This window comes from Chelatococcus reniformis (assembly GCF_014640075.1).
In the GTDB taxonomy this organism is placed as follows: Bacteria; Pseudomonadota; Alphaproteobacteria; order Rhizobiales; family Beijerinckiaceae; genus Camelimonas; species Camelimonas reniformis.
In genome coordinates this window covers 367,489-424,007 of record NZ_BMGG01000004.1, presented here as the reverse complement: position 1 = coordinate 424,007, position 56,519 = coordinate 367,489, and the positions used below count along the sequence as shown (strand labels likewise).

Annotated in this window: 48 protein-coding genes and 1 riboswitch (2 of these 49 only partly in view); of the genes, 27 read left to right on the top strand and 21 right to left on the bottom strand. The window is 69.3% G+C overall.

Annotation, left to right across the window (positions count from 1 at the left end):
• A protein-coding gene (locus tag IEW34_RS12985; protein WP_373288246.1) for a TetR/AcrR family transcriptional regulator crosses the window boundary here: on the top strand, window positions 1–153 show its 3' end. 471 nt of this gene lie to the left of the window's left edge; 153 of the gene's 624 nt are visible here — the last part of the coding sequence; the start codon falls outside the window, past its left edge; its stop codon occupies window positions 151–153.
• A gap of 151 nt (window positions 154–304) precedes the next feature.
• Here IEW34_RS12985 and IEW34_RS12980 read toward each other — a convergent pair whose 3' ends face one another.
• The 7 genes from IEW34_RS12980 to IEW34_RS12950 all read right to left on the bottom strand — a co-directional run bounded on the left by IEW34_RS12980 (window position 305) and on the right by IEW34_RS12950 (window position 7,909).
• Window positions 305–1,549, bottom strand: coding sequence for a beta-ketoacyl-[acyl-carrier-protein] synthase family protein (locus IEW34_RS12980; RefSeq protein WP_188609605.1), 1,245 nt, complete (start codon window positions 1,547–1,549; stop codon window positions 305–307).
• Window positions 1,550–1,597: 48 nt separating this feature from the next.
• Window positions 1,598–2,308 (bottom strand): ABC transporter ATP-binding protein, encoded by a 711-nt coding sequence (locus IEW34_RS12975; RefSeq protein ID WP_188609604.1) that lies wholly within the window; start codon window positions 2,306–2,308, stop codon window positions 1,598–1,600.
• Window positions 2,305–3,138, bottom strand: a complete 834-nt coding sequence (locus IEW34_RS12970) for an ABC transporter ATP-binding protein (protein WP_188609783.1) — start codon at window positions 3,136–3,138, stop codon at window positions 2,305–2,307. The genes IEW34_RS12975 and IEW34_RS12970 overlap by 4 nt, the downstream gene beginning before the upstream one ends.
• Window positions 3,135–4,118 (bottom strand): branched-chain amino acid ABC transporter permease, encoded by a 984-nt coding sequence (locus IEW34_RS12965; protein ID WP_188609603.1) that lies wholly within the window; start codon window positions 4,116–4,118, stop codon window positions 3,135–3,137. The genes IEW34_RS12970 and IEW34_RS12965 overlap by 4 nt, the downstream gene beginning before the upstream one ends.
• Window positions 4,115–4,969: a branched-chain amino acid ABC transporter permease gene (locus IEW34_RS12960; RefSeq protein ID WP_188609602.1), complete on the bottom strand. Its 855-nt coding sequence runs from the start codon at window positions 4,967–4,969 to the stop codon at window positions 4,115–4,117. The genes IEW34_RS12965 and IEW34_RS12960 overlap by 4 nt, the downstream gene beginning before the upstream one ends.
• Before the next feature lie 161 nt (window positions 4,970–5,130).
• Window positions 5,131–6,294 (bottom strand): ABC transporter substrate-binding protein, encoded by a 1,164-nt coding sequence (locus tag IEW34_RS12955; protein ID WP_188609601.1) that lies wholly within the window; start codon window positions 6,292–6,294, stop codon window positions 5,131–5,133.
• Window positions 6,295–6,352: 58 nt separating this feature from the next.
• Complete coding sequence (locus tag IEW34_RS12950; protein ID WP_188609600.1) at window positions 6,353–7,909, bottom strand: class I adenylate-forming enzyme family protein; 1,557 nt, start codon at window positions 7,907–7,909, stop codon at window positions 6,353–6,355.
• Window positions 7,910–8,202: 293 nt separating this feature from the next.
• Between IEW34_RS12950 and IEW34_RS12945 the strand changes: the two genes are divergently transcribed.
• Window positions 8,203–8,916 (top strand): TetR/AcrR family transcriptional regulator, encoded by a 714-nt coding sequence (locus tag IEW34_RS12945; RefSeq protein WP_188609599.1) that lies wholly within the window; start codon window positions 8,203–8,205, stop codon window positions 8,914–8,916.
• 492 nt (window positions 8,917–9,408) lie between these two features.
• On the opposite strand, the gene IEW34_RS12940 is transcribed toward IEW34_RS12945, so the two are convergent.
• Window positions 9,409–9,768 carry an iron chaperone gene (locus IEW34_RS12940; RefSeq protein WP_244641950.1) on the bottom strand — a complete coding sequence of 120 codons (360 nt, stop codon included), beginning with the start codon at window positions 9,766–9,768 and terminating at the stop codon, window positions 9,409–9,411.
• Between the two features lie 180 nt (window positions 9,769–9,948).
• Window positions 9,949–10,557 carry a helix-turn-helix domain-containing protein gene (locus IEW34_RS12935; protein WP_188609781.1) on the bottom strand — a complete coding sequence of 203 codons (609 nt, stop codon included), beginning with the start codon at window positions 10,555–10,557 and terminating at the stop codon, window positions 9,949–9,951.
• Window positions 10,558–10,904: 347 nt separating this feature from the next.
• Between IEW34_RS12935 and IEW34_RS12930 the strand changes: the two genes are divergently transcribed.
• From IEW34_RS12930 to IEW34_RS12890, 9 genes are all read left to right on the top strand, one after another.
• The gene (locus IEW34_RS12930) at window positions 10,905–11,639 is read left to right on the top strand and encodes an ABC transporter ATP-binding protein (protein ID WP_188609598.1); all 735 of its coding nucleotides are present in this window, start codon (window positions 10,905–10,907) and stop codon (window positions 11,637–11,639) included.
• 83 nt (window positions 11,640–11,722) lie between these two features.
• Window positions 11,723–12,862 (top strand): ABC transporter substrate-binding protein, encoded by a 1,140-nt coding sequence (locus IEW34_RS12925; RefSeq protein WP_188609597.1) that lies wholly within the window; start codon window positions 11,723–11,725, stop codon window positions 12,860–12,862.
• Window positions 12,863–13,053: 191 nt separating this feature from the next.
• Window positions 13,054–13,920 carry a branched-chain amino acid ABC transporter permease gene (locus IEW34_RS12920; protein ID WP_188609596.1) on the top strand — a complete coding sequence of 289 codons (867 nt, stop codon included), beginning with the start codon at window positions 13,054–13,056 and terminating at the stop codon, window positions 13,918–13,920.
• Window positions 13,917–14,996 carry a branched-chain amino acid ABC transporter permease gene (locus IEW34_RS12915; protein ID WP_188609595.1) on the top strand — a complete coding sequence of 360 codons (1,080 nt, stop codon included), beginning with the start codon at window positions 13,917–13,919 and terminating at the stop codon, window positions 14,994–14,996. The genes IEW34_RS12920 and IEW34_RS12915 overlap by 4 nt, the downstream gene beginning before the upstream one ends.
• On the top strand, window positions 14,993–15,832 hold the full coding sequence (locus IEW34_RS12910; RefSeq protein ID WP_188609594.1) for an ABC transporter ATP-binding protein: 840 nt from the start codon (window positions 14,993–14,995) through the stop codon (window positions 15,830–15,832). Before IEW34_RS12915 ends, IEW34_RS12910 begins: the two co-directional genes overlap by 4 nt.
• Window positions 15,829–17,865, top strand: coding sequence for a hydantoinase/oxoprolinase family protein (locus IEW34_RS12905; protein WP_188609593.1), 2,037 nt, complete (start codon window positions 15,829–15,831; stop codon window positions 17,863–17,865). Before IEW34_RS12910 ends, IEW34_RS12905 begins: the two co-directional genes overlap by 4 nt.
• On the top strand, window positions 17,862–19,553 hold the full coding sequence (locus IEW34_RS12900; protein WP_188609592.1) for a hydantoinase B/oxoprolinase family protein: 1,692 nt from the start codon (window positions 17,862–17,864) through the stop codon (window positions 19,551–19,553). Before IEW34_RS12905 ends, IEW34_RS12900 begins: the two co-directional genes overlap by 4 nt.
• 74 nt (window positions 19,554–19,627) lie before the next feature.
• A complete protein-coding gene (locus IEW34_RS12895; RefSeq protein WP_188609591.1) occupies window positions 19,628–22,108 on the top strand; it encodes a GcvT family protein in 2,481 nt (826 codons plus the stop codon).
• Window positions 22,109–22,317: 209 nt separating this feature from the next.
• On the top strand, window positions 22,318–23,556 hold the full coding sequence (locus IEW34_RS12890; protein ID WP_188609590.1) for an acetyl-CoA C-acetyltransferase: 1,239 nt from the start codon (window positions 22,318–22,320) through the stop codon (window positions 23,554–23,556).
• Between the two features lie 96 nt (window positions 23,557–23,652).
• Here the strand turns inward: IEW34_RS12890 and IEW34_RS12885 are convergent, their stop codons facing one another.
• Both IEW34_RS12885 and IEW34_RS12880 read right to left on the bottom strand, forming a co-directional pair.
• Window positions 23,653–24,600: an NAD(P)H-dependent flavin oxidoreductase gene (locus IEW34_RS12885; protein WP_188609589.1), complete on the bottom strand. Its 948-nt coding sequence runs from the start codon at window positions 24,598–24,600 to the stop codon at window positions 23,653–23,655.
• Window positions 24,601–24,602: 2 nt separating this feature from the next.
• Complete coding sequence (locus IEW34_RS12880; RefSeq protein ID WP_244641949.1) at window positions 24,603–26,162, bottom strand: AMP-binding protein; 1,560 nt, start codon at window positions 26,160–26,162, stop codon at window positions 24,603–24,605.
• Window positions 26,163–26,311: 149 nt separating this feature from the next.
• On the opposite strand from IEW34_RS12880, the gene IEW34_RS12875 reads away from it, so the two are divergent.
• Together IEW34_RS12875 and IEW34_RS12870 are read left to right on the top strand one after the other, a co-directional pair.
• A complete protein-coding gene (locus IEW34_RS12875) occupies window positions 26,312–27,103 on the top strand; it encodes a VOC family protein (protein ID WP_188609587.1) in 792 nt (263 codons plus the stop codon).
• 126 nt (window positions 27,104–27,229) lie between these two features.
• Window positions 27,230–27,517, top strand: a complete 288-nt coding sequence (locus IEW34_RS12870; RefSeq protein ID WP_188609586.1) for a GIY-YIG nuclease family protein — start codon at window positions 27,230–27,232, stop codon at window positions 27,515–27,517.
• 111 nt (window positions 27,518–27,628) lie between these two features.
• Here IEW34_RS12870 and IEW34_RS12865 read toward each other — a convergent pair whose 3' ends face one another.
• Complete coding sequence (locus tag IEW34_RS12865) at window positions 27,629–28,630, bottom strand: c-type cytochrome (protein WP_188609585.1); 1,002 nt, start codon at window positions 28,628–28,630, stop codon at window positions 27,629–27,631.
• A 173-nt stretch (window positions 28,631–28,803) separates the two neighbouring features.
• Here IEW34_RS12865 and IEW34_RS12860 point away from each other — a divergent pair, with 173 nt between their 5' ends.
• The 3 genes from IEW34_RS12860 to IEW34_RS12850 all read left to right on the top strand — a co-directional run bounded on the left by IEW34_RS12860 (window position 28,804) and on the right by IEW34_RS12850 (window position 33,730).
• Entirely contained in the window at window positions 28,804–29,949 is a 1,146-nt protein-coding gene (locus tag IEW34_RS12860; protein ID WP_188609584.1) for an acyl-CoA dehydrogenase family protein, read from the top strand.
• 92 nt (window positions 29,950–30,041) lie between these two features.
• Complete coding sequence (locus tag IEW34_RS12855; protein WP_188609583.1) at window positions 30,042–31,610, top strand: acyl-CoA synthetase; 1,569 nt, start codon at window positions 30,042–30,044, stop codon at window positions 31,608–31,610.
• 227 nt (window positions 31,611–31,837) lie between these two features.
• Window positions 31,838–33,730, top strand: coding sequence for an AMP-binding protein (locus IEW34_RS12850; protein ID WP_188609582.1), 1,893 nt, complete (start codon window positions 31,838–31,840; stop codon window positions 33,728–33,730).
• Window positions 33,731–33,861: 131 nt separating this feature from the next.
• On the opposite strand, the gene IEW34_RS12845 is transcribed toward IEW34_RS12850, so the two are convergent.
• The 4 genes from IEW34_RS12845 to IEW34_RS12830 form a co-directional block, all read right to left on the bottom strand.
• Entirely contained in the window at window positions 33,862–35,079 is a 1,218-nt protein-coding gene (locus IEW34_RS12845; RefSeq protein WP_188609581.1) for an acyl-CoA dehydrogenase family protein, read from the bottom strand.
• 1 nt (window position 35,080) lies between these two features.
• Entirely contained in the window at window positions 35,081–36,193 is a 1,113-nt protein-coding gene (locus tag IEW34_RS12840) for an acyl-CoA dehydrogenase family protein (RefSeq protein WP_188609580.1), read from the bottom strand.
• A gap of 200 nt (window positions 36,194–36,393) precedes the next feature.
• Window positions 36,394–37,188 (bottom strand): enoyl-CoA hydratase/isomerase, encoded by a 795-nt coding sequence (locus tag IEW34_RS12835; protein ID WP_188609579.1) that lies wholly within the window; start codon window positions 37,186–37,188, stop codon window positions 36,394–36,396.
• A gap of 67 nt (window positions 37,189–37,255) precedes the next feature.
• On the bottom strand, window positions 37,256–38,014 hold the full coding sequence (locus IEW34_RS12830) for a 3-hydroxyacyl-CoA dehydrogenase (protein ID WP_188609578.1): 759 nt from the start codon (window positions 38,012–38,014) through the stop codon (window positions 37,256–37,258).
• A gap of 304 nt (window positions 38,015–38,318) precedes the next feature.
• Here IEW34_RS12830 and IEW34_RS12825 point away from each other — a divergent pair, with 304 nt between their 5' ends.
• Together IEW34_RS12825 and IEW34_RS12820 are read left to right on the top strand one after the other, a co-directional pair.
• Complete coding sequence (locus IEW34_RS12825) at window positions 38,319–38,954, top strand: TetR/AcrR family transcriptional regulator (RefSeq protein WP_188609577.1); 636 nt, start codon at window positions 38,319–38,321, stop codon at window positions 38,952–38,954.
• Between the two features lie 66 nt (window positions 38,955–39,020).
• A complete protein-coding gene (locus IEW34_RS12820) occupies window positions 39,021–39,902 on the top strand; it encodes an SDR family oxidoreductase (protein ID WP_188609576.1) in 882 nt (293 codons plus the stop codon).
• A 95-nt stretch (window positions 39,903–39,997) separates the two neighbouring features.
• Here the strand turns inward: IEW34_RS12820 and IEW34_RS12815 are convergent, their stop codons facing one another.
• The 3 genes from IEW34_RS12815 to glyA are packed head-to-tail and all read right to left on the bottom strand — an operon-like array spanning window position 39,998 to window position 42,812.
• Entirely contained in the window at window positions 39,998–40,426 is a 429-nt protein-coding gene (locus IEW34_RS12815; protein ID WP_188609575.1) for a UCP034077 family protein, read from the bottom strand.
• A gap of 5 nt (window positions 40,427–40,431) precedes the next feature.
• Window positions 40,432–41,496: a DUF1176 domain-containing protein gene (locus tag IEW34_RS12810; RefSeq protein WP_188609574.1), complete on the bottom strand. Its 1,065-nt coding sequence runs from the start codon at window positions 41,494–41,496 to the stop codon at window positions 40,432–40,434.
• A 50-nt stretch (window positions 41,497–41,546) separates the two neighbouring features.
• Window positions 41,547–42,812 carry a serine hydroxymethyltransferase gene (gene glyA / locus IEW34_RS12805; RefSeq protein WP_188609573.1) on the bottom strand — a complete coding sequence of 422 codons (1,266 nt, stop codon included), beginning with the start codon at window positions 42,810–42,812 and terminating at the stop codon, window positions 41,547–41,549.
• A gap of 42 nt (window positions 42,813–42,854) precedes the next feature.
• A riboswitch (ZMP/ZTP riboswitch) is annotated at window positions 42,855–42,959 on the bottom strand.
• A gap of 146 nt (window positions 42,960–43,105) precedes the next feature.
• Here glyA and IEW34_RS12800 point away from each other — a divergent pair.
• Window positions 43,106–43,339, top strand: coding sequence for a hypothetical protein (locus IEW34_RS12800; RefSeq protein WP_188609572.1), 234 nt, complete (start codon window positions 43,106–43,108; stop codon window positions 43,337–43,339).
• 31 nt (window positions 43,340–43,370) lie between these two features.
• Here IEW34_RS12800 and IEW34_RS12795 read toward each other — a convergent pair whose 3' ends face one another.
• Together IEW34_RS12795 and IEW34_RS12790 are read right to left on the bottom strand one after the other, a co-directional pair.
• Window positions 43,371–44,138, bottom strand: a complete 768-nt coding sequence (locus IEW34_RS12795; RefSeq protein WP_244641977.1) for a YbaY family lipoprotein — start codon at window positions 44,136–44,138, stop codon at window positions 43,371–43,373.
• 317 nt (window positions 44,139–44,455) lie between these two features.
• A complete protein-coding gene (locus IEW34_RS12790; RefSeq protein WP_188609570.1) occupies window positions 44,456–46,036 on the bottom strand; it encodes an AMP-binding protein in 1,581 nt (526 codons plus the stop codon).
• Between the two features lie 290 nt (window positions 46,037–46,326).
• On the opposite strand from IEW34_RS12790, the gene IEW34_RS12785 reads away from it, so the two are divergent.
• The 8 genes from IEW34_RS12785 to IEW34_RS12750 form a co-directional block, all read left to right on the top strand.
• Window positions 46,327–46,881 (top strand): NADPH-dependent FMN reductase, encoded by a 555-nt coding sequence (locus IEW34_RS12785; protein ID WP_188609569.1) that lies wholly within the window; start codon window positions 46,327–46,329, stop codon window positions 46,879–46,881.
• Between the two features lie 8 nt (window positions 46,882–46,889).
• Entirely contained in the window at window positions 46,890–47,792 is a 903-nt protein-coding gene (locus tag IEW34_RS12780) for an ROK family protein (RefSeq protein ID WP_188609568.1), read from the top strand.
• Between the two features lie 100 nt (window positions 47,793–47,892).
• The gene (locus IEW34_RS12775) at window positions 47,893–48,705 is read left to right on the top strand and encodes a crotonase/enoyl-CoA hydratase family protein (RefSeq protein ID WP_188609567.1); all 813 of its coding nucleotides are present in this window, start codon (window positions 47,893–47,895) and stop codon (window positions 48,703–48,705) included.
• 80 nt (window positions 48,706–48,785) lie between these two features.
• Window positions 48,786–49,496 carry a glutathione S-transferase family protein gene (locus IEW34_RS12770; protein ID WP_188609566.1) on the top strand — a complete coding sequence of 237 codons (711 nt, stop codon included), beginning with the start codon at window positions 48,786–48,788 and terminating at the stop codon, window positions 49,494–49,496.
• A 115-nt stretch (window positions 49,497–49,611) separates the two neighbouring features.
• On the top strand, window positions 49,612–50,238 hold the full coding sequence (locus IEW34_RS12765; RefSeq protein ID WP_188609565.1) for a 2-hydroxychromene-2-carboxylate isomerase: 627 nt from the start codon (window positions 49,612–49,614) through the stop codon (window positions 50,236–50,238).
• A 417-nt stretch (window positions 50,239–50,655) separates the two neighbouring features.
• Window positions 50,656–51,663: a helix-turn-helix transcriptional regulator gene (locus IEW34_RS12760; RefSeq protein WP_505625531.1), complete on the top strand. Its 1,008-nt coding sequence runs from the start codon at window positions 50,656–50,658 to the stop codon at window positions 51,661–51,663.
• 125 nt (window positions 51,664–51,788) lie between these two features.
• Window positions 51,789–53,951, top strand: coding sequence for a TonB-dependent receptor (locus tag IEW34_RS12755; protein WP_188609563.1), 2,163 nt, complete (start codon window positions 51,789–51,791; stop codon window positions 53,949–53,951).
• Between the two features lie 201 nt (window positions 53,952–54,152).
• Window positions 54,153–56,519 carry the 5' portion of an ABC transporter ATP-binding protein/permease gene (locus IEW34_RS12750; RefSeq protein ID WP_188609562.1) on the top strand. Its footprint extends 213 nt past the window's final position, so the window shows 2,367 of its 2,580 coding nt (coding positions 1–2,367); the start codon lies at window positions 54,153–54,155; its stop codon lies beyond the right edge, outside the window.

The window sequence follows — 56,519 nt, the reverse complement described above, 5'->3', positions numbered from 1 at the left end:
GAGGGCCGCATACGCGCCGACGTCGGCGCCGAGGACATCCTGAGGGCGCTGATCGCCATGTGCTACATGAACGACCAGCCCGGCTGGCAGGCGAGCGTGCTCAGACTGGTCGACGTGTTCGTGGATGGACTGCGGGTGCCGCCGAGGGGGTAGGCAGTCGGACGCCACGCTGCAGCCCAAGCTCCGGGAGCTCCGTCACAGCGGCTGTGAATCGGTGAGTGGATGGATGGTCGGGTCAAGCCCGACCATCCATCGACTTGAAAACGCGCCGTGCGGCTAACCTCGCCCGCGCGCAGCGCTCCCCTCAGGTCTTCGTCACGATCATCGAGGCGTTCTGGCCGCCGAAGCCGAAGGAGTTCAGCTGCAACGTGTCGACCCGCATCTCGCGGGGCTTCTCGATGACCACATCGAAGCGGGCCTCCGGATCCGGGTCGGTGGTGTTGCAGTTGAAGATGAAGCGGTCCTCGGCCATGCCGAGAAGCCCCGTCACCAGCGCCATGGCGCCGGAGGCGGCGCCGCTGTGGCCGATGTGCCCTTTGATGGAGGCGGCCGGCAGCGGCTTGGCGCGGTCGCCGTGCACCATGTTGATGGCGTTGATCTCGGCCGTGTCGCCCTTGGGCGTGCCGGTAGCATGGGCGATCAGCGCGTCCACCTGGCCGGCCTCGATGCCGGCGCTGGCCAGCGCCTTCTCCATCGCCCGCGCCTCCCAGCGCCCCGTGGGGTCGGGGGAGGAGGGGTGATAGGCGTCGGCCAGCGTGCCGTAGCCGCGGATGTAGCCGAGGATCCTGGCACCGCGGGCGCGGGCCCTGGCGCCGTTCTCCAGGATGAACATGGCCGAGCCTTCACCCACCACGATGCCGCGGCGGTTGGCATCGAACGGCAGCATGGCGCGGCGCGGGTCGGTGGCGGGCGCCACCATGCCGTAGAGGGTCGAGGTGTAGAACACCGCCGGCGTGAAGCCGGGATCGCCGGCGATGGTGAGGCCGCCGTCGGTCGCGCCGGCGATGGCGACGTCGACCTGGCCATAGTGGATCATCTGCGCCGCCTGGCCGAGGGCGTCGAGGGAAGCCGCGCAGGCCGTGGTCACCGTCAGGCTCGGGCCGTGCAGCTGATGCGCCATGGCGATCTGCGAGGCCGCCATGTTGGGGTAGATCTGGATCTCGGTCTTGCGCGGGATCGCGGCCGGGCCTTCCGTCTCCAGCTTGTGCTGGGCGAGTGTCAGGGCGCGCACGCCCCCCATGCTGACGCCGTGCACGATGGCGGTGCGCTCGGCATCGAGTGCGCCGAGGTCGGCTTCGGCCAGGGCCTGCTTGGCGGTGGCGAAGGCGTATTGGGCGAAGACGTCCGTGCCGTCGATGAGCTTGGGGTCCATCCAGTCGGCGGCGTTGAAGTCGTCGATCATCGCCCACCAGGCGTGCTTGCCGGGTCCGGCGTCCCAGGGCGCAGCGCGGATGGCGCATTCCCCCGCCATCATGCGCGCGTGGTATTCCTTCGGCGAACAGCCGAGGGCCGAGACGACCCCGGTCCCTACTATTGCGATGTCGAGCATCTCTCTCTCCTCGGGGTCATGGGCGCCCCGCCCGCCGAAGCGCCGCGGTCATGCGGCGGCGCCGAGCAGGGAGGCAGCGGCAAAGCGATGGTCGCGCAGCTCGTCGGCGCCGCCCGCCTGCACAATCTCGCCGCCCCGCAAGGCGACGTAGCGGTCGGCAAGGCCGGCGGCGAAGCGCACGTTCTGCTCGGCCAGCACCAGTGCCAGGCCGAGCGGCCGCAGACGGCGAATGGCGGCGGCGAGCTCGTCGAGCACGATGGGCGCGAGCCCCTGCGTCGGCTCGTCGAGCAGCAGCACGGCCGGACGCCGCGCCAGCGCCACGGCCAGCGCCAGCATCTGCTGCTCGCCGCCGCTCAGCATGCCGGCGGCCTGGCGGCCGCGCTCGGCGAGGATGGGGAACAGCCCGAGCAGCTCCGCCCGCATGGCCTCGCGCTCGCCGGCGGGCAGCAGGCGCAGGCCGAGCTGGAGATTCTCGTCCACGGTGAGCGGCGCGAACAGGTTGCGTCGGCCCTCCGGCACCAGCGCGACGCCCATGCCGGCGCGCCGCCGCGCCGGCGCCGCGTCGAGCCGCGTGCCGTCCAGCGTGATCTCGCCGGTGGACGTGACCAGCCCGGCGAGCGCGCCGAGCAGCGTGCTCTTGCCGGCGCCGTTGGCGCCGAGCACCACCAGGAACTCGCCGGGCGCGACGGTGAAGCCGATGCCGCGGCACACCTCGATGCGGCCGTAGCGGGCGGAAAAGTCGGTGACTTCGAGCGTCATGCGGCGGCCTCGCCCTGTTCGTCGCTCTCGCCCACGGCGCCCAGGTAGGAGCGCAGCACCCGCGGGTCGCGCGCAACGGTCTCCGGCGCCCCCTCGCACAGAACCCGCCCGGTCTCCAGCACCACGACGGTCTCACACAGGCTGCGCACCAGGGCGAAGTTGTGCTCGACGAGCAGGATGCCCACGCCGCGCGCCGCGACGTCGCGGATCTGCCGGGAGAGGGTCTCCTGTTCGGCCTGCGTCAAGCCGGCCGCCGGCTCGTCGAGCAGGATGAAGCGGGCGCCGGAGGCGATGCAGCGGGCGACGTCGACCATGCGCACCAGCCCCATGGAGAGCCTGCGCACCTCCGTGTGCCTGAGGTCCGCGAGCCCCAGGCCCTCGAGTACCGCGTCGGCCTCCTCGCGCAGGCGCCGCTCTTCGCGCCGGGCAGCGCCGAAGCCCGCGACCGAGCCCATGAACGAGGTCTTCGCCGAATTGAAGAAGCCACACAGCACGGCCGTGCGCACGTCGGCACCCTCGGCGATGCGCGGCGTCTGGAAGGTGCGGGCGATGCCGGCCCGCACCACCCGCTCGGCCGGGAGCCCGGTGATGTCGGCTCCGCCCAGGGTGACACGGCCGGCGCCGGGCCGGACGAAGCCGGTCATGCAGTTGAACAGCGTGCTCTTGCCGGAGCCGTTGCGCCCGATCAGCCCGACGATGCGGCCCGGCACCACGGTGGCGCCGACGCCGGCGAGCGCCTTGATGCCGCCGAAGGCGACCTCGATGCCGCTGGCCACCAGCGCATCCGCGGCCGCCGGGGGCACGGGTGTGTCGAAGGCGGGCCCGGTCATGACGCGGCCCGCGCAGGGAGCCCCGCGGCCGGGGCCGCGCGCCGGCCCAGGCCGCTGCGCGCGGCCCCGATGAGTTGCTCGCCGAGCCCCATCAGGCCCGTGCGCGCCACCAGCAGGATGACCACAAGCGCGAGGCCGTAGAACAGGCCCTGCAATTCCGCCGCCGGCAAGAGCCGCGTCAGGGTGTCGAACAGCACCGTGCCGATGATGGGCCCGAGCACGTAGCCCGCTCCGCCCACCACGGCCATCAGCAGCGCGGTGACCGAGATGTTGGTGTCCAGCGATTCCGGGCTGAGCACCGAGACGTAATGGGCGTAGAGCCAGCCGGCGATGCCGGCGATGGCGGCGGAGAGCGCGAAGGCGGCGCTCATGGAGCGGGCGACATCGATGCCGTCGGCGCGGGCGCGGGCCTGGTCCTGCTGGAGCACGTTGAGGGCGCGGCCGTGAGCCGAGCGCATCAGGTTCTCGTAGCCGTAGACCACGGCGATGACGAGCAGCCAGGCGAGCACGGCATATTCGAGCGGCGTATCGATGAAGCCGATGGCCGGAATGCCGGCGAAGCCGACATAGCCGCCGGTGAGATCGTCGGCGTGGCGGATGTAGATGGAGATGACCGAGCCGAGCGCCAGGGTGGCGAGCGCCGTCGCCAGCGGCGACAGCCGCGTCACCACCCGGCCGACGCCATAGGCCAGCACGGCCGGCAGCAGCATGGCGAGCACCAGGTCGGTGAACGGCGGCCAGCCCCAGCGGGCCGAACAGAGCGCAGCGGCATAGGCGCCGACCGAGGCGAAGGCGCCCTGCGACATGGTGAGGATGCCGGCCTGGCCGTAGCTGATGCCAACCGACAGCGCGAGCAGGGCGTAGACGCCGAGGATGACGGCGCTGTCGAGCCAGACGGGCCGGCTGGCGACGAAGGGCGCGGCGATCAGCACCGCGGCGATGGCGATCAGGGTGTTGCGATGGTTGGCCCAGAAGGTCATGTGCGATCTCCCGCCACGGTGGCGTCGCCGAAGCGGCTGGTGCCGAGCACGATGAGCAGGAACAGGAAGGGCACCATCGAGGTGACCATGCCCGAGGTGTAGCCGGCCGCCAGCGCCTCGGCGACGCCCATGGCGAGCCCTCCGAACAGCGCGCGGAAGGGATTGTCGATGCCGAAGACGATGGCGGCGGCGAAGCCGCTCAGGGTCAGTGACAGCGGCGCCGAATAGTCGAGCCCGGCGGTGAAGAGGATGAGCAGGCCGGCGATGCCGCCGAGCAGGCCGCCGACGAGATAGGTGCCCACCTGGATCAGCTCGACCGGGATGCCGGCGAGCTCCGAGCCCATGACGTTGACGGCAGCCGCCCGCATCATGCGGCCGAGTTGGCTGCGCTGGATGACGACATAGAGGATGGTGACGGCAACGAGCGCCGTCACCAGGTTCAGCACGCCCTGCGGGCTGATGCGGATGCCGGCCAGGCTCCAGAACTGGGAGAAGCTGTCGCGCACGAAGGATTGGGTGCCGTACTGCCACAACACCGCCGAGGCGAGCGCGGTGGCGACACCGAAGCTCGCCAGCGCATAGATGATGTGGTTGTGGCAGCCGAAGCGCTTCAGCAGCAGGAAGATCAGCGCCATGGCCGCCGAGCCGGCGACGGCGGCGCCGAGCCCGGCGGCGATGCCCAGCACCCCGCCGACGCTGGCCGCGACCGCGGCGGCGACGAGCGCATAGGCGCCCACGGCGAAATCGATGGTGCGCACGGTGCTGAACAAGAGGCTCATGGGCACCGCGAGCAGCACGTAGATCGAGCCGGCGAGCACGCCGCGCAGGATGAATTCGGAGAACGTCAACAAGCAGGCGCTCCGTGGCGAAGCATGATCTCGGAAAGTCGCGGTTTGGCTTTTTGGATGGATGGCCGGGTCACGCCCGGCCGAGACGCCGAGGGTATTGGCTTGTCCATCCCAGCCTCGTCATGGCCGGGCTTGACCCGGCCATCCATCCACTTTGGGAACACCTAGTCGAGCGTGCGCATCTTCTTGTCGCGGATCTCGACGATGGTCAGCGATGAGCCGTCCCAGCCGTCGTGATTGTCCGGCGAGTAGCAGATCTTGCCGCGGGCGTAGGACCGGAAGCCGCAGAGCCCTTCCAGCGCCGTGCGCATGCTCTCGCCGGTGATCTCCTTGCCCGCCTGTGCGTCGATGGCAGCGAGCGCGGCCAGCAGCCCGTTGGCGCCGACGATCTCGCCCCAGCCCTGGGGCACCTTGCCGTCCGCCTTGAGCAGGTCCGACAGCTCCTTCTCCTCGGCGATCGGCTCGAACGGCAGGTTGCCGATGCTCAGCGTCCGCAAGCCGTCTGCCTCGGGCCCGACATTCTCGGCGAACGAGCGCTGGGCGAGGCCGGCGTTGGCGTAGATCGGCTTGTCGAGACCGATCTGGCGGGCCGCCTTGAGGAACGACGTGCCCAGCGCCGCGATCGACACCTGGAGGAAGACGGTATCGACGCCGGCGTTGCGCAGGCGCGTCGCCTGGGCGGTCAGGTCGGTCGCCGAATAGGGGGCGCTCACCGTCTCCACCACCTCCAGGCCGAGCTTGGGCGCGATCTCCTTGGCGAGGTCGACGCCGGTCTTGCCGTAGGCATCCTCCTGGTACAGCACGCCCACCTTCTTGGCCTTGCTCTTGGCCATGTCCTTGAGGATGAACTCGATGCTGGTGGCGTCGTTGATGGCCATGCGGAAGACCCAGGGCCAGAACTCGTTCTTCCTGTCGCCGACCGCCATGGTGCCGGCCGGCGCGATGAGCGGCACCTTGAGGCGCGAGGCGATCGGCCCGGCGGCGAGGATGCCCGAGCCGGTGCTCGGCCCCACCACCACGACGACCTTGTCGTTATTGATCACCTGGGTGACGGCGCGCGCCGCCTCTGTCGGGTTGCTCTTGTCGTCGTGCAGCACCAGCTCGAACGGCCGTCCGCCCGGTGACTTGAAGCCGAGCTTCTTGGCCACGACGTTGATGGCGTCGCGCTCGGGCAGGCCGAACACCGCCGCCGGCCCGCTGAGGCTCAACACCGTGCCGATCTTCACCGGCGCATCGGCGGCCGCGGCCGCCAGCGGCAGCGCGAGCGCCCCGAGCGTGGCGCCAACGGCGGCGGCTCGCCGCCAGGACTTACACGTCGTCTTATTCATGAAACCCCTCCCGGATTGTTTGTCAGTATTTGCCGCTCTCGGCCGGCGGCTTGTTGCTTCACTGGACCATGGCCTTGGCTGCGGCGCGCACGCGCTCGCGCAGCTCCCCCTTCACCAGCTTGCCCAGGGCGTTGCGCGGCAGGCCGTCGACGAACTCGACGCGGTCGGGGCACTTGATGCGCGCCAGGTGTTCGCGGCAAAAGGCGATCAGTTCGGCCTCGCCGGCGGTGCCGCCCTCGCGGCGCACCACGAAGGCGTGGACCTTCTCGCCCCATTCCGGATCGGGGCGGGCGACGACGGCCGCCTCCGCCACCGCCGCGTGCCAGCCCAGCACCTCCTCCACCTCCTTGCTGGAGATGTTGTAGGCGCCGGAGATGATGAGGTCGCTCTTGCGGTCGACGATGTAGAGGAAGCCGTCCTCGTCCACCTCGGCGATGTCGCCGGAGTAGAGCCAGCCGCCGCGCACCGCAGCGGCCGTGCGCTCCGGATCGTTCCAATAGCCGGAGAACAGGAGCGGGCCGCGGAAGATCACCTCGCCGGCTTCGCCCGGCCCGACATCCTCGCCGGCCTCGTTCACCACGCGCACCTCGCAGCCGTAGATCGGGCGGCCGCAGGAGGCGAGCTTGCGCCCGTCGCCCTCGAGCGCGGCGCGGTGATCGGCCTTGGTGAGCCCCACGGCCATGGCCGAGGTCTCGGTCATGCCGTAGCCCTGCAAGAGCACGTCGCCGAACACCGCGCACAGCTCCTCGACGCGCTGGCGCGGGATCGAGGCGGAGCCGTAGCCGATCGTCACCAGGCTGGAGACGTCGAAGGACGGCACGGCGCCGCTGTCGAGGATGCGGATCAGCATCGTCGGCACCAGGAAGCTGTGGGTGATGGCCTCGCGCTCCACCTCGGCGAGCCAGCGCTCGGCGGAGAAGCCGCGCGCGTCCGACAGCACCACGGTGGCGCCCATCATCCAGGCGGGGACGTAATAGCTGTTCACCGAGGCGATCGAGTTGTGGGGGTAGACCATGAGCAGCCGCGAATCGGGCTTGAGCTCGCAGTGGATCACCGCCACCGGCGCGTAGACCATCGGCTGGCGCTGCTTGAAGTGCACGCCCTTGGGCGTGCCGGTCGTGCCGCTGGTGTAGATGACGAGGAAATCGTCCTCCTCGGTGGTGTCGATGCCGGGGTCGGTGGGCTCGTAAGCGGCAATCCAGCGCTCGTAGTCGGAGGCCGCGGCGGTGCGCGGGTCGTAGCGCACCACGCGGGGCCCGGTGCCGGTGTCGATGCCCGCCACGGTGCCGGCGAACTCCTCCTCCACGATGACCACCTTGGCGCCGCTGTGGTCGAGGATCTGCGCGACCTCGCGCGGGGACAGGCGGAAGTTGATGGGCACGTGGGCAAAGCCGCCCTTGGCCGCTGCTCCCAGCGCCTCCACCGCCTCGGCGGCATTGTTGGAGATGACGGCGACCCGGTCGCCGCGGGCGACGCCCGCGTCGACGAGGGCGCGGGTGAGGCGGTTCACCCGCTCGTCGAAAGCCCGGTAGGTGAAGCGCCGCGCGCCCGAGACGAGAGCGAGCTTCTCCGGCCGCCACTGCGCATTGCGCCTCAGCCAGGTGGCGATGCTCATGCGCGCTCACCCGCGACGAGAGCCGCCCACGCAGCACTGCCCTCCGGCGACCCGACCGCCGCGCCGACCCTGTCGACCCGCCCCTTCATGCGTCCCTCACCCCTCGCGCAGGCCTTGCATGGCCGCAGCTTTATGAGCACGTGCTTAGCCAACATAAGCACGTGCTTAGTAAGCTTATGGAGGTGCGCGGCGATGTCAAGTCGTCTAGCCTCGCGCCGTTGCGCCGCGCCCGGCCAGGGCGCGGCCATTCCCCGTGGACCCCGCGCGTTGTTCGCACCGTTGTAAAAGTCGAGATGAATCAGCCTGCCAAGCCTACCGATGGCGCGAGCGTCCGCTCTCTCAAGCAGCGAGACACCTCCGGCACGGATGTGATCTCGTTCATCGAGTCGATGAACCAGGGCTTTACCGCCGATTTCTTCGGGCCGCCCCGGCACAATTCGGTGCGCCGGCTGGTCATCTCGGCGATCGAGAATTTCGCCGCCAAGGGCTATCACGCCACGACGACGCGCGACATCGCCCGCGGCGCCGACATGTCGCCGGCCGCTCTCTACGTGCACTTCTCCAGCAAGAAGGACCTGCTGTTCAAGCTCACCATGGCCATGGCCTCGGCCATGATCGACGACCTGCGCCGGGCGGCGGCCTCCACCGACGATCCGACCGCGCGCCTGCGTGCCCTGGTGATCAGCTACGTGCGCTGCAACGCCTACATGCACACCGCCGTGCACGTGGCGACCCTGGAATACCAGGTGCTCGACGACGAGCAGCACCGCGTGATCGACGCGCTCGGCACCCAGGTCAACGGCGTGCTCGACGAGTGCCTGCTCACCGGCCGCGCCCAGGGCGTGTTCCACTTCGCCAATGTCACCGTGCTGCGCACGGCGATCCTGTCGCTCTGCGTCTCCGTCTCCGGCTGGTTCTCGGCCAAGGGGCCGATCACGCCGGAGGAGATGGGCGAGGAGTATGCGCGGCTGGTGCTCAGGATGGTGGTGAACAACGGGCAACCGTGAGGGTATGTGGGGCAGTTTGACTCCGCTCGGGAAGGGGTGTTTTCGGCACCTTCTCAGTTCCGGCCCGCATGTCCATTTTCAATGACGGCGGTATGGAGTCCTTTCAGCGGCGCTTGTCGTCACGAGGGACCGATGAAGTGGAGAAGAAGAACTCTGGACGAGAGCGCGAGCATGATCCGCGGAGGGAGTTCGGCGGGGTCGCTGACGTTCTGCGCAAGATCCTTGCTGCGAAGTCACTAAAGCTACGACGAAATAGTTGGTCAGCAAGCTCGACCAATCAAAGGGTAGCCAAATCCTGTTTATGGACCATGAGAATACTCTAGAGTCAGAACCTATCAATTCCGACAGGATCGAATGACGGCGATGAGCCCCGAACTGCATCCGAAATGTGATTTGCCAATGCTCGCTTTGGCCGAACGCTTCAAGTCCAAATGACCCCGCTCCGAGTCCGCAACGGATGTAGCCCGAGCTTTGGGCTGCCGAAGACAGGCCCTAAAAACCCTTCTTGCCGCGCGAACTAGTTGCCAATTTCTCAACTAGTTCATCAGTGATAGGCTTGCTTAACGAGAACGTAACTCCGGTCTTGCTTGCCTTGAGTTTCAAAGAAGCGATCTCGTCAGCATGAGCGGCGATTGCCCCCGGGTCAACGTAGAGACCACATTGGTTACTAAAGGCAGCATAGCCCGCGATGATCGTTTCTTCGATCTGAAATCCGGGCATATCGTACTTAATGACCTCTTCGGCGTCTGGTAGCGCCCGCGATAGCTGTGCACGCAGTTGACCCAAGATGGCGCGAAACTGCTCCGGTGCGGCGGCTATATAGGCGTCATGGTTATCCTTCTTCGTCATCATGACAGTATGCATTTCAGCATGTCCAAAGGCAACAAATGGGGCGCTAAAGTTCTTGACGCCGCTGTGTGTCTCGGCGCTCCTACTACCCGAGCGGGCGCTGCCGCCAAGACCTATGCCGTCCACTGATGATGATATCCCATTCGAGGAGCGACATCACTCGCCCGCTTGCACGGCTGCCCCTCAATAGTGCGGCGGCGTGATCACCCACACCACCTTGGTCGGCTGCTCGCCCGGGTTGGCGCAGCGGTGCTGCTGGTTGCTGTCGAAGGAGAAGCTGTCGCCCACCTGGAGGCGAAAACTCTTGTCGCCGATCCACAGGTCCAGCACGCCCTCTATGACGAGGCCGGCCTCGGCGCCGTCGTGGCTGTAGAAGTCGCTGTCGGAGCCGGGGGCGATGGTGCTGAGCAGGAGCTCGAGCGGGCCGTTGAGGTTGGGCGACAGCAGTTCCTCGCGGATGCCGGTGCCGGTGAACGACATCTTGCGGCGCCGGTGGGCACGCACGATCAGGTCGCGCTCCTCGGCCGGGCCGAGCGTCTCGGGCTGGAAGAACCAGCTCATCTGCACGCCCAGCAGGTTGGCGATCTTCTTGAGCACGCCGATCGGCAGCTTGGAGCGGTTGCGCTCGATCTGGCTGAGATAGCCGGTGGAGATGCCGGCGCCCTCGGCCATCTGCTGGAGGGTGAAGCCCTTGATCTTGCGCAGGGCGCGGATCTGCTCGCCGATCTGGGTGTCGTCGCCGCCCTCCTCGGGCGCCGGGTCGAGGACGCCGGCGGCGGTCTCGGACTTCATCGACGACTCGGTCATGGCGCGGCGTCTCTCGGCTCGTGCGGGAGGGCGGCGCGGCGGCCGGCCCGGTCCGCCTCCGTGGATAGCCGATCGGGGCGGCGCCCAACAACCGACCCGTGCGGTGCGGATACCCCGGAGCGGGCGCGCGCCGGCGCCGGGCTGCCGCATCGGGCGCCATCGCGGCGGCGCCCCGGCGGCGGCGGCGCGCCGGTCGGCCCGCCGCCGAGCCCCGTGGCATCAGTCACTTAGGTCCGCTCTCCCGGGTAAAATTTTCCGCTGGCACATATAACAGCGGGCTGGCGAACATTTAATCCTTCACGTTCGTGAAAAATTATGTTCGAATTTTACACATGCAAGGTGAAGCCGCCCCGCCCCTTCTGAGCGTCCAGGCCATCGAGGCCGGGTACATCGACGGCGTGCGGGTGCTGGACGGCATCAGCCTCGAGGTCGGGGCGGGCGAGATCGTCACGCTGCTCGGCCGCAACGGCGCCGGAAAGTCCACGGTCATCCGCGTCGTCTGCGGCCTGCTCAAGCCGGGCGGCGGCAGGGTGCGCTTCGGCGGCGCCGACATCACCGGCGCCGATCCCGCAGCCATCGTGCAGGGCGGCATCGCGGTGGTGCCGGAGGGGCGGCGGGTCTTCGCCTCGCTCAGCGTGGAGGAGAACCTCACCATCGGCGGCTTCGCGCAGCGCCGCTCGTTCATTCCCCGCCCGTCACTCGAGCGCATCTACACCGCCTTCCCGCGCCTCGCCGAGCGGCGCGGCCAGCGCGCCGGCACGCTCTCGGGCGGCGAGCAGCAGATGCTGGCCATGGGCCGGGCGCTGATGGCCGAGCCGCGCCTGCTGCTGCTCGACGAGCCGTCCATGGGGCTGGCACCGATGCTGATCGAGCAGGTGTTCGACATGGTCAACACGCTCGCCATGGCCGGCATGACCATCCTGCTGGTGGAGCAGAACGCCAGCGCCGCGCTCGACATCGCCGACCGCGCCTACGTGCTGGAGCGCGGCCGCATCGTGCGGGCGGGCGCCGCCGCCGTGCTGCAATCGGACCCGGATATCCGCGCCAGCTATCTCGGCGTCGACTGATCGAACCAAGCCGCGGCAAGCGGCGCTCACGAAGGGGAAGCTGCCAGATGCTCCGCGCGACACCGAGATCGATGAGGCCGCCCATGGCCTCCGCCAGAGCCCTCACGGCGGCGGCTGTGGCCCTCGGCGCCAGCCTGGCGGGAGGGGAAGCCGGCGCCAAGGACATCAAGGTCGGCTACTTCTGCCCGCTCTCCGGCCCGGTCGCCGTCTACGGCAACGAATCCCTGGAGGCGGCGCGCTTCGCCCTCGACGAGATCGCCAGGAGCAAGATGCTCGGCGACGCCACCATCAAGCTGATCCCGGCCGACACCGCCGGCAACCCCGGCCAGGCGGCGCAGGCGGTGCAGCGCATGATCGACGCCGACGAGGTGACGGCGGTGTTCGGCGGCTGCACGAGCCCGGAGACGGCGGCGGCGATCGAGATCACGGAAGCCGCCCAGGTGCCGCTGCTGTCGCACCTGGCGCAGGACACCTCGCTCACCCAGAAGGGCCACAAGTACTTCGCCCGCATCTCGCAGACGGCCAAGACCTTCTCGGCCAATGCGGCGCAATGGCTGCTCGACAGCCACAAGGCCAAGTCGGTCACCATCCTGGCCCGCAACGACAACTACGGCCAGTCGCTGGCCGACGCCTTCGAGGCCCGGGCGAAGGAGCTCGGCGTCAAGGTGGCCGGGCGAGTCGCCTATGAGCCGAACGGGCGCGAGTTCAAGCCCATCCTGGCCGGCGTCGCCGAAGCCAAGCCCGATTTCGTGTCGATCCTCGGCTTCTACACGGATACCGGGCTCATCGTGAAGCAGATGGGCGAGTTGCAGATCAAGATCCCGACCTTCGCCAACACCTCGCCGGCCATCAAGCAGTTCCGCGAGATCGCCGGCCCTGCGGCCAACGGCGCTTACGGCGCGCTCTACTATTTTGCCGGCTCCATCGACACCGAACGCGGCAAGGATTTCGTCAAGAACTGGCAGGCCAAGTTCGGCCGGCCGCCGACCCAGTACGAGGGCATGGGCTACGACGGCATCTACGTGCTAGCCGACGCGATCAAGCGGGCGAACGCCGCCGGCAAGGCGACGCCGGAGGGCATCCGCGACGCGCTGCTCGCCACCAAGGATTTTTCGGGCGCCACCGGCCCCATCACCATCCAGCCCAACGGCGACGTCGAACGCCCGCTGCCCTTCGTGCAGTTGGACGGAGACGCGCTGAAGCTCGACTTCCTGATGAAGTGAGCGGGACCCGTGGCGCTGCACAGAGATGTCGATGCCGGTCCTCGATGTCGGGCGGGGCATGAGCCTGAAGGCCCCCTCACCCCTCCCTCTCCCCGCATGCGGGGAGAGGGAGCGCAGCGGCCCGGTCGGCTCCGTCGGGTCGACGCTCTTGTTCCATCGCCTGAGCGGCCGGTCAGAGGCATGACGGGAACATGAGTTTCGTGATCCAGCTGATGAGCGGGCTCGCCATAGGCAGCATCTACGGGCTGGTGGCGGTCGGCTTCAGCATGATCTACCGCGCCATGGGGCTGGTGAACTTCGCCCAGGGCGACATGATGATGGTCGGGGCCTTCCTCGGCTACACCGTGCTCGCCACCTTCGCCGGGGCGCCCTTCTGGCTCGCCATCGTGGGCGCCATGCTGGGGGCGGCGGTGCTGGGCCTCGTCATCGAGCGCCTCGCCTTCCGGCCCAGCGTCAAGCGCAAGGCCGATCAGGTCTACCTGGTGCTGCTGACGCTCGGCATCGGCATCGTGCTGTCGAACGGCGCGCGCCTGATCTGGGGCGCCAACCCGGTCGTCTATCCGACGCCGCTGACGCACGAGATCGTCGTCGTCGCCGGCTATCCGCTGCCGGCGGTCTACCTCTACATCGCCGTCGTCACGCCGCTGCTGCTCGCCGCGCTGCACCTCTTCTTCACCCGCACCTGGCTGGGGCTGGCGCTGCGCGCGGCGGCGGACGATCCCGAGACCGCGGCGACCTTCGGCATCCGCGCCGGCCTGACCTCGTCGGCCTCCTTCGCCATCGCCACCGCCATCGGCGCGCTCGCCGGCGTGCTCTACGCGCCGATCGCCTTCGTGTCCTTCGACATGGGCGCCATCGGGGTGAAAGCCTTCGCGGCGGCCGCGCTGGGCACGCTGGGCAGCATCCCGGGCGCGGTCATCGGCGGCTTCATCATCGGGCTGGGCGAGACCTTCGGCGGCCAGCTGATCGCCACCGAATACCAGGACAGCATCGCCTTCGCGATCATGATCGCCGTCCTCATCCTGCGACCGACCGGCCTGATGGGAGCTCGCTCATGAGCCGGCAAGAGGCGCAGGCGAAACCTATGGCGCAGGCCAAGCCCTTAACCCAGGCCAAGCCGCTGGTCGGTGCGCTGCCCGGGCCGCGCTCCCGCGGCGCGGCGCGCCCCGCCGGCCGCGCCTGGCGCCCGACCGAGACCCAGCGCGACTGGCTCGTCTTCGCCCTGGTCATGGCGGTCGCCTGGCTGCTGCCTGTCTCGCTCGGCGGCTTCGCGCTCTACCTCGGGCTGATCGTCGCCTTCCATGCCATCGCCGCGCTCGGCCTCCAGCTGATGGTGGGGGTCGCCGGCCAGCTCTCGCTCGGCCACGCCGCCTTCATGGGCATCGGCGCCTATGCCACCGTCATCCTGGAGAAGCGCTTCGGCCTGTCCTTTCCCCTGGCGTGCCTGGGCGCGGTGGCGCTCACAACGGCGGCCGGCCTGCTGATGGCGCAGCTGATTCGCCTCAACGGCGTCTACTTCAAGATCGCCACCTTCGGCTTCGGCGTCATCGTCCACCAGATCATCGCGAACTGGGTGTCGTTGACCGGCGGCACGGCCGGCATCACCGGCGTGCCGCCGCTCACCATAGCCGGCTACGCACTGCGCACGCGGCTCGACCTGTTCATCGCCGAGATGGTGGCGCTGACGCTGGTCTACGCCCTGCTGCTGCGGCTGAGCCACGGCCGCATCGGCCGGGCCTTCCGGGCGCTCGGCCAGAACGAGACGGCGGCGCGCAGCGTCGGCATCCCCACCGATGCCTACCGCATGATCGCCATCACCCTCGGCTGCGCCGCCGCCGGGCTCGCCGGCTCGTTCATGCCGCACGTCTTCCGCTTCATCAGCCCGGAGAGCTTCACCTGGCACGAGTCGGTCGTGCTGCTGATCATGATCACCGTCGGCGGCCTCGGCAGCCTGCCCGGCGCCATCGTCGGCGCGGCGCTGCTGGTGGTGCTGCCCGAGTACCTGCGCGACTTCGCCCAGTACAAGATGCTGGCCTACGGCGTCCTGCTCATCGCCTCCATGGCGCTGATGCCCCGCGGCGTCGCGGGCCTCCTCGCGGACGCCGCCCGGCGCCTGGGACGGCGAGCGTCATGACCACCGCTCCCCTGCTCCGGCTCGACGGCGTCAGCCGCCGCTTCGGCGGCCTCGTCGCCGTGCGCGAACTCGACATGACGGTCACGGCCGGTGCCATCCACGGCCTCATCGGTCCCAACGGCGCCGGCAAGAGCACCGCCTTCGATCTGGTCTCCGGGCTGACGCGGGTAAGCGCCGGGACGGTCCACTTCGACGGCCGCGACGTCACCGCCGCCCCGGCCGAGCGGCGGGTGGCGGCCGGCATCTGCCGCACCTTCCAGACGCCGCGCCTGTTCGAGGCGATGACGGCGCTGGAGACGGTGATGACCGGCTGCCACCGCACGAGCCGCTGTGGCTTCCTGGCCAGCATCCTCTCGGTGCGGGGCAAAGCCGCCGACGAGGCCGCCATCCGCCGCCGTGCCCACGACCTGCTCGCCCTGGTCGGGCTCGAGCGCGCCGCGGACACCCCGGTGAGCCAGCTCTCCTACGGGCCGCGCCGGTTGGTGGAGATCGCCCGCGCGCTTGCCACCGGGCCCAAGCTGCTGCTGCTCGACGAGGTGGCGTCGGGCCTCAACCCGGTCGAGACGCAGTTCGTCGCCGACCTCGTGCGCACCCTCGCCGCCGACGGCCTCACGGTGGTGCTGGTGGAGCACGACATGCGCTTCATCCTCGGCATCTGCGAGCGCGTCACCGTGCTGAACTTCGGCACCCGCATCGCCGACGGCACGCCCGCCGAGATCGTCGCCGACCCCGCAGTCATCGCCGCCTACCTCGGCGAGGCGCGCCCGGACGCCGCCTCCCGGCGCGACCTGCGCCACGCCGCCCGCGCGGCCGCTCCCCAGGACCTGCCTTCATGACCAGACTGATCGGCGTCGACATCGGCGGCACCAACACCGACCTGATCTATGTGGATGCTGCGGCCCGCAAGCTCGTCACCGCCAAGGTGCCGACCACGGCGGAGAACCAGGCCCTCGGCCTCGTCGAGGGCATCGACGCGCTCGGCGCCGATCTCTCCCACGTCGACCTGCTGATCCACGGCACCACGGTCGCCACCAACGCTGCCATCGAGCGCAAGGGCGCCCGGTGCGGGCTGATCACCACCGCCGGCTTCCGCGACGTGCTGGAGCTGCGCCGCCGCGACCGGCCGCACACCTATGGCCTGCGGGCCGAGTTCGCGCCGCTGGTGCCGCGGCGCTTCCGCCGCGAGGTGGCGGAACGGATGAGCGCCGAGGGCGAGACCCTCGTGCCGTTGGACGAGGCGGGCCTCGCGGCCGCGGCCCGCGAGCTCGCCGGGCTTGGCTGCGAGGTCGTTGTCCTCGCCTTCCTGCACGCCTACGCCAACCCGGCGCACGAGCGGCGAGCGCGCGAGGTCGTCGCCGCGATATGGCCGAACGACTTCATCGTGCTCGCATCCGACGTGCTGCCGGCGATGCGCGAGTTCGAGCGCACCAGCACCGCCGTCATCAGCGGCTACGTGCAGCCGCTGATCGGGCGCTATTTCGACAGCCTGGGCGAGAAGCTCGCCGCCGGCGGCCTCGCGCGCGAGCTCCTGGTGGTGCAATCCAACGGCGGGGTCATGGCGGCGCCCGTCGCCACGCGCTTTGCCGCCAACACGATCCTGTCCGGACCCGCGGCAGGCGTCACCGCCGCGGCCGCCATCGCCGGCGAGCTTGGCCTTGCCGACGCCGTCTCCTGCGACATGGGCGGCACCAGCCTCGACATCTGCGTCATCCGCAACGGCCAGCCGCCGCTGACCCAGCAGAAGGCGGTGGACTTCGGCATCCCCATCGCCCTGCCCATGCTCGACATCGACGCCATCGGCGCCGGCGGCGGCAGCCTGGCGCGGATCGACAAGGCGGGCCTGCTCCAGGTGGGGCCCGAGAGCGCCGGCTCGAGCCCCGGCCCGATCGCCTACGGCAAGGGCGGCACCGTGCCCACGGTGACCGACGCGAGCCTGGTGCTCGGCCTGCTGCAAACCGGCAACGCCATCGGCAAGGGCGCCGGCGCGGCGCTCGACAAGGCGACCGCGCGCGCCGCCATCGGCGCGCAGGTCGGGGAGCCGCTGGGGGTGAGCGCGGAGGCGGCGGCCGAGGCGATCCTCACCGTCACCGGCGCCAAGATGGCCGGCCACGTGCGCCGCAAGCTGCTGGAGCGCGGCCTCGACCCGCGCGACTTCTCGATGATCGCCTTCGGCGGGGCGGGACCGCTGCACGCCAACCGGCTGCTGCGCGAGATCGGCCTGAAGAGCGCCGTGATCCCGATCTACCCCGGCATCACCTCGGCCATGGGCTGCATCCTCGGCAACCTGCGCCATGACTTCATGCGTACGGTCAACGCCGCGGCCGCCGGCATCGACGCGGCTGGCCTCGCCGCCATCTTCGGCGCCCAGGCGGACGAGGGCCGCATCATCCTCCTCGACGAGGGCGCGACCGAGGTCGACATCGAGACGCGCTTTAGCGCCGACATGTGCTACCGCGGCCAGTCCAACGTCATCCCGGTCGCCTTCCCGCCCGGCGCGCCGCTCACGTGGGAGGCCATCCACGCGGCCTTCGACGACGCCTATCGCGAGCGCTTCGGCCGCCTGCTCGACGGCGCCGAGGTGGTGCTGGTCAACGCCCGCACGACGGTGACGAGCGGCGCCGGCCTCGCCTCCATCGCCGGCCTCATCCGCCTGCCGGACGGGCCGGCGCCGGCGCCGCGCACGAGCGAGGTGTTCTTCGCCGGCACCTGGATCGAGGCAGCGCTGCACGAGCGGCTGGCGCTGCCCGCCGGCACCGTCGTGCCGGGCCCGGCGCTGCTGCTCCAGCCCGATTCCACCACCTTCGTCGAGCCGGGCTACGCCGCCAGCGTCGACCCGACCGGCCACATCATCCTCGCGGTGCAATCATGAACGTCGCCAAGCCCGTCGCCGGTGCCACCCCCGCGCCCACGACGGTGCGGGCCGTCGATCCGATCACGCTCGCGGTGCTGCGGGGCGCCTTCGAGCAGGTCGCCGAGGAGATGGACACGGTACTGGCGGCCTCGGCCGTCTCGCCCGTCATCGCCGACGCCTGGGACCGGGCGAGCGGCATCTTCCATCCCGCGACCGGTGAGGTGATCGCCCAGGGCTCGACCGGCCTGCCGATCTTCATCGTGGTCATGCAGCACACGGTGCAGGAGGTGCTGAAGAGCCACCCGGCCGACACGATGAAGCCGGGCGACGTGTTCATCGTCAACGACCCCTACCGGGGCGGCACGCACACCATGGACGTCAAGTTCGTGCAGCCGTTCTTCAAGGACGGGCGCCTGCTCGCCATCGTCGCCAATACCGGCCACTGGCCCGACGTGGGCGGCATGACGCCGGGCGGCTTCACCCCGGTCTCCACGGACATCTACCAGGAAGGCCTGCGCTTTCCGCCGGTGCGCCTCTACGACGGCGGCAAGCTCAACGAGGCGCTGGTCGAGGTGATGCTCGCCAACATGCGCGTGGCCGAGGACCGGCGCGGCGACATGGCGGCTCAGCTCAACGCCCTCGACCTCGGTTGCCGGCGCCTCGACGAGTTGTTCGGGCGCTACGGCGAGACGCTGATCTTCGCCGCCATCGACGAGCTCAAGGCCCGCTCCGAGCAGCTCATGCGCCAGCATATCGCCGAGATCCCGGACGGCACCTACCACGTGCAGGACTGGATGGATTCGGACGGCGTCGACCCCGACCCGGTGCTGATCGACCTCGTGATGACGGTCGCGGGCTCGGAGATCACTTTCGACCTCTCCGGCTCGGCGCCGGCCTGCCGCGGGCCCTTCAACGCGCCCTATTCCAGCACTATGAGCGCGCTGATGATCGGCGTGAAGCACGTCTTCGTCGACGTGCCGATCAACGCCGGCTGCTTCGTGCCGTTCAAGATCGTGGCGCCAGTCGGCAACATGTTCAACCCGCTGCCGCCGGCGCCCGTCTCCGGCACCACCACCGAGACCTCGCAGCGGCTGGTCGGCGCCACCATGGCGGCGCTCGCCCAGGCGGTGCCCGATCTGGTGCCGGCCGGCGCCTTCGGCACGGGCACCAACATCGGCATGGGCGGGTACTCGCCGAGCAAGGGGCGCTACGCCACCATCTTCTTCTTCGGCGGCGGCTACGGCGCCTATGCCGACCAGGATGGGCTGACCAACGGCTCCGCCGTCATCTCCGCCTCGCGCAACTCCTCGGTCGAAGTGCTGGAGCAATCGGTGCCGATCCTGTTCACGCGCTACGCCATGCGCGAGGGTTCGGCCGGGGACGGCGCGTTCCGCGGCGGCTTCGGCGTCGAGATCGACTTCGAGCTGCGCGACGGCGACGCCTACCTGACGCTGGTGGCCGACCGCGGCCGCTTCGCGCCGCAGGGCGTGGCCGGCGGCGGCGAAGGCGCCAAGGCCGACCACTGGTTCCACACCGGCGGCCAAGCTTTCCAGACCGAGCACCTCACCAAGATCGACCGGCTCTACCTCAAGCCGGGGGACGGCGTGCGGCTGAAGACGCCGGGCGGCGGGGGCTACGGCGATCCCGCGGCGCGTGACCCGGAACTGCGCCGGCTCGACGAAGCCGACGGCCTCACCGAGGGCTGAGCTGCGGCTTCCCACCCTTCCGCACGACATGCGACGCCGCGGCCCGGCCACGGCCTACTCTCAGGATGATGCGAATGGCACTCCTTCCCCAACGCGCCCAGGTGGTCATCGTCGGCGGCGGTATCGTCGGCTGCAGCGTCGCCTACCACCTCACGCGGCGCGGCCTGACCGATGTCGTCCTGCTGGAGCGCAAGCAGCTCACCTCGGGCACCACCTGGCACGCCGCCGGCCTGGTCGGCCAACTGCGCGCCACCCACAATCTGACCCGCCTCGCCCAGTACACCACCGAGCTTTACGCGGGGCTGGAGGCCGAGACCGGCCAGGCAACGGGCTTCCTGCAGATCGGCTCGCTGGCGCTCGCATCGAATGCTGAACGGCTGGAGGAGCTCAAGCGTGGTGCGTCCATGGCCCGCTGCTTCGGGCTCGACGTCAACGTGCTGACGGCGGAGGAGGCCCTGGCCCTGTGGCCGATGATGCGATCCGACGATCTCGCCGGCGCCGTGCACCTGCCCAAGGACGGCCAGACCAACCCCGTCGACACCACCCAGGCCCTGGCCAAGGGCGCGCGCGGGCGCGGCGCGCGCATCATCGAGCAGGTGCGCGTCGACGACATCGTCGTCGAAGGCGGCAGGGCCGTCGGCGTGCGCACCGCGCAAGGCGACATCCAGGCCGACATCGTCGTCAACTGCGCCGGCATGTGGGCGCGCGACCTCGGCGCGCGGGCCGGCACGACCGTGCCCCTGCACGCGGCCGAACACTTCTACGTCGTCACCGAGCCGATCCCGGGCCTGCCGCCGCACCTGCCGGTGCTGCGCGACGCCGACAGCTGCACCTACGTCAAGGAAGATGCCGGCAAGCTCCTGGTCGGCTGGTTCGAGCCCGTGGCCAAGCCGTGGGGCATGGACGGCATCCCCGACGGCTTCTCCTTCGACAGCCTGCCCGACGACCTCGCCCACATCGAGCCGCTGCTGGAGGCCGCCGTCCGCCGCGTACCGGCGCTCGGCAGCGCCGGTATCCAGCTGTTCTTCAACGGCCCGGAGAGCTTCACGCCGGACGATCGCTACCTCCTGGGCGAGACGCCGGAGGTGGAGGGGCTCTACGTCGCCGCCGGCTTCAACTCGATCGGCATCCAGTCTGCCGGCGGGGCCGGCAAGGTGCTCGCCGACTGGATCGTCGACGGCCATCCGCCCATGGACCTGTGGGACGTGGACGTGCGCCGCATGATGCCGTTCCAGCGCAACAAGCGGTACCTCAAGGACCGGACGGTCGAGTCGCTCGGCCTGCTCTACGCCATGCACTGGCCGTTCCGGCAGCCGGAATCGGCGCGCGGCGTCCGCCGCTCGGCCGTGCACGACCGGCTGGCGGCGCGCGGCGCCTGCTTCGGCGAGGCCGCTGGCTGGGAGCGCCCGAACTGGTACGCCCCGGCGGGGGAGCGGGCCGAATACCGCTACACCTACGGCCGGCAGAACTGGTTCGCCCACGCCGCGGCGGAGCACCGCGCCGCCCGGGAGGCGGTCGCCCTGTTCGACCAATCCTCCTTCGGCAAATACGTGCTCGAGGGCCCCGACGCCGAGGCGGTGCTGAACCGCATCTGCGCCAACGATGTCGCGGTGCCGGTGGGCAAGATCGTCTACACCCAGTGGCTGAACGCGCGCGGCGGCATCGAGGCCGACGTCACCATCACCCGCGAGAGCGAAACGCGCTTCCTCATCATCACCGCCGCCGCCACCCAGACGCGGGACCTGGCCTGGCTGAAGCGCCACATCCCCGAGGGGGCGCAGGCCGTCGCGGTGGACGTGACCTCGGGTTACGCCGTGCTGGGCGTGATGGGCCCGCGTTCGCGCGCGCTGCTGTCGGCACTCACCGACACGCCGCTCGCCAACGCCGCCTTTCCCTTCGCCACTTCGCAGATGATCGAGCTCGGCTATGCTGAGGTGCGCGCCAGCCGCATCACCTACGTGGGCGAGCTCGGCTGGGAGCTCTACATCCCGACCGAGTTCGCGCAAGGCGTCTTCGATGTCCTCATCGAAGCCGGCCCTGCCTTTGGCCTCACCTTGGCCGGCTACCACGCGATGAATTCACTGCGCATGGAGAAGGCCTACCGGCACTGGGGCCACGACATCACCGACGAGGATACGCCGCTGGAGGCAGGGCTCGGCTTCGCCGTGGCGTGGGACAAGGCCGGCGGCTTTCTCGGCCGCGACGCCTTGCAGCGGCAGCGGGAGGCCGGCCCGAGGCGCCGACTGGTCAATCTCGCTCTCGATGATCCCGGCAAGCTGCTCTACCACAACGAGCCGATCCTCAAGGACGGCACCATCGTCGGCCGCATCACCTCGGGCATGTTCGGCCACACCGTCGGCACCGCCCTGGGCATGGGCTACGTCGACGGCGGTGGCGAGCCGATCAGCCCCGCCTTCGTCGCGAGCGGCGGCTGGGAGGTGGAGATCGCCGGCGCGCGCGTGCCGGCGCGGGCCTCGCTCAAGCCGTTCTACGACCCGGCGAGCCGGCGCGTGAAGGACGCGGGCGATGCGGCGGTTTCGGCTGCGGCGGCGTAGGCCGCTGTCACCGAGCTGCGCCATCCTTCGCGCTAGAGCCGACGCTGCCTTCTTGGCCCATGCCGCCAAACCCGCGGCGACATGACTAACAACGGGCTTTGTTAGAGGGCTCAAAACCCCTTTCTCATCCGGGGCGGGCATGTCTATGCTCCCGGCGCAAACCGGATGTCGGTCCATGGGGCCCCGGAAACGAAAGAGGAAAACGCTAGATGACCGAAGCATGGATCATCGACGCCTGCCGCACGCCGCGCGGCATTGGCAAATATCCCAAGGGCGCGCTGTCCGAAATTCACCCCCAGCACCTCGGCGCGACCGTGCTGAAGGCCCTGGCCGAGCGCAATAGCCTCAACACCGCCGAGGTCGATGACGTGATCTGGGGAACCAGCGCCCAGGTTGGTCCGCAGGGCGGGGATCTTGGCCGCATGTCGGCGCTGACGGCGGGTTACGATGTGACCAGCAGCGGCGTCACCCTTGACCGCTTCTGCGGCTCCGGCATCACCGCCGTCAACTTCGGCGCCGCGAGCGTGATGTCGGGGTTGTCTGACCTTGTGGTCGCCGGCGGTTGCGAGATGATGTCGATGCCGCTGCGTCGTGGGCCCAACGACGGCCCGCCGGTCATGGACCGCGGCAATCTCGAGTTGCGGGCCCTGCATCCGCAGTCGAACCAGGGCGTCTGCGCCGACGCCATCGCCAGCCTTGAAGGCATCACACGGGAGGACACCGACCGTCTGGCGCTGGAAAGCCAGCGTCGCGCTGATGTCGCCATCCGTGAAGGGCGCTTCGACCGGAGCGTGGTCCCGGTTTATCGCCAGGACGGGACGGTTGCGCTGGATCGTGAGGAGTTCCCCCGGCCGAGCACCACCCTTGAGGGGCTTGCCGCGCTGAAACCTTCGTTCGAGGCGCTGGCCGAAATGCAGGTCGACGACAGCGGCGCCACCTATCGCAGCCTGATCCTGCAGAAGTACCCCGGGCTGGACATCGTGCCGATCCATCATCCCGGCAACTCGTCCGGTGTGGTCGACGGGTCGGGCGCGGTGCTGCTGGCGAGCCCCGACTATGCGAAGTCGCGTGGCCTGAAGCCGCGGGCGCGGGTTGTGGCCATGGGCAACCAGGGCGATGATCCGACGCTGATGCTGAACGCGCCGGTCCCCTCGGCCCGTCGGGTGCTCGCCAAGGCGGGCCTGACCGTTGATGATATCGATCTGTTCGAGATCAACGAGGCTTTCGCGGTGGTCGCGGAGAAGTTTATCCGCGACCTGAAGCTCGATCGTGACAAGGTCAATGTGAATGGCGGAGCGATGGCGCTTGGCCACCCGATCGGCGCCACGGGGGCGATGCTGATCGGCACGGTGCTCGATGAGCTGGAGCGGCGTGACCTGAAGCGCGGTCTTGTGACCATGTGCGCGGGCGGCGGCATGGCGCCGGCGATCATCATCGAGCGGATCTGAACGTATCCGGCCTCGCCAACTTCAGTGCAGAATCCGTTCATTTCGCGTGAACGGATTCTGCTTCAAGGGCCTGTTGAGACGCGGGCGCGCCCAGACTCACCCCAACCGCCCCTTCGCCCCCGCGTAATCCCGCGCCAGCGCCTCCACCAGCTCCGCCACCGGCTGCACGGCGGTGACGCCCGACACCGAGTGGCCGGCGCTCCACACGTCGACCCAGCGGCGGGGGCCGGCGCCGCCGGGGCCGAACATCTCCCTGGCGCTCCGCAGGGTGATCGACTCGTCGAGGTTGTCCGGATCGAGGCCGGCGGCGAGGATCGAGGGGCGCAGCATGTTGGTCTGCAGGCCGGAGAAAGCCTTGGTCAGCAGCACGTCATCCATGGAGGCGCCGACCAGCATGTCCTTGTAGCCCTGGGCCGCCAGGCTCTCGGCCGTGGCGATGAAGGGCGTGCCCATGTAGGCGAGGTCGCAGCCCAGCACCTCGGCGGCGAGCAGGGCGTGGCCGTCGACCACGCCGCCGGCGAGCACGATCGGCCCGTCGAACATGGCGCGCACGGCGCGCACGAAGGCGAAGCCGTTCATCCAGCCGGTCTGGCCGCCGGCGCCGGCGGTGAGCAGCACCAGCCCGTCGGCGCCTGCCGCGATCGCCTTCTCGGCGTGCTTCAGCGTGGCGACATCGGCCAGCACCAGAGCGCCGATGTCGTGTAGTGGCGCGGTCACGGCGGCGGGCGAGCCGACGCTGGTGATGACGATCTCCACCTTGTGCCTGATCAGCACGGCGAGGTCGTCGGCCATGTGCGGCGAGCGGATGATCAGGTTGGGGCACCAGGGGGCATAAGGGGCGCCGGCATTCGCCTCGCGTACCTCCGCCGCGATGCGCGTCAGCCAGTCGTCGAGGCCCTCCGGCCCGCCCGCATTGGCGGTGGGGAAGGCGCCGATGACGCCGGCGCGGCAGGCGGCGCTGACCAGCGCCGGCCCGGAGACGCGCAGCATCGGCGCGGCGATGAGGGGCAGGCGCAGGCGCGCCTTGAGCTTGGCATCGAGCATGATCAGCCCACCATCCGCTGCTGGCCGGCCCAGTAGCGGGCGCGCAGCACCTTCTTGTCCACCTTGCCGACGGCGGTGGTGGGCAATTCATCGAGGAACTCGACCTGCTTGGGCGCCTGGGTCGAGCCCTTGCGGCTCTTGACCAGGGCGATCAGCTCCTCGCCGGAGACCTCGGCGCCCGGGCGGCGCACGATCAGCGCCGTCACCGCTTCCCCCCACTTTTCGTCCGGCACGCCGATCACCGCCGCCATGGCGACGCCGGGGTGGCTGGTCAGCGCATCCTCCACCTCGCGCGGGAAGACGTTGAAGCCGCCGGTGACGATCATGTCCTTCTTGCGGTCGACGATGTAGAGGTAGCCGCGCTCGTCGGCGCGGGCGACGTCGCCGGTGTGCAGCCAGCCGCCCTTGAAGGCGGCCTCGGTCTGCTCCGGCCGCTTCCAGTAGGTGTCCATCACCTGCGGGGCGCGCACGCAGATCTCGCCGGCCTCGCCCTGGGGCACCTCGCGGCCCTCCTCGTCGAGCAGCACCACCGAGCAGCCGGCGACCGGCGTGCCGCAGGCGGCGAACAGTTCGGGACTCGCCCTGTCGTGGTCGGCCTTGCGCAGCACCGAGATCGGATAGCACTCGGACTGGCCGTAGAGCTGGGAGAACACCGGGCCGATGCGCTCCAGCCCCTCCAGCAGCCGCGTCGGCGACATGGGCGAAGCGCCGTAAAGCACCAGCTCGAGCGACGACAGGTCGGTCGCGTCGAGCTTGGGATGATCCAGCAGCACGTAGACCATCGTCGGCACGAACAGGGTGAAGTTGATGCGCTCGCGGGCGATGGTGGCGAGCACCTTCTCCGGATCGAAGCTCTTCATCAGGTGCACGGTGCCGCCGCGGATCAGCGTCGGCAGCACCTTGGTGCCGGCCACGTGGCTGATCGGGGCGACCGCGAGGTAGCTCGGGGCCTGCGGCAGCTCGAAGTCGGAGAGCACGGCGGCGGTGATGGCGCTGGCGGCGCTGTGGCTGCGCAACACGCCCTTGGATTTGCCGGTGGTGCCGCCGGTGAAGCCGAGCACGCAGGCGTCGTCCGGGCGAGCCAGGTCCTTGGCCGTCACGGAGCCGGCGGCGGCCGCGAGCTGCATGATGTCAGGGCCGAAATCGGCCGCCGCCCCCAGCGCGAAGACATGGGCGAGCCCGGCGCGTGCCTTTAGTTCGCCGCCGCGGGCGGCGTAGCTCACCGCATCGACGATAAGCACCTGGATCTCGGCGTCGGCCAGTTGGTCGAGATGGTCGTCGACGGAACCCAGCGGATGCAGGGGCGTGGTGCGCAGCGCCAGGGCCTGGGCGGCGACGCTGCAGCACCACGTCTCCCAGCGATTGGCGGTGAGCACGGCGACGCCCGCGCCGCGGGGCAGGTTCAGGCCCGCGAGCACGTGCTGCAGCTGGCCGATCACGTTGGCCACATGCGCATAGGTGATGCGGGCTACCTCCGTCGCGAAGGCGATGCGGTCGGGGTAGCGCCGGAGCGTCCGGAGCGTCTGTGTGCCGGTGGTCGGCTCCTGCTGCAAATAGCTCAATGCTTCCTCCGCCTCGCGGTTATGCTGTTGGCCCCGGTTGTGGCGCAGCACGGGCGGGTTTGGCAATGGTGATCGCGCGAGGGATGGCTTGACCCGGCCATCCATCCGACTGCACAAGTTCCATAACCGAACGGACAGTGGAGGATGCCATGATCGAGGGCCTGCGGGATGTGACGCTGGCGGGGCGCGACACGGGCGAGGCCCTCGGCGCCTACGAGGCGCTGCTCGGGGTGCCGCCGACGCTCGCGGACGGGCATGCACCGCGCTTTCGCCTGGCCAACATGGACCTCGCGGTGGCGCCCGGCGCAGCCGACCGCCTCCACGGCCTCACTTTCACGGTGAAGGGCCTGGACCATGCGGAGCGGCTGCTCGCCAATCGCGGCGTCGCCACCGCGGCCTTCGCTTCGGCGGACGAGGCCGCCTTCGGCAGCGCCGGAGCCGAGCCCGGCCCGCGCCGCATCATCGATGCGGCAGCGAGCCACGGCGTGCACGTGGCGCTCGTCGAGGCGCCCCCGCGCGACACCGTGGTCTGGGCGCAGCCGAGCCTCGATGCGCCGGGCACCATCGTGGGGCTCGACCACGTGGTCCTGCGCACGCCCGCGCCGGAGCGGGCGCTCGCCTTCTATGGGGCGCGCCTCGGCCTCAGCCTGCGCTTCGACCAGACCTATGCCGACTGGGGCAGCCGCATCATGCTGTTCCGCTGCGGCGACCTGATCGTCGAGGTGGTGCACGACGTCAAGAAGGGTGTCTCGGAGGGTCCCGACGACCTCTGGGGCTTCTCTTGGCGCACCAGCGACATCGAGGCGGCGCGCATCCGCCTCGCCGGCGCCGGCTTCGCCGTCTCCGAACTGCGCAGCGGCCGCCGCCCCGGCTCCCAGGTCTTCACCGTCCGCGACGGCACGCTTGGCATCCCCACCATCGTCATCGGCGGCGAGGGGTAAACGCGCGGAGAGTTGCTCGATGGAGCTGCATGGCCGCGTTCAAGCTCGGCCATGACGGCATTTCGGTGGGGCAAGCCTTCCCCGCGTCATGCCCGGGCTTGACCCGGGCATCCATCCACTGGGTCTATGACCGGCTGGGTCTACCTCATGACCAACAAGACGCACGGCACGCTCTACGTCGGCGTGACGAGCAATTTGCGTCGCCGCGCCTTCGAGCATCGCTCGGGGCAATACGACAGCTTTAGTCGCAGATATGGCCTGAAGCATCTCGTGCTCTACGAGGAATATCCCGATATCCGATTGGCCATCCAGCGCGAGCACAACATCAAGCATTGGCCGCGCGACTGGAAGATTGACCTGATCAACAAGGCCAACCCCGAGTGGGCCGATCTGTATGAGGATCTCTCGTTTTAGATGGATGGCCGGGTCAAGCCCGGCCATGACGGCATCAGTGTGAAGCTTCAACATGCCGGCGTCACGGCCTGTCCGGCCCTGGCCCTTCATCGACTTGGAATATCCTGCATCCTACTTCCGCGCTGCGTCGAGCGCCTTCACCTTGGCTGCGATCGGGCCGAACGGCCCGTATTTGTGCTGCTGCTCGGAGAAACCGTCGGCGTAGGGCCCGTACGGGGTGTCGATGGGCTTGGCGAGCTTGTCCGGGAAGTCGGCGGCGAGGTCGGCCTTGTGCGGGCGGGGTTGCGAGACGACGTAGGCGGCGACGTCCCAGGCGTCCTCGACGCCGAGCACCGGGGCGGTCCAGTCGGTGCCGTTGGGCATGTTGGCGTGCACGAAGTTGGCGGCGGTGATCAGCCGGTTCATGCCGGCGCCGTCGTTGAAGCTGTCCGGGCCCCACAGCGGCGGCACCAGGTAGCCCAGCGCGTCGCCGGGCAGGCCGCGGCGCAGACCCTCGCCGCCGCTGCGGTGGCAGAGCGCGCATTTGTCCGCATAGATGGCCCTGCCGCGTGCGGGATCGGCGGCGCGGGCGAGTTCTGGCATGCGGCCGGCGCCCTTGCCGATGACCTCGGCGTCGGCCCTGATGCCGGTCGACAGGATGTCGAGGTAGCTCACCAGGGCGCGCATCTCGGTGAGGCCGGCGGGCATCGGCCGGCCGTTCATGCTGCGCGTCATACAGCCGTTGAGCCGCTCGACCAGCGAGGCGGGAGCGCCGCTCCGGGCGCTGTAGGCGGGGTAGTCCGCGGCGGCACCGATCACCGGCAAGCCGAATTTCTTGAAGCCGCCGTTCAGGTGGCAGTTCTTGCAGGCGAGATTGTTGCCGGCGAAGCGCTTGGCGGGATCGGCGACCTCCGGCCCGACGTGCGCATAGGTCGCCTCGAAGATCGAGCGGCCGTAGCGGGCGAGCCGCCCGCGCTCGTCGTCGGGCAGCCTTTCGACGCTCGGGATGTCCCATACCCGCACCGGCAGCACCTCCTTGCCTGCCGGCTTCGCCGGCTCGGCGGCCGATGTCGCGGCAAGCGCCGCGAGCCCGATCAGGGCTGCGGTCGCCGCCGCGCCCAAGCCTCTGCCCATGACGTCCCCCTCCCCTCGCGGCCGCGCCGACGCGCGCGGCCGCCCCGCCCGCAGGTTAGAACGGTTTCAGCTGCGACGACCAGGGCAGACCGTTGTCGAGCAATCGTTTGATAGATATAGCTGCCGGAATACGCAGACCCCTGGGGGGCGGGGACGAACAGCAGGAGTGGACGGTGAGCGAGCCGAGGCCTTACGAAACCGAAGACGTGGTGATCTTCCGCGAGCAGGCGCGGCGCTTCTTCGAGCGAGAGTGCGCCCCGCATCTGGACCGCTGGGAAGACCAGGGCATCATCGACCGCGAGATCTGGACCAAGGCGGGCGAGCAGGGCCTGCTGTGCGCCTCGATTCCGGAGGAATACGGCGGCGCCGGCGGCAACTTCGCCCACGAGAAGGTGCTGGTCGAGGAGCAGATCAAGGCCGGCATCTCCGGCTGGGGCAACGGCGTGCACTCCGGCATCGTCGCCCACTACCTCTTGCACTACGGCTCCGAGGACCAGAAGCGCACCTGGCTGCCCAAGCTCGCCACCGGCGAGATCGTGGCCGGCATCGCCATGACCGAGCCGGGCACCGGTTCGGACCTCCAGGGCGTGCGCACGAGTGCCAAGCGCGACGGCAACCAGTATGTCATCAACGGTGCCAAGACCTTCATCACCAACGGCCAGACCGCCAACCTGATCTGCGTGGTGGCCAAGACCGATCCGGCGCAGGGCGCCAAGGGTATCTCGCTGATCGTGGTCGAGACCGACAAGGTCGAGGGCTTCCGCCGCGGCCGCAACCTCGACAAGATCGGCCAGCATTCCGCCGACACCTCGGAGCTGTTCTTCGACGAGGTGCGGGTGCCGACCGCCAACCTGCTCGGCGACCGCGAGGGACTGGGCTTCGTCCAGTTGATGCAGCAGCTGCCGCAGGAGCGGCTGATCATCGCCGTCCAGGCGGTCGCCGCCATGGAACGGGCGCTCGATCTCACCGCCGATTACGTCAAGCAGCGCACCGCTTTCGGCAAGCGCCTGCTGGATTTCCAGAACACGCGCTTCAAGCTGGCCGAGGTGAAGACCCACGCGCGCATCGCCCGGGTGTTCGTGGAGCATTGCACCGAACTGTTGCTCGTCGGCAAGCTCGACGTGGAAACAGTCTGCATGGCCAAGTGGTGGACCACGGACATGGAGAACAAGATCATCGACGAGTGCCTGCAGCTGTTCGGCGGCTACGGCTACATGCGCGAATACCCAATTTCGCGCATGTACACGGATGCGCGCGTGCAGCGCATCTACGGCGGCACCACCGAGATCATGAAAGAGCTGATCGGCCGCACCATCTAAGCCGCAGTTGAAACGACGCGCCGCCCGGCCAGCCACACCGGCTAGGTGGGCGGGTCGTTTGCCCGCACATTTCCTCCGGGAGCCATCCGCCGATGACCCATCCGTCCATTCACGCCCAGACCACGCCGGAGAAGCCCGCCTACATCATGGCGCGCACCGGCGAGACGGTCACCTACGGGGAGCTCGAGGCCCGCTCCAACCAGGCCGCGCAGCTGTTCCGCTCGCTCGGCCTCAAGCCCGGTGACCACATCGCCGTGCTGCTCGAGAACAACGCGCGCTTTTACGAGGTGCTGTGGGGCGCCCAGCGCTCCGGCCTCTACTACACGGCGATCTCCAGCCACCTGAAGCCCGAGGAGGTCGGTTACATCGTCGGCGACTGCGGCGCCAAGGTGTTCATCACCTCCGGCAAGTTCGCCGACCGCGCCGGCGAGCTCAAATCGCTGCTCAAGCCCGGCACCGTCTGCTACATGATGGCGGGCGAAGCCGAGGGCTTCCAGGCGTGGGAACCGGCGGTGGGCGCGCAGCCGACCACGCCGATCGCCGACCAGGTGCTCGGCTACGACATGCTCTATTCGTCGGGCACCACGGGCAAGCCCAAGGGCGTGAAGAAGGCCTTCCTCAACGAGCCATTCACCAAGATCAACCCGTTTCTCGATCTGCTCTGCGGCAAGATGTGCGGCATGAACAGCGAGTCGATCTATCTATCGCCGGCGCCGCTCTACCATGCCGCGCCGCTGCGTTTCAACATGATGGTGATGAGCTACGGCGGCACATCGGTCATCATGGACAAGTTCGACGCCGAAGACTATCTGCGACTGGTGGAGCAATACAAGGCCACCCACTCGCAACTGGTGCCGACGATGTTCATCCGCATGCTCAAGCTGCCGGAGGACGTGCGCACCAGGTATGACATCTCCTCGCTCAAGGGCGCCGTGCATGCCGCCGCCCCCTGCCCGGTGGAGGTGAAGCAGCAGATGATCGCCTGGTGGGGCCCCATCCTGGTCGAATACTATGCGGGCAGCGAGGGTAACGGCTCGACCGTCATCTCCTCCAAGGAGGCCCTGGAGCGTCCCGGCTCGGTCGGCCGCTCGCTGGTGGGCGAGGTGAAGATCGTCGGCGAGGACGGCGAGGTGGTGCCTACGGGGGAGATCGGCCAGATCTACTTCGCCGGCGCGCCCGAGTTCAGCTACCACAACGACCCGGAGAAGACGAAGAGCGCCTACAACGACAAGGGCTGGTCGTCGCTCGGCGACGTCGGCTACCTCGATCAGGAGGGCTACCTCTTCCTCACCGACCGCAAGGCCTACATGATCATCTCCGGCGGCGTGAACATCTACCCGCAGGAGACCGAGGACGCGCTCATCGGCCACCCCAAGGTGACGGACGCGGCGGTGTTCGGCGTGCCCAACGACGAGTTCGGCGAGGAGGTGAAGGCCGTGGTGCAGCTGGCGCCGGGCATTGCGCCCAGCCCCGCGCTCGCCGCCGAGCTGATGGACTACTGCCGCGGCCGGCTGTCGCCGATCAAATGCCCGAAGTCCATCGACTTCGAGGCCGAGCTGCCGCGCAGCCCCACCGGCAAGCTCTACAAGCGCCTGCTGCGTGACCGCTACTGGCCGAGCGACCGCGGCCCGGCGCAGATGGCGGCCGCGCCCGCCACTTAGTCCTTGTACGATGGATGGCCGGGTCAAGCCCGGCCATGACGGCGGGAAGGTCGCGGCATACCCTGTGGCGTCATGGCCGGGCTTCCACCCGGCCATCCATCCACTCGGCAGCCTGTTCCGCGCATCGCTTTTGCGTCCCGCCGGCGAGGCGCTATAGGTAGAGCCCGACTTGAGCGCCGCGCGCTCGCACAACAACAGGCTGCATGGCCTCACGGGAGAGAGACGAGATGGTCGCGAGCTCGCTGCCGCCGTTCCGCAAGATCAATTTCATGAGCCGCGACATCGAGCTGGAGCGTCGCGACGACGGTTCCATGGTCATGCGCTCGCGCCACGAGCTGAAGCCGTACGAGCGGCACGTGCCGGCCTATCTGGAGCATTGGGCCAAGGCGACGCCGGACAACGTCTGGCTGGCCCAGCGTCGCGGGCCGGAACGCCCCTGGCGCAAGGTCAGCTTCGGCGAGGCCAAGGGCATCGTCGACGGCCTGACCCAGGCGCTGCTCAACCTGGGCCTCGCCGAGGACCGGCCGGTGATGATCCTCTCCGGCAACTCGCTCGAGCACGCCTTCATGACCCAGGCGGCGATGCAGGCCCGCTTGCCGGCCGCCCCCGTGTCGCCCGGCTACTCCCTGATGAGCGACGAGTTCACCAAGCTCAAGCACGTCTTCAACCTGCTCACCCCCGGCGTGATCATGGTGCAGGACGGCCCGCCCTTCGAGCGTGCGCTCAAGGCGCTGGACCTGACCGGCGTCACGGTGGTGCACGTGGAGCGGCCGGTGCCCGGCATCGCCAGCGTGTCCTACACGGAATGGGAGAGCACGCCGGTGACGGAGGCGGTGGCGCGCTCGATCGCCGCCATCGGCCCGAAGACCATCGGCAAGCTGCTGTTCACCTCCGGCTCCACCGGCATGCCGAAGGCCGTCATCAACACCCAAGAGATGATGACCGCCAACGTCGCCATGGGCCAGCAGGCGGCGCCGCCGGAGCCGGGCGCCGTACGCCGCACCGTGCTCGACTGGCTGCCCTGGAACCACACCATGGGCGGCAACTCGATGTTCAATGCGGTGCTCGCCGACGGCGGCATGCTCTACATCGACGACGGCCGGCCGGTGCCCGGACAGTTCGACGAAACCTTGCGCAATCTGCGCGAGGTCTCGCCCACTTACTACGTCAACGTGCCGGCCGGTTACGCGGCACTGGCCTCGGCGCTCGAAGGCGACGAAAGCCTCTGCAACAGCTTCTTCAAGAATGTGCGCCAGCTGGCCTATGGCGGCGCCACGCTGTCAGACGATCTCTACGACCGCATGCAGGCGCTGGCGATCAAATACACCGGCCATCGCCTGGTGTTCTCCACCGGCTGGGGCTGCACCGAGACGGCCCCGACCGCCACCTCGACCTATTGGGAGACCGAGCGCGTCGGCCTGATCGGCCTGCCCTTCGCCGGCATCGAGCTCAAGATGATCCCGGCCGGCAACAAATACGAGTTGCGCCTGCGCGGCATCACGGTGACGCCGGGCTACTACCGCCAGCCGGAGCTGACGCAGAAGGCCTTCGACGAGGAAGGCTTCTACAAGATCGGCGACGCCGGCATCATGGTGAACCTGGACAAGCCGGAGGAAGGCCTGATCTTCGCCGGCCGCGTGGTGGAGGACTTCAAGCTCTCCACGGGTACCTTCGTGCACGTGGGTTCGCTGCGCATCGCCGCCGTCGCCGCCGCCTCGCCGGTGATCCAGGATGCGGTCATCGCCGGCCAGGACAAGGACTTCATCGCCATCCTCGCCTGGCCCAACGTGCTGGCCTGCCGCCAGCTCGCCGGCCTGCCCGAGGCGGGCGCCGAGGAACTCATCCGGCACCCGGCGGTGATCGCCCGTCTGAAGGAGGGCCTGGAGGCCTACAACGCCGACAACCCGGGCTCCAGCACCACGGTCTCGCGCGCCTTGCTGATGAGCGAGCCGCCGTCGGTCGACGGCAACGAAATCACCGACAAGGGCTACATCAACCAGCGCGCCACGCTGGAGCGCCGGGCCGCCCTGGTGGACCAGCTGTTCGCCGAGCCGCCGGGCGCCGACGTCGTCGTCCTCGGCAAGCGCGCCGCCTCCGGCAGCCGCGTGGCGGCGGAATAGGCTGCCCTTACGTCGATGGATGGTCGGGCCAAGCCCGACCAGGACGACGTTGGAATGGAAGGCGCCTCATCTCCAGCGTCATGGCCGGGCTCGACCCGGCCATCCATCCAACTGGGAAAACGTCGGCCGCCTCACCCCCCGCGCACCTGCCGGAACGGGACGTCGCGATCGACCTCCGGTTCCTTGGGCAGCCCGAGCACGCGCTCGCCGATGATGTTGCGCTGGATCTGATCGGTGCCCCCTCCGATCGACGTGAAATAGGCATTCAGGCTCAGAAAGTTGGCGTCCTCGGCGCGGGGATGGCCCGGGCCTTCGAGCAGGCTCTCGGGGCCGAGCAGCGCCGTGCGCAGGCGCGCCTCCTCGTGCAGGATGCGCGACATGGCGAGCTTGCCGAGGCTCATGATCGGCGACGAGGTGCCCTGCGCCAGATCCGCCTTGGCGCGGGCCGTGTTGAGAGCATTGAGCTTCTTGTAGGCCACCACCCGGGCAAGCTCCTGGCGGATCAACGGATCGCCCAGCTTGCCCGCCTCGCGCGCCAGCGCGATCAGCGGCTCCTCCGCGGTGCTCTCCGCCGCGCCGCTGCGTGGGCCGCGCGCCTGCTCGCCCATCAGCGAGCGCTCGTAGGCGAGCGCTGTCTGCAGCACGCTCCAGCCCTGGCCGAGGTCGCCCAATTGGTTGGCCGCCGGCACGATGGCGTCGGTGAGGAACACCTCGTTGAAGTGGCTCTCGTTGGTGACCTGCCGCAGCGGCCGCACGTCGACGCCCGGCTGCTTCATCGGGCAGAAGAAGAAGCTGATGCCCTGGTGCTTGGGCACGTCCCAGTCGGTGCGCGCCACGAGCATGCCGTACTCGGCCGTGGCGGCATTGGAGGTCCACACCTTCTGGCCGTTGACCACGAAGTGATCACCATGCGCCGCGTCGCTGCGCCGCTCCGCGCGGGTGCGCAGCCCGGCGAGGTCGGAGCCGGCGCCGGGCTCGCTGTAGAGCAGGCACATGCCCACCTCGCCGCGCAGCAGCCGCGGCACCAGCTTCTGCTTCAGCTCCGGCTGGCCGTAGGCGAGCAGCGTATTGGCCCACAGGTTGGTGCGGTCCTGCCCGCTGCCCGGCGCGCCGACGGCCGCGAAGGCCCGCTCGATGATGCGCGCCTGCCCGTCCGGCAGCCCGCGCCCGCCCCACTCGGCCGGCCAGCGCGGCACCGCCCATCGCGCCTCGACCACCTTGGCGAGCCACTGCCGGTGTCCCGCGGCGTCGACGGGCGCGCCCGACCAGTTGGCGGCGAGCCAGGAGCGCACCTCCTGGGCGAGCGCCTCGTCTGCATCGGGAGTTTGCGATGTGTCGACGTCAGCCATCTCAACCTCCCAATTGCTGCACGTAGCGGTCGCGATAGAACGCAGGGGTTCCGAAGAGCTGCGCATCGGCGCGGGCGCGGCGCAGGTAGAGATGCGCCGGATGCGCCCAGGTGAAGGCGATGCCGCCATGCATCTGCACCGCCGTGGCGGTGATGGTGGAAAAGGCGTCGGCGCAGGCGAAGGCCGCCAGGCTGATCGACGCGTCCCGGTCGGGCGCACCCTCGGCAAGGGCCTGCGCCGCATGGCGCGCGGCGGAGATGGCGCTCTCCGCCTCCAGCAGCAGGTCGGCTGCCATGTGCTTGATCGCCTGGAAGCTGCCGATGGCGCGGCCGAACTGCACGCGCGTCTTGGCGTAGTCGACGGTAAACTCGAGCACCCGGCGCCCCGCCCCGGCCTGCTCGCCGGCAAGCGCGACGCGGGCGAGGTCCAGTGCCTGCTCCACAGCATCCCACGCACCCCCGCGGGCCGCCAGTCGGCGCGCCGGCACGCCGGCAAAGCGGATCTGCGCCAGCCGCAAGGTATGGTCGAAGGTGGGCAGGGCCGTCGTTGCAAGCCCCGCGGCGCCGGTCGCGACCTCGAAGACGGCGAGGCCGTCGGGCGCATTGGCCGCGACCAGGAACACGTCGGCGTTCTGCCCGTGGGTGACATAGGAGGCTTCGCCATCGAGACGCCAGCCGTCGCCGGCGGCGGTGGCGGTCACGGCGACACCTTCCGGTGTCCAAGTGCCGGACGTCCCGGTGATGGCAACGGTGGCAATGGCCGAGCCGTCGGCGATGCGCGGCAGCAGCCGGGCCTGCGCGTCCGCATCCCCGAGCGCCTGGAGCAAGCCGGCAGCCAGCACGCCGCTGGAGAGCAGCGGGCCGCAGAGCAGGGCCGCGCCCACCTCCTCCATGACGAGCTCCAGCTCCATCGGGCCGGCGCCGGTGCCGCCGTGAGCCTCATCGATCAACAGGCCGACGACGCCCAGTTCGGCGAGCTGGCGCCAAAGCGAGGGGTCGTAGCCCGCGGGCAGTTCCATTGTGCGCCGCACCTCGGCCTCGGTGCTGCGGTCGGCGAGCAGACGGCGCACCTGGTCCTGGAACGCCAGCCGCTCCTCGCGCGCGAGGGTCGCCATGGGTCGCTTCTCCCTGCCCGACGTCATGGCCGGGCTTGACCCGGCCATTCATCCGCTCGGCAAACAGCTCGGCGTAGGGTCGGGCGTGTTGGTTATTGGCAGTTTGTCAGCCGCGCGTCGCGCACAACGCAGCGCGCGACGGCATTCGTTCTTGAGGGATGGATGGCCGGGTCAAGCCCGGCCATGACTCCCGCGGGGGCTCAGCGCCCCTTGAAGGCGGCCGGACGCTTCTGCAGGAAGGCCTGCACGCCCTCCTTGAAGTCCTCGGACCGGCCGGCGACGCCCTGGCTCTGGCGCTCCAGATCGAGCTGCTCCTCGAACGAGTTCTCGGTCGCCTCCCAGTAGAGCTTGCGGATCAGGCCGAGCGACACGGTCGGGCCGTTGGCGAGGTCGGTCGCAAGCTTCAGCGTCTCGCCCATCAGCTCGCCATCGTCGTAGACGCGGTTGACCAGGCCCCACTCCAGCGCCTTCTCTGCCGGCAGGCGGTCGCCCAGCAGCGACAGCTCGAGCGAGCGGGCGCGGCCGACGAGGCGCGGCAGGATCCATGTCGAGCCGCAGTCGGGCACCAGGCCGATGCGACGGAAGGCCTGCATGAAATAGGCCGAGCGGGCGCACAGGATCAGGTCGCCGATCAGCGCGAAGCTCATGCCGGCGCCGGCCGCCGGGCCGTTCACGGCGGTGACGATGGGGCAGTGCAGGTTGCGTAGCCGGCGCAATATCGGGTGGTACACCGTCTCGAGCGCGGAGCCGGCGTCGGTCTTGCCGCCCTCGCGCTTGCCCATGTCGCCCTGCAGGTTGGCGCCGGCGCAGAAGGCGCGGCCCTCGCCCGTGAGCACCAGGCAGCGCACGCCCTTGGCGGGATCGGTGATCTCGTCCAAGGCCGTATTGAAATCGGCGAGCAGCGGCGGCGACAACGCGTTCAGCACCTCCTGGTGGTTGAACGCCAGCACGGCCACCGGGCCATCGATGGTGAGCTTCATCCGTTCCAAGGTCATGGGTCGTCCTCCTGTCCCTATGGACCGATGGCCGGGCCAGCCCGGCCATCCATCGCGATTTGCTTTATTACCGCGGCGCCATGCGGATGGCGCCGTCGAGGCGGATGGTCTCGCCGTTCAGCATGGGGTTCTCGACGATCTGCACGGCCAGCGCCGCGTATTCCGACGGGTCGCCCAGGCGCGAGGGGAACGGCACCTGGGCGCCCAGGCTCTTGCGGGCCTCCTCGCTCAGGCTCATCAGGAGCGGCGTCAGGAACAGGCCCGGCGCGATGGTGTTGACGCGAATGCCGACCTGCGCCAGGTCGCGGGCGATCGGCAGGGTCATGCCGACGACGCCGCCCTTGGAAGCCGAGTAGGCCGCCTGCCCGATCTGGCCGTCATAGGCCGCGACCGAGGCGGTGTTGACGATCACGCCGCGCTCTTCGCCGTGCGGATCGAGCGCTGCCATGCCCTCGGCAGCGAGCCGGATCATATTGAAGGTGCCGATCAGGTTGACCTTGATCACCCGGCTGAACTGGTCCAGCGGGTGCGCGCCGGTCTTGCTGACGGTCTTGATGGCGGCGCCGATGCCGGCGCAGTTGATCAAGACGCGCGCCGGCCCATGTGCCTTGGCGGCCTCGGCGAAGACGGCCTTGGCGTCCTCCTCGCTCGACACGTCGGCCTTCAACGCCAGGCCGCCGATGTCGGCGGCGACCGCCTTGGCCTTGTCCTCCTGCAGGTCGACGATGGCGACCTTGGCGCCCCTGGCCGCCAGCGCGCGGGCCGTCGCCTCGCCGAGGCCCGAGCCGCCGCCGGTGACGACCGCCGCAATTCCCTTGATGTCCATGCCGTTCTTCCCGTCGCTCGGGCCGGCGTTTCGCCTGGGCCCGCCTCTCTCGTGGTCCGCCGGCGCCGCGGCACCGGAGCCTGCCACGGGTATCAGGCAAGGTCGCCGACCCGTCAACCTATCGTTTGTTTGACCCGCCACGGGTAGCGTAGGCAATATGCGCGGCCAAGCGGGCCGATGCGGATGGCGAGCTGTGGACAGGCGCCGCCGCGCCGGGTGCGGACCGTGACCGTCACCGGCGCCGGCGGCAAGATTGCTGGTTGAGAATCGCGGCCCCGGCCGTGGCGTAAGAGGGGGAGTGGGCATGGCGAGGACAACCGTTCGGGCGCGCCGGGACGCGGATCGGGCCGGCGCCGACGCGGGCGCCGCCGAGCGACGCAAGCAGATCCTCACGGAGGCTGGCCGCCTGTTCGCCAAACAGGGCTTCGAGGGCACCTCGATGCGGGAGATCGCCGCCGCCACCGGCCTGCTCTCGGGCTCGCTCTACTACCATTTCGCCTCCAAGGAGGAGCTGTTCGTCGCCGTCTACGAGGCCAACATCCGTGCCGTGGGAGAGGCCGTGGAGGGCGCGATCGAGGGGATCGACGATCCGTGGGAGTGCTTCGAGGCCGCGGCCATCGCCCATTGCGAGGCGCTGCTGACCGGCGAGAAGACGTCGATCCTCGATGCCAAGTTTCCGCCGGTGCTCGCCCAGGTGAGATCCCAGCTGATCCGGGCCCGGGACGAGCACGAGCGGCTGTTCGACCGGCTCATCGCCCCGCTCGACCTTGCGGCGGACATCGACCGCGTGCTGTTTCGCCTGCACGTGCTCGGTGCCCTCAACAGCGCCATCCTCTGGTACAAACCCTCGTCCCGGCTGACGCCGGCGGATGTCGCGCGCCACGTGATCAAGGTGTTGCGCTATGCCCGCCAGGGCGCGGCGACGGCCGAGGTCCGGTAGCGAATCGACAAGCCGCACCGACAAGCCAAAATCGACAAGCCAAATCGACAAGCAAAGGGGAACGCCATGTTCAAGGACAACCTGCTCGCCGGCAAGCGCATCCTGGTCACCGGGGGCGGCACCGGGCTCGGCAAGGCCATGGCCGACGGCTTCATGGGGCTCGGCGCCGACGTGGTCATCTGCGGCCGCCGCAAGGGCGTGTGCGACGAGACGGCGGCGGAGCTCACCGCCAAGCATCCGGGGCGCAAGGTCGCCACCTACGGCGTCGACATCCGCGACTTCCAGGCGGTCGACGCCATGGTCGAGGACGTCTTCACCTCCGGCCCGCTCACCGGCCTGGTCAACAACGCCGCCGGCAACTTCGTTTCGCGCACCGAGGATCTCACCCCCGGCGGCTTCAACGCCATCGCCAACATCGTCATGCACGGCACGTTCTACGTGACCCATGCCATCGGCAAGCGCTGGATCGCCGACGGCCATCCCGGCAGCGTCGTCTCGATCCTGACCACCTGGGTGCGCAACGGCGGCCCCTTCGTCGTGCCCTCCGCCATGAGCAAGGCGGCGGTCAACGTCATGACCCAGTCGCTTGCCACCGAGTGGGGCCGCTACGGCATCCGCCTCAACGCCATCGCGCCGGGCGAGATACCGACCGAGGGCATGAGCAAGCGCCTCAACCCGGGCGAGCAGCCGGGCGAGCGCACCGTCAAGATGAACCCGCTGGGCCGTATCGGCACTTTCGAGGACCTGCAGAACCTCGCGACCTTCCTGATCTCGGACGGATCGGGCTGGATCAACGGCGAACTGGTGGCGCTCGACGGCGGCCAGGCATTGGGCACCGGCGGCAATTTCTACACCCCGTTGCGCGGCTGGGCCGATGCGGACTGGCAGAAGGCGCGCGAACTGATCATGGCGCAGAACGAGAAGGACCGGAAACAGCGCACGGCGTGAGACCCTCGCCCGGGTCGTGGGGCCGCGCCTCGCGGCCCTTGAGCGAGCGCCGCGCGCACGCTCAGCCGGTGCGGGCTCGGGGCCTGACCGGCGCCTCAGAGCGGCGTCTGCTTGGCCCGCGATTGCAGACGGATGGCGATGAGGCGCTCGCCGAAGCCGCGGCTCAGCGTCTCCGCCATGTTGAGCGGCGTGCAGTCGGCCACCGCCTGGATCGCCGCTGCGATGAATTGTTTCTGCAAGTCGAGCGGCCCGGGGATCTTGGAATAGGTGATCATCGGCTTGCCGCGCACCGCACCGGTGTGGGTCAGCATGAAGCGCAGCGTCACCTCCCACCCCGCCGTGCCGGCCGGTGGGCGCCAGCAGCGGCTGATGGCCGGCCCCAGTTCCTTCGCCGAAGTCACCAGCGGCTTGGCCGCCTGGCCCTCGGCCGCCACCGGCAGGGCCGGCGCGAGCGCCGCGCCGCCGGCCAATGCGAATGCTGCGCAGAGGCGCCATGCCGGATCGCGCGGGGATGTCGCCCCCATCGTCGTCATCTCCGTGGGTTCGTCTGCGCCCGCAACAGCACCGGCCAGTCGTCCGGCGGCACGCCGCCGCAAGCCCGCATCTCGGCGATGCGGACCGGCCGGAAGGCCGAACCGTCCCAGGCCCAGTCGGCGATCACGCCGCAATCGCCGAGGCCCCGCCCCTTGTTGAGCGCGGTGATGGCGAGGCCGTCCGCACGGAGGGCCGGGTTGACCAGCACGTGCCCGTCGTCGTGCGGGTCGGCGCCCGGCAGCGCAAACTTGAGAGCGGTGGGCGCACCGGCTCCGACTCGCCAGAAGCTGTAGCCCCAGTTGTAGGCGGCCGCGAAGGCGCAGACGCCCCACAGCACCTCGCCGGCCGACAGCCGGATCACCAGGTCGTCGCCCGGGCAACCCTTGTCCTTGGGTTTCGGCACACCCGCCGGGCGCCGGCCGGGCTTGTCGATCACGGTCATCCGCATCGCGGCCACGGCCGGCAACGCCGGGACCGGCGGCTCGGCAGCCGCCGAGGCGCCGCCGTGGTCGACCAGCGCCGTTTCGGTGCCGGTCCGCTTCTGCTGATCGTCCATGAACAACAGGGCGGCCGCTGCCCCCGCCAGCGAGACCTTGACCTCTTGCACCGCCTTGGTGCCGTCGAAGAGCGTGAGGGTGACGGCGTGGGCCAGGCGTAGCGCCTCGATGAAGCCACGCGCCGACGGCCCCCTGAGGACCAGCGACACCTGACCGTCCTGAAGCCGGGCCGGCCGGTGATCGACCGCCGGGGCGCCCTGGCCGTCCACGACCACCGTCAGCGCCGCGTCCTTCGGCTCGGCCGCCTCGACCATGACGGAGAAGCGCACCACGGGCTCGGCTGCGGCCGCGCCGCCGCGCTCGATCCTGAGGAAGCCGCCCGTGCCCTGATCGGCCATCAGCCCCAGTGCTGTGCAGCCGCGCAGGTTGTCGCAGCCGATCACCCAATCCTTGAAGCCGCGCAAGGGCCCCGACGCCGGGACCTGCGCGACGGCGGGCGCCGCCGCCAGGGCGGCCGCCGCGACCATGCCGAGAGCGCCCGACCACCGCGATCGCGCCGTCATGCGTGCTCCAGGCCGCTCGCCAGTTGAGCCCTGCGCCATCGGAAGACGGCTCAGCCCGAAACGCCCGGCACCGGATGGCTCCGGCACAGGGCCCTGACCTCCGCGCGGATCGCCGCGAGGCCGGCGCCGTCGTCCGGCCGGCGCAACGTGCGCACGATCCAGCCCGCGAGCCGCCCCATGGCCTGCGGGTCCATGCCGCGCGTCGTGCACGCCGGCGTGCCGAGGCGGATGCCGCTCGGCCGCAGCGGCGGGCGCGGATCGTCAGGGATGATCTGCTTGTTGGTGGTGATGCCGACGCGGTCCAGCGCCTCCTCGGCGGCGCGCCCGTCGAGCCCGAAGCTCGCGACGGTGTCGAGCACCATGAGGTGGTTGTCGGTGCCGCCGGTCACCAGCTTGGCGCCCTCCGCCATCAGCGCCGCAGCCAGCGCCTTGGCATTGTCGAGCGTGGCCTGCGCATAGCGGCGGAAATCCGCCTCCTGCGCCTTCTTGAAGGTCACCGCCGCGCCGGCAATGACGTTCATGTGCGGCCCGCCCTGCAGGCCGGGGAAGACGGCGGCGTCGATCGCCCCGGCGTGCGCGGCCTTGGAGAGAATCAGGCCGCCGCGCGGCCCGCGCAGGGATTTGTGCGTCGTCGTGGTCACCACGTCGAAGCCGGCATCGAGCGGATTGCGCATGACATCGGCGGCGACCAGCCCGCCGATGTGGGAGATGTCGGCCATGGTGAGCGCGCCCACCTCGTCGGCGATCTGCTTGAACGAGGCGTAGTCGTAGTCGCGCGGATAGGAGGAATAGCCGCACAGCACCAGCTGCGGCCGGATCTCCAACGCAAGCTGGCGCAGCGCGTCGAAATCGATGGTCCCACCCTGCTGCGGCGCCGTCTTGTAGCGGACGAAATTGAACACCTTGCCCATGTGCGAGACGGGCGCGCCGTGGGTGAGATGGCCGCCGTGGGAGAGGTCCATGGCCAGCACCGTGTCACCGGGCTTGAGGAAGGCGAAATACACCGCCTGGTTCATGGGCGAGCCGGACAGCGGCTGCACGTTGGCGTGCTCGGCCCGGAACAGGGCGCAGGCCCGCTCGCAGGCGATGCGCTCGATGCGGTCGGTGAACTCCTGGCCGCCATAGTAGCGCCGGCCCGGGTAGCCCTCGGAGTATTTGTTGGTGAGCACCGAGCCCAGCGCGGCCAGCACTTCGGGATAGGTGTAGTTTTCCGACGGGATCATCTCGATCCCGTCGACCTGCCGGTGCTCCTCGCCGGCGATAGCCTGGGCGACGGCGGGATCGAACGCATCGAGTTGCTGGCGATACACGTCCATGGGGCCACGTCCTTTACATACAAAGGATGGACCGGTCGGCCGACCGGCTGCCCAGGCGAACGGCGTGTCTGCGCGCCCGTCACGGACGGACGCCTGGCCGCGCTCCCCGATGGTGTCCCATCTCACTCGCCAGTCGCGCGGCGGAGCCCTTATAGCGGCACGGGGGCGCGGGCGGCAAGCCGATGCCGCCGTCGGTCCGGCGCCGCCCGCGCGGCGGGCCTGCCGAACCGTTCATTCCATTGACGCGTTCAGGCCCCATATGGACGTTGATTTGCTGATCCGGAGGATACCCGATGCGCCGCGCTCTTGCCCTTTCCGCCGCCCTCGCCCTATGGGGCGCGGCCGTTGCTCCAGCCGCCGCCCGTCCCGCCAGCTGGACCCAGCAGCGCCAGGCGGAGACCTACACGCAGCGCAGCAGCGCCGAGCAATGCGAGCGCAGCTGCTCGTCCGACTACTCGCCGTGCGACCCGCTGGAGTACAAGCTCGCCGACGGGCGTTGCCAGAACTCCACCAGCGGCGGCCGCTGACCGCCGCTGTGCGCCCTCGCCGAGCCGCGGCTCACATGCGCGTGAACACCACGAGCGGCCGGTTTTCGCCATCGAGGAGCACGAGCTTGCGCCGCTTGGGGTCGACCCGCCAAGCGCGAGCGCCCGCGAGGGCGGCGAAGAACTTGGTCTCCTGATTCATGGCCGCCGGCGTGCAGGCCATGTTGGTGCTGGCGAGCGGCCCGAAGCTGATCCGGTCCCCCGTGATCGTGGCGCGGCCACTCATGCGGTTGCAGCCGCCGCTGCCGGAGACGCGGCCGTCCGCGGCAATCTCCAGCACGCTTTGCAGCCGGTCGATGACACCGGCGCCGCGGATATCCTCGGCGAGCCAGCGCCCGGCCGGGTGTGCGGCGGCGCGGGCGCGGGCGCGGGGGCGCACGCGGGTGCGGACCCGCTGGACGAGGATATCGGTGCGATTGGCGCCGCCGGCGAATATGGAATGACGCGTCGTCGACGTGAACCAGAGCGCGCCGTCGACCAGGATGCGTGCGCGCAGCGCGTAGCTGCGGCCCGGCCGGATCGCCGCATCGTCGAACGTCAGGGTGTAGGGAACAGGAACCTGCCCGGACGGGGATATGGACTCCCGCGCGATGATTCCGGCCGGCGCATCGGCGCGCGAGACGTCCTCGAGCGTCACCTCGACGACGGCCCCCGGCGGCAGCGCCATTCGCTCGCGGTAGAAGACCGTGCCGCTCAGGGACGCAGGCTTCGCCCCGGCCACCGCGGAATAGCCCAGGAGGCCGAACGCCGCCACCGCGGCCAGGGCCGCTCGCCGGTTCATGCTGTGCAAGACAAGCCTCCTCACCCCGTCGCTCGGCACCGCTGCCGCGAGGTGACGAGCGGCAGTCCCGAGCGCTCTGATACGGGCTGACTGACGATCCTCAAAGCACGTTCCGGCGCGCCGGCGCCGACAGTTCAGTTATCTGGCACCAAATACGGCGGCGGCGAGCCGACAATTTGACGACTTCAACATCGCCGCGCGGGACCCGGCTGCGCGCCTGCCCGGTCTATTGTCATAATCTCGCGGAGATCAGGGCGGCTGACCCGGATCATCGTGTGCCGGGCGACCCGCCGCCGCTCTCACCACCCCCCGCCGGATCACACCAGCAGCTTGCGCAGCTCCGCCTTGGCGATCTTCTCGAGCGTCGAGCGCGGGAGTTCGCTCACCACGCGCACCTCCCGCGGCACTTTGAAGTCGGCCAGCTGGGCACGGCAGGCGGCGAGGATCGTCTCGGCGAAGTCCGGTGCCACATCGTTGTCCGCGAGCGGCAGCACGAAGGCCACCGGCACCTCGTCCAGCATCGGGTGCTTCTGGGCGACGACGGCCACCTCGCTGATGCCGGGCACGGTGAGGATCACGCGCTCGATCTCGGAGGCGGCGACATTCTCACCGCCGACCTTGAGCATGTCCTTGGACCGGTCAGCGAAGATGAAGAAGCCGTCCTCGGCGAGGGTCACCCGGTCTCCCGTGATGAAATAGCCGTCCTCGGTGAAGGCGTCGCGGGTCGCCGTCTCGTTGTCGGCGTATTCGGCGAACAGCGACAGGCCGGGGATGCCGCGGATGAGGAAATCGCCGGTCTCGCCCGGGCCGAGTTCGGCCCCGTTCCCATCGACGATCTTGACCTGATACTCGGGCGCGCAGCGGCCCATGGACATGGAGCGGTTGTAGCCGCGCACCTCGCCGATGGTGCCGTGGGTGATCGTCTCGGTCATGCCCCACCAGCCGAGCGTCTTGATGCGGAAGTGCGCATCCCAGGGCGCCTCGCAGACGCCGTTGCCCCACAGCCGGTAGCTGTGCGCGGGCGGCACCTCGTGGGCCATCAGCGCCTTGCAGGCGAAGGGGATCATCGAGGCCCAGGTGCAGCCGTGCTTGAGCGACACCGGCCAGAAGCGCGAGGCCGAGAAGCGCGGCTGCACCACGCAGCCGGCACCGGCCCACAGCGCCGCCAGCACGGAATAGGCCTGCGCATTGGTGTGGAACAGCGGCATGGTGACCATGTGCACGTCCTCGGAGCGCAGGTCCTCGTGCACCGCATTGACCTTGGCGCCCCACAGCGCGTTGGCGTGCGTCCACAGCACCGCCTTGGGCCGCGAGGTGGTGCCCGAGGTGAACTGGATGGAGAACGGCGCCAGGGGGTCGTGCGGCCGCGCCGGCAGGTCGGCGGGATCGGCGTCGATGGCGGCGAAGCGGGCCTCGGCCTGAGGCCGGTTGGCGCCGGCATCCTCGCCGTTATCCGTGTCGGTCACGGCGATCCACCCGAGGTCGGGACAGGAGCGGCCCACCAGCTCGGCGAAGCGGGGCTGGGTGATGGCGGCGACGGCGCGGCTGTGGGCGGCGTAATAGGTCAGCTCCTCGGCGCTGGAGCGGGCGTTCGTGGTCACCGCCACGGCCCCGGCGTAGGCGCAGCCGAGCCACGACAGGATCGCCTCCGGGCAGTTGTCGAGGTGCACCAGCACGCGGTCACCGGGTTTGACGCGGCGGCGATGAAGCCCGGCTGCAAAGCGCGCGGCACGGTCGGCGAACGCCCTGTAGGTCCAGGTCAACCCCTCGCCGACGAACGGCTCCCAGATGATGAACGGCCGATCGCCCGTTGCCTCGGCCCGGTAGTGGATGAGGCTGCGGATATCCATCGCCGCGAAGGGGTGGCCTCGGCCGGGCACGAGCTTTTGTCTGGTCATCTGGTCTCCTCCCGCGCATGCCCGTCTCGTGGCCAGGCCCGGCTCGTTCCCGAGATGGGGCCTGATGCCGTGCCCGGACGGATCACAACGCTCGAAACGTTTGCCAACCTAGAGCGGCGGCGGCGGGGGGTTGTCAAGCCGGCTGCCCGTGCCGCCTCGGTGTCACCGCACGCCCATCCTCTCGAGCCGGCGCCCTCTTCGATCAGTTGCCGGCGTGTGGACAGCACTTCCGCCTCGGCGCTACTTGAGTCGACGCAGGGCCGTCGCGGCCAGTCGGCAGGAGCATCGCCATGCACAAAGTCGCGGTCATCGTCGGAAGCAAGCGCCCAGCCTCGGTAAACCGGAAGCTTGCCAGGGCCATCGCCAAGCTTGCGGCGCCCAAGCTCGCCTTCACGTTCGTCGATATTGCCGGCTTGCCGATGTACGACGACGACCTGTGGCAGGATCCGCCGGCCGGCGTGCTGCGCTTCAAGGCCGAGGTCGAGGCTGCCGACGCGGTGCTCATCGCCACGCCCGAATACAACCGCTCCATCCCGGCTTTGCTCAAGAACGCCATCGACTGGGGTTCGCGCCCCTACGGCAAGAGCTCCTGGACCGGCAAGCCCACCGCCGTCATCGGCGCGAGCCCGGGTGTCATCGGCACCGCCGCCGCCCAGCAGCACCTGAAGGCGATCGTTCCGGTTCTCGGCGGCCACCTGCTGCCGCAGCCGGAGGTCTATTTCTCCATGCGGCCCGGCCTGATCGACGACAATGACGAGGTTACCAACGCCGACACCAAGGCATTCCTGGAGGGCTTCGTCGCCAAGTTCGCCGCCTTCGTCGCCCTGATGCGGCCGGCCGGCTGACGGCGGCCATGCGCATCGGCATCGACTTCGGCGGCACCAAGATCGAGGCGATCGCGCTCGGCCTTGCGGGCGACACGCGCGCCCGCCAGCGCATGGCCACGCCGCGCGGCGACTATGCGGGCTCGATCGCCGCCGTCGTCGGCCTGGTGACCGCCATCGAGCGCGCCGCCGGGGCCTCCGGCACGGTCGGCGTTGGCATCCCCGGCACCATCTCGCCGGCCACGGGCCTCGTCAAGAACGCCAATTCGACCTGGCTCATCGGCCGCCCGCTCCAGCAGGACCTGGAGGCCGCGCTCGGCCGGCCGGTCCGCATCGAGAACGACGCCAACTGCCTCGCCGTGTCCGAAGCGGTCGACGGCGCCGGCGCCGGGGCGGCGGTGGTCTGGGCGGTCATCCTGGGCACCGGCGTGGGGTCCGGCATCGCCGTGGGCGGGCGCGCGCTTCCGGGCCGGCAGCGCATCGCCGGCGAATGGGGCCACAATCCGCTGCCCTGGCCCACCGACGCCGAGCGCCCGGGACCGGCGTGCTATTGCGGCCGGCACGGCTGCATCGAGACCTTCCTCAGCGGGCCGGGCTTCGCCGCGGACCATGCCGCTCGCACCGGCACCGCGGCGATCGCCAGCCACGACATCGTCGCCGCCATGCGGACCGGCGATGCCACCGCCGCGGCGAGCTTCGACATCTACCTCGACCGGCTGGCGCGCGGCCTCGCCCACGTCGTCAACATCCTCGACCCGGACGTGATCGTGCTGGGCGGCGGCCTGTCGAACGTCGACGAGCTCTACGCCAAGCTGCCCGACCGCGTCGGCGACCTCGTCTTCTCGGACGGATTCGAGACGCCGATCCGGCGCGGCGCCCACGGCGACAGCTCGGGCGTGCGCGGAGCCGCCTGGCTCTGGAATGACCCTTGACAACGGCGGCCCGCTTCTGGCCATCGTCGGCGAACAATCGATCGAATGCTTGTTTGGCACGTGCGGTGCCGGGCGGCGCAGCAAAGGGACGGACAGCGCGATGCAGGGACGGATCTCGATCAGGGTCACCGACGGCGTGGCCGACGTGAAGCTCACGCGGTCGGAGAAAATGAACGCGCTCGACCACGGCATGTTCGAGGCTCTGGTGGAGGCCGGCGAAAAGCTCAAGGCCGACCGCTCGGTGCGCGTCGTGGTGCTGTCGGGCGAAGGCCGCGCCTTCTGCGCCGGCCTCGACATGGGCAACTTCTCCAACATGGCCGAAGGCTCGGGCGGCAAGGCGGTCCCGCGGGACCTGATCGCCCGCACCCACGGCGCCGCCAACCGGCCGCAATATGCGGTCTGGGTCTGGCGCGAACTGCCCGTGCCGGTGATCGCCGCGGTGCACGGCGTCGCCTTCGGCGGCGGCTTCCAGCTCGCGCTCGGCGCCGACATCCGCTACGTCGCCCCCGACACCCGCATGTCGGTCATGGAGATCAAGTGGGGCCTGGTGCCGGACATGGCCGGCACGCAGCTGATGCGGCACCTGGCGCGCGAGGACATCGTGCGCGAGCTGACCTACACCGGGCGCGTCTTCACCGGGCAGGAGGCGTTCGCCATGGGCTTTGCCACCCGCGTGACGGACGAGCCCTATGGCGATGCCATGACGACCGCCCGCGAGATCGCCAGCAAGAGCCCCGACGCCATCCGGGCCTCCAAGCGCATCCTCAACTCGGCCGTCATCACCCAGCCGGTCGACGGGCTGACGTCGGAAGCTGCCGAGCAGCAGGTGCTGATCGGCAGCCCCAACCAGGTCGAGGCCATCATGTCGAACCTGGAGAAGCGCGCGCCGCGCTACGCCGACCCGGCGGCCTGACCGATCCACGCCTCCATCGCCCGTCGCCCGGCCGCCGCGCCGGCGCGCCGGGCCCGCAGGCCGCAACGAGGACTGGCGCGATGATCGATCTGCACTATTGGCCGACGCCCAACGGCTGGAAAATCTCCATCATGCTGGAGGAATGCGGTCTGCCCTACCGCACGGTGCCGGTGAACATCGGCAAGGGCGAACAGTTCGAGCCGGGCTTTCAGGCGCTGAGCCCCAACGGGCGCATGCCGGCCATCGTCGACCACGAGCCGCTGGGTGGGGGCGCCCCGCTCGCCATCTTCGAGAGCGGCGCCATCCTGCTCTACCTGGCCGAGAAGACCGGCCGCTTCATCCCGAGCGACGTGCGCGGCCGTTACCAGGTCACCCAATGGCTGATGTGGCAGATGGGGGGCCTCGGGCCCATGCTCGGCCAGCACGGCCATTTCAAGCTCTACGCGCCGGAGAAGATCGACTACGGCATCACCCGCTACGGCAACGAGGCGCGGCGCCTCTACGGGGTGCTCGACCGCGAGCTGGGCAAGACCGGAGATTGCGTCGCCGGCGCCTATTCCATCGCCGACATGGCGATCTTTCCGTGGGTCATGACCCACAAGGCCCAGGAGATCTCGCTCGACGACTACCCGCACGTCGCGCGCTGGTTCGCCACCGTGCGGGCGCGCCCGGGCGTGCAGGCGGGCACGGCGCTCGGCAAGGAGCTGCGCCAGCAGGGCATGTCGGAGGATGCCAAGAAGGTCCTCTTCGGCCAGACCAAGCCTGGCGCCGCCCCGCAGCCGAGCCAGTAACGGCAGGGCAGCCAAGCGCCCCGGGGCAGCCAAGCCGCCCGGGGCAGCAAGCACCGGGATACAAACAACGCCGGCGACGTAGCATCGCCGATCCGCGGCAACTGGGAGAAACGTCTTGATCGAGTTCTTTTTCGACTGCTCCAGCCCCTGGACCTACCTCGCCTTCCACAACATCCAGCCGCTGGCCAAGGAACTGGGCGAGGAGATCTCCTGGCGGCCGATCCTGGTCGGCGGCATCTTCAACACCATCAATCCGACGGTTTACGCCTCGCGCGAAAAGCCGGTGCCGGAGAAGGCGGCCTACACCAAGAAGGACCTCGCCGACTGGGCGGCCTACGCGGGCCTCGACATCAAGATGCCGCCGACCATCTTTCCGGTGAACAGCGTCAAGGCGATGCGCGGCTGCATCTGGCTGGAGCCGCAGGGCAAGCTCGTGCCATTCGCGACGGCGGTGTTCGAGGCCTATTGGGGCGGCGACCAGGACATTTCCAAGGATGAGGTGCTGGCGCCTCTTCTGGACAAGGTCGGCGTCGACCGGGGCGCCTTCTTTGCCGGTATCGCCGAGCCCGCCATCAAGGATCAGCTCAAGGCCAACACCGACGAGGTGATGCGACGCGGCGGCTTCGGCTCACCGACCATCTTCGTCGGCGGCGACGACATGTACTTCGGCAACGACCGCATGCCGCTCATCCGCGCCGCCATTGAGCGCCGCCGTGGCGGCGTCGGCCGTGCCGCGGGCTGAGCCATAGACTAGAGTATTTTCGAGCGAAGCGGACGCCGGTTCGCGTGAAGAAAATGCGACAAAACAAATAGATAGAGCATTTCCGCGACTCGGAGAAACGCGGAAATGCTCTCTAGGGGCGTCCCTTTCGCCGCGGAGGGTCGCTCGCCGGCGCCCCGTGGGGAAGGAGCCCGCTCTTGCAGCGGTTGGCCGGGTCGGCCTGGCGACGCCCGTGACCGGCTGGAACGGCGCGCTCGGCTCGTCGCATATCGGCGCGGCGCCACATCCAGGCCGAGCGGCTCAAGGCCAGTGTTTGAAGCTCACATCCGCCAGCAATTCATTCAATTGACAATCTCAGATCAGCTCGCGATGCTTTATCGGGATCGGACATAATGCCGAATTGAATTATTATTATTCTAAGAAAGCCATAACTCTGCTATGATAATGCGGAATCTGGTACCCGCGAACGGCATGACCACCTCCGATCTCGTCCGTCTCGGGGCCGAGTTCTCGCTGGGCATCGAGCCGATCAACGTCGCCCCCGGCGCTTTCGACACGCCGCTCTACACCGGTCGAGCCCTCGCACACGAAGCGCAACCCGGGCTGATGGTGACGGCAAGCGATATCACGTACGTCTGCGAACAGGACCTCACGGTCGACATGGAGCCGGCGCTGCTCTGCGGAATCATGCTGGCAGGGAATGTCATCGAAACCGACGTCGTCGGTCATGGACGCGTCACACGCCATCCCGAGCGTGCCAGCGTGATGGGCTTCGGCAGGAAGGTGCAATACCGGAGCCCGATCAGGCCCGGGCAGCATTTCCGTACGGCGGGATTCATCCTCAAGCCGGCCTTTTTCGACCGTTTCAGCGATGATCTCGCCGATGATGGCCTCACCAGCTTGCGTGAATTCCTGACCGGCGAGTTTCGCATGGATACGCTCGCGCCGTCGGCGCGGCTGCTGGAGATCGCGCGGCTATGCCTCGAGCATCCCTATAACGGCCAGCTCGGTCAGCTCTTCCTCGAAAGCAACGCGCTGGCCTTCGTGGTCGAGGTGGCCGACGTGCTCAAACGGGAGCGGTGCATGATCGCCCAACTCGGCCGCCGCCAGTATGCGCGGGTTCTGGAAGCGCGGGACATTCTCGATTCCGATCTCGTCAACACGCCGACCAGCCTGCAATTGGCCCGCCGGGTCGGCGTCAACGTCACCACCTTGCAGGCCAACTTCAAGAAGGTCTTCGGCACGACGATCTTTGGCCATGTCCGCGATCAGCGGCTGATGATGGCGCGCGTGCTCCTGCGGGACCACGGGCTCGCCGTAGCGCAGGCCGCGCACCGCGTCGGCTTCGCCCGCCCGTCCGCCTTCAGCGCGGCCTACCGAAGGCACTTCGGCCATCCGCCGAGGGCCGAGATGGCCAGCAACGGGGCCCGGCGGAGACAAGTTTAGAAGAGCTCAAATAGATATTTGGTTTGACGAAAGTTTTTTGAGCGCACTCGATCGTTCCGAGGTCGCGGCATCAGGCAGTTGACCTGTATTGGTCGCTCCAGTTTGCGAAGCTGGGGATAACGATCATGAACAGGGCTGCTCGCTCGAGGCTCGCGTCGGCGGCCGCCATCGGCCTCCTCGGCACCAATCTCGGCCTGGCCGGAATGGCCGGCGCACAATCGGCCGGCGACGCCGTCGAGCTCGACACGATCACGATCACCGGCACCAAACGGCCGCAGGCCGACGCCAACCTGCCCATGGCGACCACCGTGCTGACGCCAGAGGATGTGCCCCAATGGTCGCTGGACCCGATGGCCGATGTCGCCCGCCAGTCGCCCGGCACCAATTTCATGAATTTCGGCCGCTTCGGCGAGAGCTACATGACCATGCGCGGCGTGGGCACGCTGGGCACAGCCCTGAACTCGCTCGACAGCGTGATCGGCCTCTCGGTCGACGGCGTGCCGACGACGCTCTCGGCGATCGACTCCCCATTTCTCGACGTCGAGCGCATCGAGGTGCTGAGGGGCCCGCAGGGCACTACATTCGGCCGCAACGCCTTCGCGGGCGCGATCAACATCGTCAGCAAGCCCCCCGACGGCGCGCGTGAGTTCAAGGTCGATGCGGAGACCGGCTCCAACGGCTACGGCTTCGTCCAGGGCACGGCGGGCGGCTGGCTGATCCAGGACAAGCTGGCCGGCCGCGCGGCGGTGCGCGTCCAGAACTATAATGGCGACATTCCCAACGTCGTGATCGGGGGCATGGAAGGGGGCGCGCAGCTCGCGGCGGGGCGCGTCGCCCTGCGCTACACGCCCGACGAATCCCTGGCGGTCGACATCACCGGCAATTACGACCGCGACACGCGCAGCAATTCGGCCTTTCTGCTCGCAGAAGCGCCGAACTTCCCGGCCAGCGGCGCCGACGTCCTGCCGTTCAATCGCCAGCAGATCGCCAGCGGCTCCGTCAAGATCACCAAGCGCCTAGATCCCTTCATCATCACCTCCACGAGCAGCTACCAGGACATCAAGCTCGCCAACCGCGGCGACTTCACCGACTCGCTTCTGTTCAGCCAGGCCACGCGCCTGCCGCTCTTCTTCTTCATCAATCCCTTGGCCGACAAGATCCTGTACGAAGATCGTGAGCGCATCTTCTTCCAGGAGGTGCGGTTGAATTCGCACCAGAGCGCTCCGATCCAATGGGTGATCGGAACGAGCTATTTCCGGTCCGACTTCGAAACGCACCGGGATCAGGCCACGGCCTATTCACCCACGCTGAACGGCACCATCGACAACAAGATCACGAGCGAGACCATTGCCGCGTTCGCCGATGCGACGGTGCCGCTCGGCCATGGCTTCGATCTCTCGGGGGGGCTTCGCATCGCGCGTGATTCGCAGACGCTGAATGGGCTCTACGTCTCCAACGGCTTTCCGGGAACGGTGCCGGCGCTGGCTCAGCGCAACAGCTTCGACGACCCCTACCTGACGGGTCGCCTCGCCCTGTCCTACCATTGGAACGACAAGGTGATGAGCTATGTCTCGGCGGCACGCGGCTATGCCTCCGGCGGCTTCGAGAAGACGACCGCCTATGCCGGCTTCGGCGTGCTGTCGACGCCCTTCCAGCCGGCCAAGTCCTGGACCTACGAGATGGGCACGAAAGCCGAGCTCGCCAGCGGCATACGGGCGAGCGCCGCGCTGTTCTATAACGACGTCAAGGACGGCCAGCTGACCGGCTTCGATCCGTTGACGCTGTTCCCCTTCCTGACCAATCAGGCTTACCGCAGCTACGGCGTCGAAGGCAGCGTGAGCGCGCGCCTCGCCACCGGGCTCGAGCTCACCGCCGGCGGCGCGTGGATCAAGTCGCGCATCGTGGATGTCACGGCCGAGTCCCTGCTGAGCGGCGTCAAGGCGGGGAACGAGGTGCCCCAGGTGCCGGTGTACACGGCCAATGTCGCCTTGTCGTACCGAGTCGCTGCCGCCGCGCTCGGCCTGCCCGGGGAGATCGCGGCGCGTGCCGACTACCAGCTCGTCGGCGCGCGCTACAGCGACGTGCAGAACAGCGCCGAGTTGGAGGCCTATCACATCGTCAACAGCCAGATCGGCTGGGAAAAGGACGGCGTGAAGATCTACGCCTTCGGCCGCAATCTGCTGGATGAACGCCCCGTCTCCTACGGCTTCACCTATGCGCCGGGGGCGACCGCGCTCTATGTCGGCCGCGGCCGCGTGCTTGGCCTGGGCGCTTCGATGACGTGGTAGCGCAGGGCGCGGGCGACGCGTCCGGCCCGAGGCGCTCACCATGTCCTCGATGCCACTCCTCGCGCGTCCGCCGCGCGGTGCGCGATCCGCCGACCGGCGCGGGCCGCATCACATGCTCAAGCTATTGAATCTGAAGTGCTTCTCTCCGATCGGACGCCTCCCAGCGACCGAAGAAAAGCGCTCCGGCCACCGGAGACCCTGATGGCGCGCGGCTTCCAAAAGACGATGATGACGGCCCTCGGGGCCACCGACCACGTCATGACCGTGCTGTCGGTCACCGATCTCACGCCCGGCTTCCGACGCATCCGCTTCTCGGCACCGACAATGATCGACGGGCGCGAAACACCGACGGCGAGCTATGTCCGGCTGTGGGCGCCCGATCCGAAGGAGCCCGGCAAGGTCCACCAGCGCGGTTACACGCTGGTGGAGCCCGACGCCGCAACCGGCCAGGTGAGCTTCGACTTCGTCCTGCACGAGCCGATGGGGCCGGCCTCGGCCTGGGCCGCGGCGGCGAAGCCGGGCGATACCATCACCGCCTCCTACTACATGTTTCACAAGTTCGAGCCGCCGGAGGATCCGGAGGGCTATCTGCTGATGGGCGATCCAGCGGCAATCCCGGCGATCAACGCCATCCTGGGCGTGCTGCCGCCGGAGGCGCGGGTCGTCATCATCCTGCAGGCCCATGCGCCCGGCGATGCCGCAATCCCGGTGACGACGCATCCCGGCGCCGACGTTCTGTGGACGGGCCCCGGCACCGGTGCCCTGGCCGGTGCCGTTCCCCACCGCGATTGGTCGAACTGGTACGCCTGGGTCGCGGCAGAGGGCGCCGCCATCAAGGAACTGAGGGCGACGCTCAACCGCGTCCATGGCTTCCCCCTGAGCGACATCAAGCATGCCGCCTACTGGATGCGCGGCAAGGCCATGCGGCTGCGCAAGGAAGCGGGGCCGTCGGCCGGGGAGACGGTGACGCGCGACCAGCCGACTACGCAGCCACCCTTCGTTCCGATCGCTGCGGCGAACGCCGCCGCGCCGGCCGCACCGCGCCCGCGCTGGCGCTCGCAGCGGGGCGTGGAGTTGCTCGGCTCGTTGCGCTGGAAGCTGCGCGCCGCCGGCGCGCTGCAAGGGCTGATCTCGCTGATGCAGCTCGCGCCGCTGGTACTCATGGCGGAGCTCGGCCGCAGGCTGCTCGCCGGCGAAGGGCGCTGGGAGGTGCTGTCGCCGCTCATCCTCTGGGCGATTGCGCTCTACGGCGCCGCCGCGACGCTGTCAGCTGGCCTGATGCTGTGGCTGCATGCCGTCGATGCCCAGTTCGGCCATACGCTCAGGGTGTCCATCGTCACCAAGCTCGCGCGGCTGCCCCTCGGCTGGTTCACGGACCGGAATGCCGCGACGGTGCACCAGGCGGTGCAGGAGGACGCAGGCCGGCTGCACTACATGGTCACGCACGCCGTCCCGGACGTCGTCGCCGGTATCGTCACGCCGCTCGCCGTGATTCTCTATCTCTTTGCGGTCGATGCCGCCCTCGCGGCGATGCTGTTCCTGCCGCTCATCGCCTTCGTCGCGCTGTATATCCTCATGATGCGCGGCGTGGCCGACAAGCTCGTCGAATTCGCGAACTGGACCAAACGTGCCAATGCCGCGGCGAGCGCCTTCGTCGAAGCGCTGCCGGTCGTGCGGGTCTTCGGCGGCGATGGGCGGGCGCTGCGTGCCGTGCTGGACGGACAGGCCGCCTTCCTCAACGGCTGGCAGCGCCCGATGGCGGGACGCAAGGTCGCCTCGCAGCTCGCAATCCAGCCGCCCACCTTCCTGCTGCTGATCACGGCGGCCGGCTGCTGGCGAGTTCTGTCCGGCGGCATGGCGCCGGCCGACCTCCTGCCCTTCCTCTTCCTCGGCACGGTCTTCGGCGCGCAGATCATGACGGTGATGTACGGCTTCGTGCCGCTGCGCGAGGCAAAGCAGGCCGCCCGGCGCATCGGCCTGCTGCTGGAGGAGCCGGAGCTCGACCGCAGCCGGTCTTCGCGCGAGCTGCCGCCCGGCCCGCTCGGCCTGCGCTTCGACGGCGTCAGCTTCGGCTACCGGCCGGGCAAGCCGGTGCTGCGGGACGTCGACCTCGTCCTGAAGCCCGGCACCATGACCGCCCTGGTCGGCCCGAGCGGCGCCGGCAAGTCGACGCTCGCCGGACTGCCCGGCCGCTTCCACGACGTCACGGACGGTGCCATCCGAATTGTGTCCGGCGAGACCGAGATCGACATTCGCCAGCTGAAGCCGGAGGCGCTGCAGCGCGCCGTGGGCTTCGTCTTTCAGGACGTGCGCCTGATCAAGGAAACGCTGCGCGAGAACATCGCCCTGGCGCGACCGGGCGCAACGATGGCGGAGATCGAGGCGGCTGCACGCGCGGCCCGGATCCACGAGCGCATCCTTGCCGCCCCGCGCGGCTACGACAGCGTCGTCGGCGAGGATGCACGCCTTTCCGGCGGCGAGGCGCAGCGCCTCTCCATTGCGCGCGCACTGCTCGCCGATCCGCCGATGCTGGTCCTCGATGAGGCGACGGCCTTCGCAGATCCGGAA

Excerpts from the sequence above, each read along its gene's own strand:
- IEW34_RS12780 (WP_188609568.1), top strand. The coding sequence starts at position 46,890 with ATGCGCATCGGCATCGACTTCGGCGGCACCAAGATCGAGGCGATCGCG.
- IEW34_RS12845 (WP_188609581.1), bottom strand. The coding sequence starts at position 35,079 with ATGGCTGACGTCGACACATCGCAAACTCCCGATGCAGACGAGGCGCTC.
- IEW34_RS12895 (WP_188609591.1), top strand. The coding sequence starts at position 19,628 with ATGGCACTCCTTCCCCAACGCGCCCAGGTGGTCATCGTCGGCGGCGGT.
- IEW34_RS12810 (WP_188609574.1), bottom strand. The coding sequence starts at position 41,496 with ATGACGGCGCGATCGCGGTGGTCGGGCGCTCTCGGCATGGTCGCGGCG.
- IEW34_RS12940 (WP_244641950.1), bottom strand. The coding sequence starts at position 9,768 with ATGATGACGAAGAAGGATAACCATGACGCCTATATAGCCGCCGCACCG.
- IEW34_RS12955 (WP_188609601.1), bottom strand. The coding sequence starts at position 6,294 with ATGAATAAGACGACGTGTAAGTCCTGGCGGCGAGCCGCCGCCGTTGGC.
- IEW34_RS12775 (WP_188609567.1), top strand. The coding sequence starts at position 47,893 with ATGCAGGGACGGATCTCGATCAGGGTCACCGACGGCGTGGCCGACGTG.
- IEW34_RS12950 (WP_188609600.1), bottom strand. The coding sequence starts at position 7,909 with ATGAGCATCGCCACCTGGCTGAGGCGCAATGCGCAGTGGCGGCCGGAG.
- IEW34_RS12875 (WP_188609587.1), top strand. The coding sequence starts at position 26,312 with ATGATCGAGGGCCTGCGGGATGTGACGCTGGCGGGGCGCGACACGGGC.
- IEW34_RS12770 (WP_188609566.1), top strand. The coding sequence starts at position 48,786 with ATGATCGATCTGCACTATTGGCCGACGCCCAACGGCTGGAAAATCTCC.
- IEW34_RS12980 (WP_188609605.1), bottom strand. The coding sequence starts at position 1,549 with ATGCTCGACATCGCAATAGTAGGGACCGGGGTCGTCTCGGCCCTCGGC.
- IEW34_RS12900 (WP_188609592.1), top strand. The coding sequence starts at position 17,862 with ATGAACGTCGCCAAGCCCGTCGCCGGTGCCACCCCCGCGCCCACGACG.
- IEW34_RS12785 (WP_188609569.1), top strand. The coding sequence starts at position 46,327 with ATGCACAAAGTCGCGGTCATCGTCGGAAGCAAGCGCCCAGCCTCGGTA.
- IEW34_RS12760 (WP_505625531.1), top strand. The coding sequence starts at position 50,656 with ATGATAATGCGGAATCTGGTACCCGCGAACGGCATGACCACCTCCGAT.
- IEW34_RS12890 (WP_188609590.1), top strand. The coding sequence starts at position 22,318 with ATGACCGAAGCATGGATCATCGACGCCTGCCGCACGCCGCGCGGCATT.
- IEW34_RS12855 (WP_188609583.1), top strand. The coding sequence starts at position 30,042 with ATGACCCATCCGTCCATTCACGCCCAGACCACGCCGGAGAAGCCCGCC.
- IEW34_RS12885 (WP_188609589.1), bottom strand. The coding sequence starts at position 24,600 with ATGCTCGATGCCAAGCTCAAGGCGCGCCTGCGCCTGCCCCTCATCGCC.
- IEW34_RS12830 (WP_188609578.1), bottom strand. The coding sequence starts at position 38,014 with ATGGACATCAAGGGAATTGCGGCGGTCGTCACCGGCGGCGGCTCGGGC.
- IEW34_RS12865 (WP_188609585.1), bottom strand. The coding sequence starts at position 28,630 with ATGGGCAGAGGCTTGGGCGCGGCGGCGACCGCAGCCCTGATCGGGCTC.
- IEW34_RS12905 (WP_188609593.1), top strand. The coding sequence starts at position 15,829 with ATGACCAGACTGATCGGCGTCGACATCGGCGGCACCAACACCGACCTG.
- IEW34_RS12795 (WP_244641977.1), bottom strand. The coding sequence starts at position 44,138 with ATGAACCGGCGAGCGGCCCTGGCCGCGGTGGCGGCGTTCGGCCTCCTG.
- glyA (WP_188609573.1), bottom strand. The coding sequence starts at position 42,812 with ATGGACGTGTATCGCCAGCAACTCGATGCGTTCGATCCCGCCGTCGCC.
- IEW34_RS12790 (WP_188609570.1), bottom strand. The coding sequence starts at position 46,036 with ATGACCAGACAAAAGCTCGTGCCCGGCCGAGGCCACCCCTTCGCGGCG.
- IEW34_RS12800 (WP_188609572.1), top strand. The coding sequence starts at position 43,106 with ATGCGCCGCGCTCTTGCCCTTTCCGCCGCCCTCGCCCTATGGGGCGCG.
- IEW34_RS12945 (WP_188609599.1), top strand. The coding sequence starts at position 8,203 with ATGAATCAGCCTGCCAAGCCTACCGATGGCGCGAGCGTCCGCTCTCTC.
- IEW34_RS12850 (WP_188609582.1), top strand. The coding sequence starts at position 31,838 with ATGGTCGCGAGCTCGCTGCCGCCGTTCCGCAAGATCAATTTCATGAGC.
- IEW34_RS12930 (WP_188609598.1), top strand. The coding sequence starts at position 10,905 with ATGCAAGGTGAAGCCGCCCCGCCCCTTCTGAGCGTCCAGGCCATCGAG.
- IEW34_RS12820 (WP_188609576.1), top strand. The coding sequence starts at position 39,021 with ATGTTCAAGGACAACCTGCTCGCCGGCAAGCGCATCCTGGTCACCGGG.
- IEW34_RS12965 (WP_188609603.1), bottom strand. The coding sequence starts at position 4,118 with ATGACCTTCTGGGCCAACCATCGCAACACCCTGATCGCCATCGCCGCG.
- IEW34_RS12870 (WP_188609586.1), top strand. The coding sequence starts at position 27,230 with ATGACCGGCTGGGTCTACCTCATGACCAACAAGACGCACGGCACGCTC.
- IEW34_RS12755 (WP_188609563.1), top strand. The coding sequence starts at position 51,789 with ATGAACAGGGCTGCTCGCTCGAGGCTCGCGTCGGCGGCCGCCATCGGC.
- IEW34_RS12815 (WP_188609575.1), bottom strand. The coding sequence starts at position 40,426 with ATGGGGGCGACATCCCCGCGCGATCCGGCATGGCGCCTCTGCGCAGCA.
- IEW34_RS12925 (WP_188609597.1), top strand. The coding sequence starts at position 11,723 with ATGGCCTCCGCCAGAGCCCTCACGGCGGCGGCTGTGGCCCTCGGCGCC.
- IEW34_RS12915 (WP_188609595.1), top strand. The coding sequence starts at position 13,917 with ATGAGCCGGCAAGAGGCGCAGGCGAAACCTATGGCGCAGGCCAAGCCC.
- IEW34_RS12935 (WP_188609781.1), bottom strand. The coding sequence starts at position 10,557 with ATGAAGTCCGAGACCGCCGCCGGCGTCCTCGACCCGGCGCCCGAGGAG.
- IEW34_RS12910 (WP_188609594.1), top strand. The coding sequence starts at position 14,993 with ATGACCACCGCTCCCCTGCTCCGGCTCGACGGCGTCAGCCGCCGCTTC.
- IEW34_RS12825 (WP_188609577.1), top strand. The coding sequence starts at position 38,319 with ATGGCGAGGACAACCGTTCGGGCGCGCCGGGACGCGGATCGGGCCGGC.
- IEW34_RS12970 (WP_188609783.1), bottom strand. The coding sequence starts at position 3,138 with ATGACCGGGCCCGCCTTCGACACACCCGTGCCCCCGGCGGCCGCGGAT.
- IEW34_RS12835 (WP_188609579.1), bottom strand. The coding sequence starts at position 37,188 with ATGACCTTGGAACGGATGAAGCTCACCATCGATGGCCCGGTGGCCGTG.
- IEW34_RS12840 (WP_188609580.1), bottom strand. The coding sequence starts at position 36,193 with ATGGCGACCCTCGCGCGCGAGGAGCGGCTGGCGTTCCAGGACCAGGTG.
- IEW34_RS12920 (WP_188609596.1), top strand. The coding sequence starts at position 13,054 with ATGAGTTTCGTGATCCAGCTGATGAGCGGGCTCGCCATAGGCAGCATC.
- IEW34_RS12975 (WP_188609604.1), bottom strand. The coding sequence starts at position 2,308 with ATGACGCTCGAAGTCACCGACTTTTCCGCCCGCTACGGCCGCATCGAG.